At 34.6% G+C, this 57,671-nt stretch carries 54 protein-coding genes, 3 tRNA genes and 1 other RNA gene (2 of these 58 running past the window's edge); 48 read left to right on the forward strand and 10 right to left on the reverse strand.

Annotation, left to right across the window (positions count from 1 at the left end; all coding sequences use genetic code 11):
• From ACMAYX_RS14080 to mfd, 3 genes are all read right to left on the reverse strand, one after another.
• Positions 1-302, reverse strand: the beginning of a protein-coding gene (locus ACMAYX_RS14080; protein WP_412470466.1) for a hypothetical protein. 619 nt of this gene lie to the left of the window's left edge; the window shows 302 of its 921 coding nt (coding positions 1-302); it begins with the start codon at positions 300-302; its stop codon lies beyond the left edge, outside the window.
• 90 nt (positions 303-392) lie between these two features.
• Positions 393-1,199, reverse strand: coding sequence for a peptidylprolyl isomerase (locus ACMAYX_RS14085; protein WP_412470465.1), 807 nt, complete (start codon positions 1,197-1,199; stop codon positions 393-395).
• A gap of 85 nt (positions 1,200-1,284) precedes the next feature.
• The gene (gene mfd / locus ACMAYX_RS14090) at positions 1,285-4,779 is read right to left on the reverse strand and encodes a transcription-repair coupling factor (RefSeq protein ID WP_412472091.1); all 3,495 of its coding nucleotides are present in this window, start codon (positions 4,777-4,779) and stop codon (positions 1,285-1,287) included.
• A 152-nt stretch (positions 4,780-4,931) separates the two neighbouring features.
• Between mfd and ACMAYX_RS14095 the strand changes: the two genes are divergently transcribed.
• From ACMAYX_RS14095 to ACMAYX_RS14185, 19 genes are all read left to right on the forward strand, one after another.
• Complete coding sequence (locus ACMAYX_RS14095) at positions 4,932-5,348, forward strand: NADH-quinone oxidoreductase subunit A (RefSeq protein ID WP_103218560.1); 417 nt, start codon at positions 4,932-4,934, stop codon at positions 5,346-5,348.
• A complete protein-coding gene (nuoH, locus tag ACMAYX_RS14100; RefSeq protein ID WP_412472092.1) occupies positions 5,348-6,556 on the forward strand; it encodes an NADH-quinone oxidoreductase subunit NuoH in 1,209 nt (402 codons plus the stop codon). The genes ACMAYX_RS14095 and nuoH overlap by 1 nt, the downstream gene beginning before the upstream one ends.
• An 18-nt stretch (positions 6,557-6,574) precedes the next feature.
• A complete protein-coding gene (locus tag ACMAYX_RS14105; protein ID WP_393056979.1) occupies positions 6,575-7,108 on the forward strand; it encodes an NADH-quinone oxidoreductase subunit J in 534 nt (177 codons plus the stop codon).
• Positions 7,105-7,410 carry an NADH-quinone oxidoreductase subunit NuoK gene (gene nuoK, locus ACMAYX_RS14110; RefSeq protein WP_103218558.1) on the forward strand — a complete coding sequence of 102 codons (306 nt, stop codon included), beginning with the start codon at positions 7,105-7,107 and terminating at the stop codon, positions 7,408-7,410. Before ACMAYX_RS14105 ends, nuoK begins: the two co-directional genes overlap by 4 nt.
• Before the next feature lie 21 nt (positions 7,411-7,431).
• Positions 7,432-9,615: an NADH-quinone oxidoreductase subunit L gene (locus ACMAYX_RS14115; protein WP_103218557.1), complete on the forward strand. Its 2,184-nt coding sequence runs from the start codon at positions 7,432-7,434 to the stop codon at positions 9,613-9,615.
• Positions 9,616-9,633: 18 nt separating this feature from the next.
• Positions 9,634-11,166 carry a complex I subunit 4 family protein gene (locus ACMAYX_RS14120; protein WP_392861301.1) on the forward strand — a complete coding sequence of 511 codons (1,533 nt, stop codon included), beginning with the start codon at positions 9,634-9,636 and terminating at the stop codon, positions 11,164-11,166.
• 18 nt (positions 11,167-11,184) lie between these two features.
• Positions 11,185-12,660, forward strand: coding sequence for an NADH-quinone oxidoreductase subunit N (locus tag ACMAYX_RS14125; RefSeq protein ID WP_412463529.1), 1,476 nt, complete (start codon positions 11,185-11,187; stop codon positions 12,658-12,660).
• A gap of 1 nt (position 12,661) precedes the next feature.
• On the forward strand, positions 12,662-12,961 hold the full coding sequence (locus ACMAYX_RS14130) for a hypothetical protein (protein WP_103218555.1): 300 nt from the start codon (positions 12,662-12,664) through the stop codon (positions 12,959-12,961).
• Positions 12,962-12,987: 26 nt separating this feature from the next.
• A complete protein-coding gene (locus ACMAYX_RS14135; protein WP_103218554.1) occupies positions 12,988-13,812 on the forward strand; it encodes a hypothetical protein in 825 nt (274 codons plus the stop codon).
• A gap of 55 nt (positions 13,813-13,867) precedes the next feature.
• The gene (locus ACMAYX_RS14140) at positions 13,868-14,248 is read left to right on the forward strand and encodes a hypothetical protein (protein WP_412472093.1); all 381 of its coding nucleotides are present in this window, start codon (positions 13,868-13,870) and stop codon (positions 14,246-14,248) included.
• Positions 14,241-14,501, forward strand: coding sequence for a hypothetical protein (locus ACMAYX_RS14145; protein ID WP_103218552.1), 261 nt, complete (start codon positions 14,241-14,243; stop codon positions 14,499-14,501). Before ACMAYX_RS14140 ends, ACMAYX_RS14145 begins: the two co-directional genes overlap by 8 nt.
• Complete coding sequence (locus ACMAYX_RS14150; RefSeq protein WP_103218551.1) at positions 14,498-15,784, forward strand: hypothetical protein; 1,287 nt, start codon at positions 14,498-14,500, stop codon at positions 15,782-15,784. Before ACMAYX_RS14145 ends, ACMAYX_RS14150 begins: the two co-directional genes overlap by 4 nt.
• Positions 15,781-16,620: a hypothetical protein gene (locus ACMAYX_RS14155; protein WP_412472094.1), complete on the forward strand. Its 840-nt coding sequence runs from the start codon at positions 15,781-15,783 to the stop codon at positions 16,618-16,620. Before ACMAYX_RS14150 ends, ACMAYX_RS14155 begins: the two co-directional genes overlap by 4 nt.
• Positions 16,610-17,599, forward strand: coding sequence for a hypothetical protein (locus ACMAYX_RS14160; RefSeq protein ID WP_412470460.1), 990 nt, complete (start codon positions 16,610-16,612; stop codon positions 17,597-17,599). Before ACMAYX_RS14155 ends, ACMAYX_RS14160 begins: the two co-directional genes overlap by 11 nt.
• A gap of 31 nt (positions 17,600-17,630) precedes the next feature.
• Positions 17,631-20,798: a hypothetical protein gene (locus tag ACMAYX_RS14165; RefSeq protein ID WP_412471031.1), complete on the forward strand. Its 3,168-nt coding sequence runs from the start codon at positions 17,631-17,633 to the stop codon at positions 20,796-20,798.
• A 59-nt stretch (positions 20,799-20,857) separates the two neighbouring features.
• Positions 20,858-20,943: transfer RNA gene (locus ACMAYX_RS14170), tRNA-Ser, on the forward strand.
• A 14-nt stretch (positions 20,944-20,957) separates the two neighbouring features.
• Positions 20,958-21,045, forward strand: a tRNA-Ser gene (locus tag ACMAYX_RS14175).
• A gap of 120 nt (positions 21,046-21,165) precedes the next feature.
• Positions 21,166-21,729: an outer membrane beta-barrel protein gene (locus ACMAYX_RS14180; protein ID WP_103218547.1), complete on the forward strand. Its 564-nt coding sequence runs from the start codon at positions 21,166-21,168 to the stop codon at positions 21,727-21,729.
• Between the two features lie 98 nt (positions 21,730-21,827).
• Positions 21,828-22,808 (forward strand): alpha/beta fold hydrolase, encoded by a 981-nt coding sequence (locus ACMAYX_RS14185; RefSeq protein WP_412471032.1) that lies wholly within the window; start codon positions 21,828-21,830, stop codon positions 22,806-22,808.
• A 6-nt stretch (positions 22,809-22,814) separates the two neighbouring features.
• Here the strand turns inward: ACMAYX_RS14185 and ACMAYX_RS14190 are convergent, their stop codons facing one another.
• The 3 genes from ACMAYX_RS14190 to ACMAYX_RS14200 all read right to left on the reverse strand — a co-directional run bounded on the left by ACMAYX_RS14190 (position 22,815) and on the right by ACMAYX_RS14200 (position 26,607).
• Positions 22,815-24,311: a bacteriohemerythrin gene (locus tag ACMAYX_RS14190; RefSeq protein ID WP_103218545.1), complete on the reverse strand. Its 1,497-nt coding sequence runs from the start codon at positions 24,309-24,311 to the stop codon at positions 22,815-22,817.
• Positions 24,312-24,448: 137 nt separating this feature from the next.
• Complete coding sequence (locus ACMAYX_RS14195; RefSeq protein ID WP_103218544.1) at positions 24,449-25,735, reverse strand: MipA/OmpV family protein; 1,287 nt, start codon at positions 25,733-25,735, stop codon at positions 24,449-24,451.
• Positions 25,732-26,607 carry a phospholipase A gene (locus tag ACMAYX_RS14200; protein ID WP_412470457.1) on the reverse strand — a complete coding sequence of 292 codons (876 nt, stop codon included), beginning with the start codon at positions 26,605-26,607 and terminating at the stop codon, positions 25,732-25,734. Before ACMAYX_RS14200 ends, ACMAYX_RS14195 begins: the two co-directional genes overlap by 4 nt.
• 134 nt (positions 26,608-26,741) lie before the next feature.
• On the opposite strand from ACMAYX_RS14200, the gene ACMAYX_RS14205 reads away from it, so the two are divergent.
• From ACMAYX_RS14205 to ACMAYX_RS14275, 15 genes are all read left to right on the forward strand, one after another.
• Positions 26,742-26,818, forward strand: a tRNA-Arg gene (locus ACMAYX_RS14205).
• 29 nt (positions 26,819-26,847) lie between these two features.
• Complete coding sequence (locus ACMAYX_RS14210) at positions 26,848-27,603, forward strand: ThiF family adenylyltransferase (protein ID WP_158246911.1); 756 nt, start codon at positions 26,848-26,850, stop codon at positions 27,601-27,603.
• A gap of 82 nt (positions 27,604-27,685) precedes the next feature.
• Positions 27,686-28,264, forward strand: coding sequence for a hypothetical protein (locus ACMAYX_RS14215; protein ID WP_392993881.1), 579 nt, complete (start codon positions 27,686-27,688; stop codon positions 28,262-28,264).
• Positions 28,254-29,099, forward strand: coding sequence for an LPP20 family lipoprotein (locus ACMAYX_RS14220; protein ID WP_103218540.1), 846 nt, complete (start codon positions 28,254-28,256; stop codon positions 29,097-29,099). The genes ACMAYX_RS14215 and ACMAYX_RS14220 overlap by 11 nt, the downstream gene beginning before the upstream one ends.
• Positions 29,100-29,109: 10 nt before the next feature.
• The gene (locus tag ACMAYX_RS14225; RefSeq protein ID WP_103218539.1) at positions 29,110-29,715 is read left to right on the forward strand and encodes a CsgG/HfaB family protein; all 606 of its coding nucleotides are present in this window, start codon (positions 29,110-29,112) and stop codon (positions 29,713-29,715) included.
• 4 nt (positions 29,716-29,719) lie between these two features.
• Positions 29,720-31,183: a hypothetical protein gene (locus ACMAYX_RS14230; RefSeq protein WP_412472095.1), complete on the forward strand. Its 1,464-nt coding sequence runs from the start codon at positions 29,720-29,722 to the stop codon at positions 31,181-31,183.
• A gap of 23 nt (positions 31,184-31,206) precedes the next feature.
• Positions 31,207-31,935, forward strand: coding sequence for a PilZ domain-containing protein (locus ACMAYX_RS14235; RefSeq protein WP_392993875.1), 729 nt, complete (start codon positions 31,207-31,209; stop codon positions 31,933-31,935).
• Positions 31,936-31,958: 23 nt separating this feature from the next.
• A complete protein-coding gene (locus ACMAYX_RS14240) occupies positions 31,959-32,414 on the forward strand; it encodes a nucleoside deaminase (protein WP_199177556.1) in 456 nt (151 codons plus the stop codon).
• Positions 32,415-32,460: 46 nt separating this feature from the next.
• The gene (locus tag ACMAYX_RS14245) at positions 32,461-33,729 is read left to right on the forward strand and encodes a hypothetical protein (protein ID WP_412472096.1); all 1,269 of its coding nucleotides are present in this window, start codon (positions 32,461-32,463) and stop codon (positions 33,727-33,729) included.
• 43 nt (positions 33,730-33,772) lie between these two features.
• Positions 33,773-33,869, forward strand: an RNA gene (ffs, locus tag ACMAYX_RS14250) — signal recognition particle sRNA small type.
• Between the two features lie 71 nt (positions 33,870-33,940).
• The gene (gene dnaX / locus ACMAYX_RS14255; protein WP_103218534.1) at positions 33,941-35,752 is read left to right on the forward strand and encodes a DNA polymerase III subunit gamma/tau; all 1,812 of its coding nucleotides are present in this window, start codon (positions 33,941-33,943) and stop codon (positions 35,750-35,752) included.
• Positions 35,753-35,766: 14 nt separating this feature from the next.
• Positions 35,767-36,081 carry a YbaB/EbfC family nucleoid-associated protein gene (locus ACMAYX_RS14260; protein ID WP_103218533.1) on the forward strand — a complete coding sequence of 105 codons (315 nt, stop codon included), beginning with the start codon at positions 35,767-35,769 and terminating at the stop codon, positions 36,079-36,081.
• 12 nt (positions 36,082-36,093) lie between these two features.
• Positions 36,094-36,687: a recombination mediator RecR gene (gene recR / locus ACMAYX_RS14265; protein WP_392993869.1), complete on the forward strand. Its 594-nt coding sequence runs from the start codon at positions 36,094-36,096 to the stop codon at positions 36,685-36,687.
• A gap of 9 nt (positions 36,688-36,696) precedes the next feature.
• On the forward strand, positions 36,697-37,188 hold the full coding sequence (locus ACMAYX_RS14270; RefSeq protein ID WP_103218531.1) for a hypothetical protein: 492 nt from the start codon (positions 36,697-36,699) through the stop codon (positions 37,186-37,188).
• A gap of 10 nt (positions 37,189-37,198) precedes the next feature.
• Positions 37,199-37,792: a GTP-binding protein gene (locus ACMAYX_RS14275; protein WP_103218530.1), complete on the forward strand. Its 594-nt coding sequence runs from the start codon at positions 37,199-37,201 to the stop codon at positions 37,790-37,792.
• Here ACMAYX_RS14275 and ACMAYX_RS14280 read toward each other — a convergent pair.
• Positions 37,781-39,007 (reverse strand): esterase/lipase family protein, encoded by a 1,227-nt coding sequence (locus ACMAYX_RS14280; protein ID WP_412472097.1) that lies wholly within the window; start codon positions 39,005-39,007, stop codon positions 37,781-37,783. The genes ACMAYX_RS14275 and ACMAYX_RS14280 overlap by 12 nt on opposite strands.
• Before the next feature lie 145 nt (positions 39,008-39,152).
• Between ACMAYX_RS14280 and rsmH the strand changes: the two genes are divergently transcribed.
• The 14 genes from rsmH to ftsZ all read left to right on the forward strand — a co-directional run bounded on the left by rsmH (position 39,153) and on the right by ftsZ (position 55,258).
• Complete coding sequence (gene rsmH, locus ACMAYX_RS14285; protein ID WP_412463536.1) at positions 39,153-40,160, forward strand: 16S rRNA (cytosine(1402)-N(4))-methyltransferase RsmH; 1,008 nt, start codon at positions 39,153-39,155, stop codon at positions 40,158-40,160.
• 17 nt (positions 40,161-40,177) lie between these two features.
• Positions 40,178-40,510, forward strand: coding sequence for a hypothetical protein (locus tag ACMAYX_RS14290; protein ID WP_103218527.1), 333 nt, complete (start codon positions 40,178-40,180; stop codon positions 40,508-40,510).
• Between the two features lie 5 nt (positions 40,511-40,515).
• Positions 40,516-42,438: a penicillin-binding transpeptidase domain-containing protein gene (locus ACMAYX_RS14295; protein ID WP_412472098.1), complete on the forward strand. Its 1,923-nt coding sequence runs from the start codon at positions 40,516-40,518 to the stop codon at positions 42,436-42,438.
• Positions 42,431-43,744: a Mur ligase family protein gene (locus tag ACMAYX_RS14300; protein WP_412472099.1), complete on the forward strand. Its 1,314-nt coding sequence runs from the start codon at positions 42,431-42,433 to the stop codon at positions 43,742-43,744. The genes ACMAYX_RS14295 and ACMAYX_RS14300 overlap by 8 nt, the downstream gene beginning before the upstream one ends.
• Positions 43,741-45,051 (forward strand): UDP-N-acetylmuramoyl-tripeptide--D-alanyl-D-alanine ligase, encoded by a 1,311-nt coding sequence (locus ACMAYX_RS14305; RefSeq protein ID WP_103218524.1) that lies wholly within the window; start codon positions 43,741-43,743, stop codon positions 45,049-45,051. The genes ACMAYX_RS14300 and ACMAYX_RS14305 overlap by 4 nt, the downstream gene beginning before the upstream one ends.
• A gap of 25 nt (positions 45,052-45,076) precedes the next feature.
• Positions 45,077-46,153, forward strand: a complete 1,077-nt coding sequence (gene mraY / locus ACMAYX_RS14310) for a phospho-N-acetylmuramoyl-pentapeptide-transferase (protein WP_103218523.1) — start codon at positions 45,077-45,079, stop codon at positions 46,151-46,153.
• 3 nt (positions 46,154-46,156) lie between these two features.
• Complete coding sequence (gene murD / locus ACMAYX_RS14315; RefSeq protein WP_103218522.1) at positions 46,157-47,539, forward strand: UDP-N-acetylmuramoyl-L-alanine--D-glutamate ligase; 1,383 nt, start codon at positions 46,157-46,159, stop codon at positions 47,537-47,539.
• A gap of 93 nt (positions 47,540-47,632) precedes the next feature.
• On the forward strand, positions 47,633-48,100 hold the full coding sequence (locus ACMAYX_RS14320; RefSeq protein ID WP_103218521.1) for a hypothetical protein: 468 nt from the start codon (positions 47,633-47,635) through the stop codon (positions 48,098-48,100).
• A gap of 62 nt (positions 48,101-48,162) precedes the next feature.
• Positions 48,163-49,293 carry a putative lipid II flippase FtsW gene (ftsW, locus tag ACMAYX_RS14325; RefSeq protein ID WP_103218520.1) on the forward strand — a complete coding sequence of 377 codons (1,131 nt, stop codon included), beginning with the start codon at positions 48,163-48,165 and terminating at the stop codon, positions 49,291-49,293.
• Positions 49,294-49,344: 51 nt separating this feature from the next.
• The gene (gene murC, locus ACMAYX_RS14330) at positions 49,345-50,721 is read left to right on the forward strand and encodes a UDP-N-acetylmuramate--L-alanine ligase (protein WP_103218519.1); all 1,377 of its coding nucleotides are present in this window, start codon (positions 49,345-49,347) and stop codon (positions 50,719-50,721) included.
• The gene (murB, locus tag ACMAYX_RS14335) at positions 50,714-51,622 is read left to right on the forward strand and encodes a UDP-N-acetylmuramate dehydrogenase (RefSeq protein ID WP_103218518.1); all 909 of its coding nucleotides are present in this window, start codon (positions 50,714-50,716) and stop codon (positions 51,620-51,622) included. Before murC ends, murB begins: the two co-directional genes overlap by 8 nt.
• On the forward strand, positions 51,622-52,359 hold the full coding sequence (locus ACMAYX_RS14340) for a hypothetical protein (protein WP_103218517.1): 738 nt from the start codon (positions 51,622-51,624) through the stop codon (positions 52,357-52,359). Before murB ends, ACMAYX_RS14340 begins: the two co-directional genes overlap by 1 nt.
• Positions 52,360-52,451: 92 nt before the next feature.
• On the forward strand, positions 52,452-53,705 hold the full coding sequence (gene ftsA / locus ACMAYX_RS14345) for a cell division protein FtsA (protein WP_103218516.1): 1,254 nt from the start codon (positions 52,452-52,454) through the stop codon (positions 53,703-53,705).
• 14 nt (positions 53,706-53,719) lie between these two features.
• Positions 53,720-55,258, forward strand: coding sequence for a cell division protein FtsZ (gene ftsZ, locus ACMAYX_RS14350; RefSeq protein ID WP_392993849.1), 1,539 nt, complete (start codon positions 53,720-53,722; stop codon positions 55,256-55,258).
• 63 nt (positions 55,259-55,321) lie between these two features.
• Here the strand turns inward: ftsZ and ACMAYX_RS14355 are convergent, their stop codons facing one another.
• The 3 genes in view from ACMAYX_RS14355 to ACMAYX_RS14365 are tightly spaced (at most 18 nt apart) and all read right to left on the reverse strand, a layout consistent with a single transcriptional unit that may run on beyond the window.
• Positions 55,322-55,708: a hypothetical protein gene (locus tag ACMAYX_RS14355; RefSeq protein ID WP_103218514.1), complete on the reverse strand. Its 387-nt coding sequence runs from the start codon at positions 55,706-55,708 to the stop codon at positions 55,322-55,324.
• Between the two features lie 10 nt (positions 55,709-55,718).
• A complete protein-coding gene (locus ACMAYX_RS14360) occupies positions 55,719-56,234 on the reverse strand; it encodes a hypothetical protein (RefSeq protein WP_103218513.1) in 516 nt (171 codons plus the stop codon).
• An 18-nt stretch (positions 56,235-56,252) separates the two neighbouring features.
• Positions 56,253-57,671: the 3' portion of a ribonuclease J gene (locus ACMAYX_RS14365; protein ID WP_412470448.1), read on the reverse strand. It continues 189 nt past the right edge of the window; 1,419 of the gene's 1,608 nt are visible here — the last part of the coding sequence; its start codon lies off the right edge, out of view — the gene reads right to left on this strand; it ends in the stop codon at positions 56,253-56,255.

Consider the following 57,671-nt stretch of genomic DNA (forward strand, 5'->3'; position numbering starts at 1 on the left):
TTAATTTCTTTCTCTACTGTTGCATCTGAAATTACATAACCTTGTTCTGCGAGAGTAGAGCGAATAATAAATTTTCTAATGATAAGATCAGCAACTTCCTTGTCTGTATACTTCATTTCTTTCTTATAAATGAAAGGAGAAATATTCTGACGAATTGGAAGCGATTTCTTAACACGTTCGATCATCGACTTTGTTATGACATGTTCATCAACAACGGCCGTAATTTTATCTAATAATTTTGTATTTTTTGCTTGTAGATTTAATGTTGAAAAAAGTAGGGCCAAAAAAAGAAAAAGCCTCATGAACACCTCTTATTACTGTTCTTATATGTGCGATATATAGAACAATAATTTATCGTGCCCATGAGGCTTGTGCAAATTATTTAATCTTATTTACTTTAGATTTTTGTCTAAAATTTTAATATTGGCTTTTTTACGTAAGCCTGCGAAATAATCTTCGATGATTTTATCGCGCTTCCTGTCATAAACAAACTTTTTGTAAACGCCAAGATTGATATCTTCATACTTTTTCACACCAAGTACCTTGATTACATGATAACCAAGTTGTGTGCGTACTGGACGAGTGATAAATCCGTCTTTCTTACCCTTGATGGCCGCAAAATACTCAGGTGCCATAAAGAAAGCTGGTTGATATCCTACATCTCCACCAGTGTGAGCATTTGGTGATTGTGAGAATTTGTTTGCAAGTTCAGCAAATTTAGATGGCTCTTGCGTAACTTGTTCATGAATTTCGAAAATCTTCTTTTGAGCAGCATTGATCTCATTTTCTGAAGGAGCAACTCTAACTCTTAGTAAGATATGAGCTGTACGGTACTCTGGGAAGTCACTATAGAATCTCTTTACATCTGCATCAGTTACCTTAATTTTCTGGAATTCTCCTTCCAGATCTTTTGAAACTTGTGCATTGAATATAACTTCTTCAAGTTTTTTTACAACAATTGGATCTTGATCTAACTTTGCTTTCTTCGCTTTTTCCACACCTAATTTTTTATTAATAAGGTCTGTAAGCACTTTTTTCATTGTTACAGGATCATCAGAAACAACATACTTATTTAATAAGTAAGCTTGATCTAACTCTTCTTTTGTAATTTTCTGACCATTAACTTCTGCTACAACTTTTTTTGGTGCAGCTTCTAGTCCTAGTGCAAGTAGTAAAACTAAAATGATTTTACCGTACATATAGATATCCTTTTCAAATTATCGAAATCAAATTCTTAAACTATATCTAATTGTACCAAAAATTCTTAAAAACTTATAAATTTCACTAAGATGGAACTATTTTTTCCGCAATTTCCTGACAGAACTCGACTAATCCACTCGGAGATATTGTCGTTTTATTCGTAAAAATTAGCTTGAAGTCCGGTGTGAAACGATATTTTCGAGGCATTGCTAAGAAGTTATTTAAAATATTATTTCGAAGCTGTTCATTGGCTTCAACCATATTCTGATCAAATTGAAATACGATAGTATTGTCTATTAATTGCGCTGACTTTACACCACAAGGCATAAGGTGAGAGCGTGCCTCAAGAATAGCAATAAGCTGATTAAATTCCTCAGGGCCTGGCCCATAGATATCAAAGATTGTTTCTTTCAATGCAGTAATTTCATCGATCGATTTTGAGTTAGATAGCTGCTTGTAATATTTTAAGCGCTCACTCGATTCACTAATAAAGTGAGCAGGAATGAATGCTGCAAACGGAGTATTGATTTCGATATCCTTCGTGATAACTTTCTTTTCACCGCGAAGTTCTTGAATTGCTTCTGTAAGAAGTTCCATATAAAGCTCAAGACCAATGGCCTCGATATGTCCTGATTGGTGAGCACCGAGAATATCTCCTGCACCACGAATTTCAAGGTCACAATTTGCAATTTGAAAGCCACTTCCCATGTCAGCATAAGTTTGTAGTGCCTTTAGTCTTTTGGCCGCTACTTCAGTTATATTGCGATTATTTGGAACGACAAAGTAACAGTAAGCCTTCTTGTCTGATCGACCAATTCGTCCACGAAGTTGATGAAGCTGCGCTAGTCCATAGCGATCTGCACGATCAACAATCATTGTGTTTGCATTTGGTATATCAATTCCAGATTCGATAATAGTCGTTGAAATAAGGATTTGGTAAGCACCACTATAGAAAGCAGAGATTCGCGACTCGAGTTCTTTTTCGGCCATCTGTCCGTGAGCAAAAACAATCTTTGCATCAGGAACTAGCTCCCTAATATATGCAGTGTAATTTTCTATATCTTGAACGCGATTGTGTACGATAAAGACCTGGCCACCACGCTTTAATTCACGATTAATGGCCGATTGAATCGTATGATCGTCTTCTTTAATAACATAAGTTTTAATAGACTGCCTTCTTGGAGGAGCCGTCTTAATTAGTGCAAGATCCTTAAGTCCTAAGAAAGATAATTGTAACGTTCTAGGAATTGGAGTTGCTGTTAACGTTAAGAAATCAACTGATGACTTAAGCAGTTTAAGTTGGTTTTTATGGCCAACACCAAAGCGTTGTTCTTCATCGACAATAACAAGACCTAAATCTTTATAACGAATAGTTTTACCAAGAAGTTTATGAGTACCAACGATAATATCAATTTCGCCTTTTTCTAATTTTTCCTTTGTTTCTTTCTCATCCTTTCCAGTTTTAAAACGTGAAAGATAATCAATTCGAACTGGAAACTTTTCAAAGCGTTTAACAAAAGAATTATAATGTTGAAGGGCAAGAACCGTTGTTGGAACTAATACTGCTACTTGTTTTCCATCAAGTACTGCTTTAAAAGCCGCTCGCATGGCCACTTCTGTTTTACCAAAACCAACGTCTCCACACACAAGAAAATCCATCGCTGTACTTGCTTGCATTTTATCAATTACTGAATCGATGGCATTTTTCTGGTCTGGAGTTTCATTGAATGGGAATGAAAGCTCAAACTCTTTATAGTCATGATCAGGAGGAGAAAATTGAAAAGCCTTAGCAGAAGCTCTTTCTGCTTGAAGCTTTAAAAGATCAAAAGCTAACTTTTTAATCGATTCACGTGCTCTAGAAGTTAGGGCAGAGAACTTATTAGTTCTTAAGCTATCGACATTAACATTAAGTTCGCCGCCAGCATGCTTTTGAATTAGATTCATCTTATAAATTGGTACGAATACTTTATCATTACCTTTATAAAGAAGAACCAAATAGTCTGTTTTAGAACCACCAATGTCCATTGCTTCTAAACCTAAATACTTTCCAATACCATGCTTAGAGTGGATGACGTAGTCACCTTCTTTTAGTGAAGCAAGTTGTTCTGCAAAGAGATCGTAGTCGTGAATTTTTGAAACCTTGGCCTTATCTCTTCTAATTGAAAATAGATCACTATCTGAAATAGTAAGTAATTTATCACTAGGATAGAAGAAGCCTTCACTTAATTTAAATGGTACAAACTCAATTCGTTTTTTAATTTCACCATCAACTTCAAATGTTTCAATTAAGTGTTCAATTTCTTTGCGTGAATTTTCATTTTGAATTGTGAAAATGATTTTTCCAGAATATTTAAATTCACTTTTAATATGCTTAAAAAGACCTGTTAAAAAATCCTTTTTAACTAAGTAATTAATATCGTGGTAAGAGATATAAGATTTAAAAGGTCTAAATCCTAGATCCACAATATTACTGTCATTATCAAGGTTAACAGTAATATTTAAATGGTTGAGATTTAGACAAGCAATATCTCTCAGTCGCTCAATTGTTGATAAGTCATAAAAATATTTTGGTTCAGGAAGTAGCTCTTCACAGTCTTCAAAATCTTTCGCTAGCTCATCACAATAATTAGAATAAAAGTCTTCTACATTATCGCGATCAAAAATTGAAACTAGCCAATTATCATCTATATAATCGAGTAGTGTGCGTGTTTCTTCTGTATTAAAAAAGAGTGGTGTATAAATCGGATGATTTTCAAAAAGCATTCCACTTGAAAGCTTACTGAAGATATCATTTCTTTTTTCTAATAACTCTCTTTGATTTGCTCTAGGTCGCGGAATATTATTTCTTAGATTATTTGAATACTGAGATTCACAAAAAATAGTTGGCCCAGGTGCTATAATAATTGAATCAAGTTTTTTATCTTTAATAGTCTTTAATGTTTCTTTATCAATTTCATAAATTTCTTCAATCATTTCATCGAAGTAATGAATTCGAATTGGATGATGACCAACTGGATAAATATCAAAGATTTCACCTTTCTTAGAAAATGTCCCTTGTTCCTCAACAGTGAAAGAAGAACTGTAGCCAAGTTGAACTAATTTTCCTGCTAACTCGTCAGGAGAAATTATATCAGATTCATTAATTTCAATTTTTGTATCGCTAAAGAAATTAGCTGGTGGAACTTTTAGTCCAAGAGATTCTATTGAAGTGATAACTATTAATTCTCTATTTTCTGAACGGATAATTTTTTCTAATGCTGAGTGTCGGGCAAGTTGTGCACTTTCTGACGCAAACATTCCTGAATATGGTGACGCGTCTAGTCCTGGATAGAAAATAAGTTTTGTTTTAGAAAAGCTTGTTTTGACTAGCTCATAAAATTGTTCTGCATCATCATAATCTTCAAAAATAAATAAATTCGATGGATTAATTTTACCATTTTTTTCTTGTAACAAGAACTTAGCAAATGCCCAGTGCTCCCTGTTAATACCGTCAATGGTAAGGTCGTGTTGCCTAGTGTCTAACCAGCTTTCTAGTTTTGTGCGTAGTGGTGCAAATAAATCCATGTCGTTTTTTAACATAAAATATAGTGAGAACAAAGAATTTATGCATTGGCCCATGCGTTACTAAATAGAAGATATTACTCAAAAAAAGAGGGGCCAATTTATTTCCAAAGTGCTAGTAATCGTGTAATATTTGGGAACTTACTTTACTTATACATGGAGATAAATCGATGTCGCAAAACTTTGACGTCTATATGCCGGTGTTAATTTTAGCCGCTGTAGCAGTAGTCGCTTTCTTTGGAACATTACTTGTCGGTCGTCTTGTAAGGCCAAATAATCCAACAGAATTGAAACTTACGCCATATGAATGTGGTGAGGAACCAACTGGTACTGCGTGGTCTAACTTTAACGTACGTTTCTATGTTATCGCTCTAGTATTCTTAATCTTTGATGTTGAAGGAGCTTTAATGTTCCCTGTTGCAACAGTTTATAAAAACTTTGTCGACATCGGACAGGGTGGTGCAGTTCTTGGATCACTTCTTCTATTCATTGTTATTTTAAGTTTAGGTTTAGTTTATTGCTGGAAGAAAGGTGACCTTGATTGGGTAAAATCTTTCCAAGCAAATATTAATGGAAAGGATAAATAATGAATTCAACGATTGTATCGTATTTATCACAAGCACCAGGCTTCTCAATGGCCGTGGATGCACTATCAAAACTTTTAGGAACTGATGCAACTGGAATCGTAACGTTTTTACTTTTCTTAGTTTTCTCATTAATCGTTGTTGGAGCTCTTGCTACAGTAGGTGGTCTTGGTACTTATGCTGAAAGAAAGATTTCTGCTGACCTTCAAATGAGACAGGGTCCTAACCGTGTTGGTCCTTTTGGTATTCTTCAGTTTTTAGCTGATGGTGTGAAGATGATTCTTAAAGAGGACGTTGTTCCACGTGATGCGGACAAGTTCTTATTTAACATTGCACCTCTACTAGCGTTAGTAGGTGTTTTCATGTCACTTGCTGTTGTACCATTCTCAAGTGGATTTACTCTAACTCACCTTAATGTTGGTGTTTTCTACTTACTAGGTGTTTCATCATTAGTAGGTGTAGGTATTTTCCTTGGTGGTTATGCATCTAACTCTAAATGGTCAATGCTTGGTGGTATGAGGGGTGCTTCACAAATCATCTCTTACGAAGTTCCAGTAACTCTTTCAATTCTAGCAATTGTAATCATGACTGGTTCACTATCATTTAAAACAATTACAGAAGCTCAGGGTGGATTACCACACCAATGGTTTGTTCTTCATAACCCATTTACTTTTATTGGGTTCTTCGTACTTTTTATTGGTGCACTTGCTGAAACAAACAGAGCTCCTTTTGATCTACCTGAAGCGGAATCAGAACTTGTATCTGGTTACCACACTGAATTTACAGGTATGAAGTTTGCATTCTTTGCACTTGCAGAATACATCGAAGTTTTCGTTGTTTGTGGTGTTTGTGCTGCTTTATTCCTAGGTGGTTATCAAGTTCCTTTCGGTCTTGGTTCAGGTGAATTCGTAAATAAACTTATTCCTTCAGCTCACCCTATGATCGGTAAGCAAATTGGAAACTTTTTACAACTTGGATCTTTCGTAACTAAGACTCTTGCTCTTTATTACGTTGTAATTTGGATCAGATGGACACTACCAAGAATGAGAGTTGACTCTCTAATGGTACTTTGTTGGAAATATCTAACTCCAATTGCACTATTTAATATGATTGGTTGTGCTGTATGGCTTTACCTATTTAACGGTAAGTCTATGTGGGCAATTCTTGGAAAAGTTATCGCATCTGCATCTGCTGGTGCGGGCGGACACTAATATTTAAGGATATTTGAAATGTTTATTAACACAATGTTTTTAATTTCAGCAGCGGCTACAGTTATAGGAGCATTCCTTGTCGCCGTTTCAAAAAATTTAATGCATGCATGTATCTACCTACTACTTACTCTTTTTGGAGTAGCTGGTCTTTATGCAACTTTAGGAGCTGACTTCTTAGCTGCTACTCAATTAGTTGTATATGCAGGTGGTGTTGTAATTCTCATGCTATTTGCCATCATGTTAACTGGTGGTATCGAACAAGCTTACAATAAGCTAGGGATCAAGAAAGTAGCAGCAATGGGAACAACTAAGACATACACTATTGCAGCAATCATGATGCTTGTAATCAGTTTTGTATTAATGAAAATCCTAGCACCTGTACTTAAAATTCAAAAACATGTGCAACTGGAAGATATGCAATCAACAGTAGAAGAGATCGGAACTAAGCTAATTACAGATCACGTACTAGCTTTCGAAATTTCTTCAATCCTTCTTTTAGGTGCACTTGTTGGTGCTGCAGTAATTTCTAGACCAAGGAGATTAAAAAAATGATGACTTTATCTTCTTACTTACTAATTTCTTTCTTCTTATTCCTTGCAGGTATTGCAGTAATGGTAGCGAGAAAGAATATTATCGCGATCCTTCTTGGTGTTGAGCTAATTTTAAACGCAGCTGCTCTTAACTTTGCTGCGTACACAAGATACGCAAACCAGAATATTGACGGAAATATCATGTCACTATTCATTATTATTGTTGCTGCTGCTGAAGCGGCCGTTGGTTTAGCAATCGTGATTCGTTTCTTCCAAGTTAAAGATTCGATTCATATTGATGATGCAACTGAACTAAAAAGTTAATTAGAGATATAAGGGAAAAAAATGGATTATACGATTTCAAGTATTGCTCCAATTGTTCTACTACCGTTCTTTGCTTTCGTGATAAATGCGTTTATCGCTTCACGTTTTACTAGAACAGCTGTAGCAATCAGTTGTGCAGCAATCGCAGGTTCGACAATTTATGCGTGGAGAATTTTTAGCGACTTCGTTTTCGGAACGTACTCTGCTAATTATCACATTCACAAAGTATTCACTTGGTTTGACCTAACTGGTGGTGGGCAAGAGTTCGTAGTAAACATGGGTATCTATATTGATAACATGACTGCTGTACTTCTTATGATGGTTACGGCCGTTGCTACACTTATCCACGTTTTCTCAACTTGGTATATGAAAGATGACATGAACTACGGTAGAAACGGTCGTTTCTTCACTTATATGTCACTCTTTACTTCTGCAATGCTTGGTCTTGCACTTTCAGATAACTTATTTTCAGTATTTATCTTTTGGGAGCTTATGGGATTCTGTTCATACTCTCTAATTGGTCACTACTACGAGAAAGAAGTTGCTGGTGCTGCTAACGTTAAGGCCTTCATGACAACAAGAGTAGGGGATGTTTTCTTCCTTCTAGGTATTGTTGCTCTTTGGACTGTTGTTGGTTCAGTAAGTTTTGTAGACCTATATAAAGCAATCGATGCTGGTGGATTAGCTGGTCAGGCGGTACTTGGTATCCCTCTAGCAACATTTGCAGGTTTCTGTATCTTTATGGGAACAATTGGTAAGTCAGCGCAATTCCCTTTAAACGTTTGGCTACCAGATGCGATGAATGGTCCAACTCCATGTTCTGCACTTATCCACGCTGCGACAATGGTTGCTGCTGGTGTTTATCTTTCACTAAGAATTTACCCGCTTCTTGATGCTGGTGGACTATTAACTCTTGTTGCTTATATCGGTGGTATTACTGCTTTCGGTGCTGCAACAATTGCACTAGTTCAAACAGACTTTAAAGCGGTACTAGCTTTCTCAACAATCTCTCAACTAGGTTACATGGTACTTGGTATTGGTGTTGGGTCATATAATGCTGCATTCATGCACCTGATTACACACGCTGTTTTCAAGGCATGTTTATTCCTAGCTGCTGGTTCTGTAATTCACTCACTTCACGATCACCACACGCATGCTCACGTACAAGAGATGCCAAGAATGGGTGGTCTAAGACATAAAATGAAATTTACTTGGATTGCAATGTGGTGTTGTACTCTTGCAATTGCAGGTATTCCTTTCTTCTCAGGTTTCGTATCGAAAGATAGAATTCTAGGAGATGCTTTAATTGAGGCACTTCACTCACCAGTAATGATTGCTCCGGCAGTTCTTGGTTTCATGGGTGCACTTCTTACAGCTTTCTATATGTGTCGTATGATGTTCCTTGCTTTCCACGGTAAGCCAAGAGACAAAGAAGTTTACGATCACTGTCATGAAGAAAAGCTAACTTGGAACAGAAACGTACCTCTACTTATCCTAGCGGTATTTACTCTTGGTGTTTGGTTCTCTGGTTCATTAACAGGACAAGGTTTTGTTAAAGTTGCAGATAAAGCAAACGGAAAATATGAGTGGTTCCAAACTTTAATTCAAAAACCTAAGAAAGGTCAGTTTGAAAATTATAAGCGTGAGCAACTTGGACAAATTGATGTACGTGAAAAAGGTACATTTACAACTTCTAAGTATGACTCAACTTACGGACTTTCTGAGGAAGAAGCTCACCACATTCACCAGGTTCACTATATTGGTGCTGGTATGTCGATTGTGATTGCTTTTTCTGGTGTATTCATCGCGATGATGATGTACCTATGGGGTAAATGGAATCCAGGATTCTGGGTTAATTCGTTTAACCGTTATTACAGAACTCTACAGAATAAATACTTTATGGATGATCTTTATATTGGTGGTTTCATCAAGAAGGGATTACTTCCATTTAACAACCTATTAGCTAAGTTTGACATGGGATTCTATGACAGATACGCCGTTGATGGTTGGGCTTCAGTTACGAAGTTTATTATGAGAGTTTCTGCGTGGTTCGATAACTTATTTGTCGACACAATGATGGTAGATGGTACTGGTGCAAGTGTACGTTTATTTAACGTTATCTTAAGAACTTTCCAAAACGGGAAGATCCAGTTCTACATCGCAATGATTATTTTAGTACTATTTGGTTATATTTTAGCTTTATAAGAGAATTAAGGAGTTACAGTGAACGCACATTCTAATCTATTAAGTTGGATTCTGTGGATGCCTATGATCGGTGTTCTTGGGGTACTTTTATTACCTAAGACGAAAGAGACGGCAATTAGAGTATGGTCTTTGATTAATACTGTGATCACGCTGGTTTTATCAGGTTGTCTATACATGAAATTCGACAACACTGTGCCAGGTATGCAAGAAATGTTTACAATTAAACATTCTTGGATTTCACAGTTTAACATTTTTTATCACCTAGGAATTGATGGTATTTCATTACCAATGGTTCTTTTAACTTCGCTACTGTTTGCGATCTGTATCCTTTCTTCATGGACAGTTAAAAAGCAAGTTAAGGGATACTTTGCATTACTACTAATGCTTCAATCAACTGTTTACGGTGTATTCTTATCAATGGATTTCTTCCTGTTCTATGTTTACTGGGAAGTAATGCTAATCCCAATGTTCTTCCTTATCGGTATTTGGGGTGGTGAGAACAGAGAATATGCAGCTGTTAAATTCTTCTTATATACATTCTTTGGTTCAATCCTAATGCTTGTTGGTATGGTTGCACTATACTTCGTAACAGGACAAGGTGTTGATTCATTCAATATTCTAGCGCTTTCAGGCGGTAAATTTGTAAACGAAACTGTAAATATCTTTGGTATGGCACTTCCATTTGCAAAAGTATTCTTCGTAGCACTTTTCATCGGTTTTGCAATCAAGGTTCCAGTTTTCCCATTCCATACTTGGCTACCACACGCTCACGTACAGGCACCAACAGCGATCTCAGTTATCCTTGCCGGTGTACTACTTAAGATGGGTACTTATGGTTTCCTAAGAATTGCATTCCCAATCTTCCCATCAGCTTCTGTTTACTTTGCAGATGCTATCGCATGGCTAGGTTTAATTAACGTTATTTACGGTGCGTTCTGTGCAATGGCACAAACAGATGTTAAGAAACTTGTTGCATACTCTTCAGTTTCTCACATGGGATTCGTAATGCTAGGTCTTGCTGCTATGACAGTTCAAGGTATGAACGGTGCTGTTCTTCAGATGTTCAACCACGGTACTTCAACAGCTATGATGTTCCTTCTTATTGGTATTCTTTATGAAAGATCTCACCACAGATGGATCGTTAGACCAGACGGAACTAAAGGTTTTGGTGGTCTTTATACACAATTACCAAAATTCTCGATTGTTTTCATCATTGCGATGTTCGCATCAATGGGTCTTCCAGGACTTTCAGGTTTCATCTCTGAAGCTCTAATCTTCCTAGGGATCTACAATAGATTTACAACAATTACTGTTCTTGCAGTTGTTGGTCTTCTTCTTGGTGCTGCTTACCTTCTATGGATGTTCAAGAGAATGTTCTTTGGTGAAGTTATTGAAGAAAACAAATCTTATACAGATATGAATGCTAGAGAAATCTTCTACATGGTTCCACTATGTATCGCAGTAATCCTATTTGGTATTTGGCCATCTCCATTACTAGATATGATGAAGGCTTCTGTAGGTAAACTAGTTTCATTATTAGCGACTTTTTAATAGTCAATAGGTGAAGTGATGGCTTTAAATTATTTAGCGAGTATCTCACATTATATTCCGGAGCTTTTAATATGCTTCACGATGGGGGCCTTAATCCTCATCGAAGCTACTTACGGAAATGATGAAAAAGGTAGCTCAAAGAACATGTTTTACTGGGGTTCAATGCTTGGACTACTTTGTGCGCTTATTTATCAAGTCAAAGGACTTGGTGTTGAGCCAACACAAATTTTTACTAAGTCTTTAGTTATTGATCACTTCTCAGGTTTTGCAAAGATCGTAATGATCCTAAGTACAGCTGGTGTTATTTATCTTTCTAAGATTTCAAAAGATCTTTACGAAGGAACTAAAGCTGAATACACAATCCTTGCAATGGGAGTTTTAGTCGGTGGGATGCTTCTAGCTTCTGCAAACAATATGCTTCTATTCTACTTAGGTATTGAAACACTTTCACTACTTTCATATGCAATGGCCGCTCTTAAGAAGAACGATGAACGTTCAACTGAAGCAGGTCTTAAGTATGTTCTATATGGTGGTGTAACAGCTGGTATGATGTTATTTGGTATGAGTCACATCTTTGGTGTACTTGGAACGATTAACTTCTCTGAACTTATGCCAATGCTAACAACTCTTTCAACTGAGCAAACAGCAATTCTTATTCCTTCATTTCTACTTTTCTTTGTAGGGATTGGTTATAAGATTTCTTGTGTTCCTTTCCACATGTGGTCTCCAGATGTTTACGAAGGTTCACCTCTGCCAGTTACAGCATTCTTCTCACTAGTTCCTAAGTTTGCAGGTATCGTAGCATTTGCTCGTCTTACTCAAGTATTCTTTGGTGGTGATGTTGGTGTTCTTAAGGACTCTTGGTTAGTTCTTCTAAGTATTGTAGCTGCTCTTACAATGACAGTTGGTAACGTATCAGCAATCGGTCAGCGCTCAATTAAGAGAATGCTAGCTTTCTCTTCAATCTCACACGCTGGTGTAATGATGCTTGGTGCGATCGTACTTGGTAAATCAGGATGGACTGCAATTCTTTTCTATTCTGTAACTTACTTATTTATGACACTTGTAGCTTTCTATGTTGCTTCATTTATTCAAGATCACTACGGTAATGATCACATCGATCGTTTCTCTGGTCTTATTAAAAAGCATCCGGCTATGGCAATTGCTATGGCAATTACAATGTTCTCTTTAGCAGGTCTTCCTCCTTTATCTGGATTCGTTGCTAAGTTCAACATTCTAGCTGCAATTATTGATAAGAAATTCTACGTACTAGCGGTAATCACAGCTCTTAACTCTGTAATCTCTCTTTACTACTACATGAAAGTTGTTCGTGTAATGGTTCTTAAAGATGCTGAGTCTGATGAGCAAATTGGTGGCCTAGGATTCGTAAACCAACTAGTAATCGGAGCTTACACGCTTCCAGTTGTACTTCTTGGTATTTTCTGGCAAAAGCTTATCGCTCTTGCTAACGGAGCATTGCTCCTAATTAAGTAGTATGGAATTAGTACTACTAACATCTTTAATTTTCTTTTTAATTCTTGGGGTAGTCTTAGGCTACCCCTTGTTTTTCAAACCTAAAGTGGCCCAGGCTCCATTTAAGAAACTTAATCGCGAGTCTCATCTGGCCAAATCTAATTTAAAATCACTTAAAGCTACTTTTAAACTTCTTATTGTCTTTCAAGTTGTGGCCATGATTACAGTAGTGATTCTAGGTGCTCAAACCCTAGATTTTTACAAAGAAGCGTATTCAATATTGATTGGTCTTGCTACAATTTTAATACTACTAATTTTGTAATTATCTAAAATTAAAGAGGATAGTTCTTGGAACTAATTATTACTTTGCCACTATGGCTTATCGTTATTCAATTAATGGGTTCTCTTCTTAATTCAAAAGAGATACTACCGATCTTAAGTTTAAAGAGGTACTTAGCTTCAACTCACAATATTGAAAGAGTTGATGCTCTAAGTTTTAATTCTTTTATAGTTATTTTGTTTTTAGCTATTTTTGGACAAACACTTAGTGCATATTTCTTATTAACTAATGAAATACGCTACATCTTGCCTTTTTATGCTCTAATTATTGCAACTACAGTTTTTGTAGGTATTTTCAGATTTAGGCTATCACTTATTCGTTCAGAAATAATTGAAAAAACACAAATTGTACTTACTCAGGCAATTATCCTAAGCATATTATTATTAGTTTATTCCCTGATTCAATCAAATATCTTTCTCTTAAAACTCTGTTTCAGCTTACCGTTATTAATTCTTTTTTATACTACTGAAGTTGAAGTTATTAAGGCCGGCACTATTTATTCAGATAAGAAGTATATAAGCATACAGTGTTCTTACGTTAGACTCTTATATCAGTGTTTAGTTACTTTATTCTTTATTAATTTAACTTTTACTAATAGTGATTGGTCACATTTATTTAAAGCTAAGTTTGATTCAGTACCACTATATTATTTTGTCTTAACGTTATTTGTACTCTTTTTTCAGGCAGTGTTAATTATTTTAAGTAATACATATTTAAAATTTCAGCCTTTGAAAGATTACTCGACAATACTTCTTAGTGCGAGAAGTAGAACTGTCTATAGCTTAGTGGTTGTTATGATTCTATGTATAACAAAGGTATTCAATGTATTTTAATATCTTAATTATAATATTTTTCTTATTAGCGGCATTCTCTAGAAAGAGATATACAATGATTATCTATCCAATATCTCTTACGATGTTACTTCTAAATTTTCTAGGAGTATCTTCAACGGTATTATTGTATTTCTTATTTATTTTCTTATCACTTTTTATATTAATCTTAAGTGTTATTGAATATTGCTTTCCAACCTCAGAAGTACGCTTTAAGCGTTTTGAATACTTACCGTACTTTTTATTTACGACAATTATACTAGGTGTGTTTTCTGTTAATATTTATCACCTTAAAAGTTCTGGTGGTTTAATTGGGGCCATTAATAACTTTAATGTCGATACACATGTTGATTGGACAATATTAATGAAATTTAGTGTTTTGCTTGTGTTTATAGCATTTTTATCAATTGTAAATTTAGATGGAGATAAGAATGCATAATATCGATCCATTTTCACTTCTTTCAATTTTATTTGTTATAAATATTGGCGTTTATCTTTTTACGAAGAGATTTACTAAGAAGCTGTTTTCTCTTTTTACTATTATCACAATTTTTCTACTACTGATCGATTTAAGAGTACAAGAGTCGATTAGCTTAGGAGATGGTGTGATGATCTTTATTTATTCTGCACCAATCTTCTTAATCATTAATTCTATTTTTAAAGAGTTTAAAGTAAGGCAGGGGTTAAAATGATTTATATAAATATCTCATTATTTATCCTTTCTCTAATAGGATTACACTTTAGTAATCGTATAAATAATTATGGAAAAGCATTTATTAGTATTTTTCCTATTTTATTGAACTTTATTTATTTCTTCTCCGGTGTCGAGTTTGATTTTTTCAATACAATTATACCTTTCGTTCTCTCATATCTAGTTATTGATCAGGGGCAACGTAAGGTTTATGAAGTACTTCCATTTGCAGTTTTACTTCTGCCAGTTGATATAAATCTAAAGATAATTGGTTTTAGTGCATGTAGTTTATTTAATTTTGCCAAGCCTGATTTAAAATATCGCTCTTTGGATATTTTGAAGATTGCAATTATTTGCTTTTTAACTTTGGTCGATAAATCTACATCTTTTAAGTATTTATTTACAGTATATTTACTTTTAAGTTTTATGCACTCAAGCGATGAAGATTTTGCAATTACTGACGGTGTGATCATGTCAGTGTTATTGCTTTCTAATATTCAGCATATATCTCCAACGCTTAATGTTTTTCTGATTTCATTGTCGATTTTACTATTTATAACTGTAATCAGTAAGGCAACTATATTTAAAACAGTTTTCTTACTTTCTTCAATCATAGCGGTACTATTGAATTTAGAAACCTTACTTATGTCGATTATAGTTTTTTATTACGTAAGTAAGTCACTTATTACAACAAAGAATCTATTAGTTTTAGAGTCAGAAGTACTAAAAAAGTACTTTTCTTATGAGCTTTTTGATCAGATCTGGATAGTTGGTTTACTCACATTAGCTTTCTCTATTCAAAATTTAACAATTATTATTTTGAGTTTTGTTATTGCCATCATAATCTTATTACTTAATACGGATTCAACAATACACAATAAGTTCGGATTACAATGGTTTGAGTTTCTTTATAGTTTGATAACAATGAGCCTAATTTCATTCGGTTTAATTTTATTTCAAGGGGCCATCGGTGAGGTTGATAAGACTTCTATTTATTATGCGATTAGCTCTTATCTTATATTGAGTCTTATAGTGTTTGGATTTGTATCGAAATTACCGGTTAGTGTTTCTTTAATCGGAACAAAAATTAATTTAGGTAACTTAAAGCGATTTGCATTTTTAGATGGAGTATTTGCTCTTAAGGATAGCTCTAAGCAGCAGTTTAATATTCAAAAATCGCATTTGGGCGTATTTGCTCTATCATATCGTAGTGTACGAGCATTAAGCATGATAATTATGGCCACTTATTTTCTAGTATTAATTATTCAGGTGGTAACTAAATGAGAATAAATAGAGATCATCTAACATTTGCGACTTCGATCATCCTTTCTACACTTCTGTGCTTCTTCTTAAGTGGTGTAATGTATTACACTGGTTTTTCAGGATTAAGTTTAGGGATAAACTTTGGTTTTCTTCCTGTGGTTGGGGCGCTTTTTACTCTTTATTTAATGAGAAAGTCAGATTCATTAAGTTTAACACTGATGGCACCGTTGTCCTTTGTCACATTTGGTGCAGCAAACTTGGCAACATTTGTACTGGCATCAATGTCGCTACTATCAATTGCTAAGTTACATAACTTTAAGTTTTTAGCTTATTTATTTATAAATTTATTAGGACTGTTAATTTTTAAAGATAAGTTTTATTACCTTTTTTACGCGCTTGTCATATCATCTTTGATTTTCATATTTTTCTCTAAAGACGATAGTGTTTTTTTATCACTTTTCATCTTAAAATATTTAACTTTAATTAATTATTCTGATTATGTTGTAAGTACGTTTTTGTTAGTAATACCACTAATTGTAATTTTATTAGTTTTTCTTCACTTCAGAGAAGGCGTTACTAATTCAATTAATATCCTTGCGATATCTATTTTATTATTAAATGAAGTTCATGGCCTACCGTTATTATTAACGGCTTTAAGTTTACTCGGCCTATCTGAATTTATTAAGGGATATAAGGATCGCTTACAATTTATCATTACATCGAATATAGCGATGCTAACGATTATTTTATCCCTTTCATTTCTTACTGGACTAGCGAAGCTAATACCGTTAGTTGTTCTACTCTCAATTTTTGTCGAGTTCTGTAATAAGAGTGTGGAGTTAAACCATGCAAGCTAGTTTTTATTCATTACTACTTTTTTATCCTGTAACATATTTTTTAAATTCAATTTTAGAAAAGTATTCTGGAATTAATGAGAAGCAGAGAACTTCAATACTATCAATAATATTTCTGGGTGTTTTCTATTTCTTATTTAAAGACTATGTTTTTTCTTCAACAGAAAGAAGCTACTTCGCTGTAATGGCCGTAACTTTCTCTTTTTTCTTTTTTAATAGTAAGGGAGATCTTCGATCTTTATTCAAAGGTTTTACGCTCCTTTGGTTCTCACTTTTTAATATTTGGAATTTTACAGGTGTTACGGATATTGTTCTTCTCTTAGGGGCTTTATGTTTCTTCGATACAGATAAAAAAAGCGAACATAGTTTATTTTATATACTTGCTTGGATTGTAATTGCTGTTGTTTATTTCTTTGTGAAAGAATTTCAAGGCGTAGAGTTGGGTAACTTCTTTTACGAAATTTTGATTGTCGTAACAACGGCACTACTAATGCCTAAAGAGAAGAATCGTCCTTATCTTTCGATTCTACAGTATATTTTCTGTCTTTCAGTATTAGAGAGATTTATTGGTTTAAATATTGAGCTTAGTCCTTATTTCTATCTTCTATTTCTAAGTCTGCAAGTTATCTTTTCTTTTATTAAAGTAGATACTCGCTTTCAAGCGATTCAATTGATGTCGATTTGTTTAGCAAGTGCAATTATCTATTTGCCGACTTTTGGTCTTGATAGTTTTTATCAGTTATTTCTAGTCGTATATTTGTTAGTTTTTGCAAATAAAGTTGATTATTCGCCACTAGTTTCTAAGCTCATGAGCATTATTCATGTAGCTTATCTATTTCTTATTGGGCATATCGTTTATTTGCATATTGATTATTTAACGAATTTACAGTTACTTTCAACGATATTCCTGATTATTTCGCTAGCTTACAGGCAAAATATTTTTGGTATTGTGAAAAATAGTCCACGCAAAGCCTATATTTGATTTAATTTCATATACTTAGGATAATAAAGGCATGATAAAGTTTCGTGTCAAAACCAAAGCAAATAAGGTTTTGGGCCCCTTTGTATTTTCCGAATTAATTGAGCTGGGTCATAAAGATGCAATCGATGATTCGTGTCTATTCCAAAAATTTCCAACAGGGGATTGGGCCCCTGTAAATGCTATTCCAGAACTTAGTGACCTTTTCAGAAAAATAGAAGAGCCTACACAAGTTAAAGATAAAACAGAAAAAGAAGTGAAATATGCTCAAACAGATAGTGAGCAAAAACATCATACGTTAATAGGCGAAGATAAAACCGCATTTAATGAATTCAAATTTTCGAAAGATAAAGATATTGATATCGACTATCAGGAAATTGAAGAAAAATTTAAAGCGAAAAAAGAGCTTGAAGATGAAGCACGAGACGAAGTCGAATTAGAGGAAGAGCCTCCTGCAATTGATAAAACAGTTCTTGTTAATGTTTCAAGTCTCAAAAAACAAAAGCAGCAAGCAGATGACGATGAGGATATCGCAAAAACGGTTGTCATCAATAATTTCAAAGATGAATTTGATCTTGATGACGAAGATGATGATAATGGTGAATCAGGTGAATCCAAAGAAAAAGAGCCTGAGCCAGAGCCTGAAGAAATCGTAGATGCAGATGCTGCAACACAGATGTTTAATCTTGCAGAACTTAAGAGGGAAGAGCTTCCTACAAAAACTGAAGATTATAGTGATATTGAACTTCAGATTATGCAAGAAGAGCGTAGACTCAAAAAGAAGCCTAAAAAGAAAATTATCGAGAAGAAGGCCGAGAAAAAAATAGTAACAAGTAATAAGAAAAGAAACCTTACTGTTGCACTCTTTTTGGTCGTGGCCATTATATTTTTAATGCCGGAAGAAAAGAAGGAAATTGAGACAGTAGTTGTTCCAAAAATCTCCTTCCCTGTTGCAACTGAAATCGCACAGCCTCAAAAGGCTCAGATTGCTTATACAGAAGGTTTGGCTTTTTTTAAAAAAGATGGATTCGTAAACAGAATCAGTGCTGCAAACAAATTTAATCTTTCGCTTCGATATAAGTTCTCAGGTAATCCGGCGATAAGTAAACTAATTCATTCGTATAGTGATTTACTAATTGATACTCAAAATAAGTTTGAAGCGGGACAAGTATTATCGAAGTTGATTAGAATCGAAGACTCGAAGCTCTTATCTGATATTGACGTTGTAATTGGTGCAGCTCAATTCTATGCTTACTTTCAAAAGTATGAAACTGCCATATTTACAATAGAAAGATATAATTATTTAAAATCAAATAAACCATCGATTAAGCTATTTTCAATTTATCTAAATTATCTACTTAAGGCGGGAGAGCTTGAAAAGGCAAAGATTGTCTATGATAAGCTTTTTAACGCAAAAATTAGAACCGTCGAATCTATCGATGCGATGGTTAATTATTTGCTTTTAAATGAAAATAGTACTCAGGCCTTAAAGCTTATTACAGAGAATCAGTCTAAATTTCAAAGTGATTATAGATTTCTAATCATCTATGGTGATTTACTTTTAGAGTTAGAAAAGATGGGGGAGCTTAATAAAATTGCATCAATTTTGATTGCAAAATACGGTGGTGGATCTCCTTATAATTTTGCTCAGGGTTTAAAATTTATGGGCTTTGTTAAAGCTTATAATAAAGACATCCAGGGTGCGACTAAGCTTTTTCAACAATCATTAAAAATATATGATGACGAATCTCTACGCGACACTCTAGCAACTTTGGATGTTGCAGGTAGTGATCTTACACAGAAGGTTATTTCAACGAGTAAGATTAAAGTCTTAATTAGACAATCTAAGGACGAAGTCGCTCTTCTAAACTGGGATAGAGCATTTGAGTTGGCCCTTAGAGCTGTTTCATTAGATGAAACAAGTATTGATGCAAAACTCTACTTAGCAGAGTTGCAAGTTAAAAGAGGGTATTTTGACTTTGCTATCACGACGCTTACAAAGCTAAGAGCATTACATCCAGTTAACCCACGTATCAACTACGCACTTATTAAGGCCAATATAATGTCTTATAAGAAGGATGAGGCCAAACGCTTATTATCGGCACTTTCAACAAGTGAGAAGTTTAGAGAGACCTTTGAATTTCATATGTTACTTGGTCTTTACTACAATCTTATTTCAAATGATAAAATGGCATTTGATAAATTTAAAGCAGCCATAAGAGTTAACCCATTAAGTGATGTTGCTCAATTTGAAATGGCCAAAATTGCTTTTAAGAATAAGAGATTCAAACAAACTAAGATTTTCCTTAATGAAGCGATGGGACTGAATCCTTCTAATATTGATTATAAGATTTTAAATAGTAAGGTCCTTTATGAAACAGACGGTGTTACAACCGCTATTGGATATCTACGCCAAGAATTATTAGAGCATAGAGATAATCCAAAGTTATATGGCCAAATTGCTGTCTTCTACTATCGTGATCAAAACTATGAAGCTTATCGTGAAATGAAAGAAGTGCTAGATCGTCTTAATAAGAAAGATGGTGCACTTTATTCTTACTTAGTAGAAGTTTCAGAAATTGAAAGAAATTATAAAGAACTTGTAGAGAATGCTATTAAGTTACTTGTCTATGAGCCTGGAAATCTTCTTGTAAGAGAGAAGTTGATTATTACTTATATTCATATGAATAATTTTGGCCTTGCTAATCAACATATCGATATTTTAGAAAAGAGATTACCTACATATCCTAGAATTAATTATTATCGTTCTAAAATTTTATTCAGCCAGAGAAAGTTTAAAGAAGCAGAGAAAGCAGCACTTGTTGAAATTGAAAAGCATCCTAATTCTGAATTTGGTTACTATGTACTAGGAGAAATTTATTTAATAGGCAAAAAAGTTCAGGAGGCCAAAAAGAATTTATCTAAGGCAATCCAGATTAATAAGAACTACTTTGATGCCATCTTTTCAATGGGTAAGCTAACGTTTCAAACACGAGAGTTTGTACCCTCGCTACAGTTCTTTCAGCGCGCTAACAGGCTTAATCCGAACGATGCGGACTTAAATAAGATGATGGGATTTCTCTATAAAGAGCTAGGTCAACCTAACCTTGCGATTGATAAATTTCAGAGATATTTGACGCTTAGCCCAGCTGCAAGAGACAGGGAAAATATTCTTGCATTAATAAATGCATTAAAGCGTTGACAAATGTGTGTAAGAATCTTAATAATATATCTCACGAATGCAAAATATTTGTATTTTGCGGAGGATTGGCTGAGTGGTCGAAAGCGGCGGTTTTGAAAACCGTTGAGCGCGAGCTCCGCAGGTTCGAATCCTGTGTCCTCCGCCACTTTTTTTCTTAATGGAGAAGTGGGAGAGTGGCCGAATCCAGCACCTTGCTAAGGTGTCGTACCTCCGGGTACCGCGAGTTCAAATCTCGCCTTCTCCGCCATTTTAAAATTCCCAATTATTATCAGATCGCAAAAGCGATCTTTTTTTGTGCCTAAATTTAAGGTTAGGCCAAATTTACCCCTTCGATACGTTGCCCCTATAGACATGCGATAATAAGCTCATGAAGACTCAACTATTATTAGCAGTACTGACAATTATTATTTCTCTTTCTACTTTTGCTCAAGGGCGAAGTTTTGGTGGCTTTAAAAGTGGCAATCTAGAAATTGAACCAGTTGTAGGATATGAGCGTGTACAAAAAATTCTTCCTACTCCTCATACGTCTAGTCGCCTGTTTTATGGCCTTAGAGCTAATTATGGACCAAAGTACCTATCACTTGAAGCAGAGGTAACTCAGGCCAAGGAAGATGAGTCATTTGATTCAGGTATTGATATTAGTGATTCATCGACAAATTATATGCTTGGGCTTAGAAGTTCATTTAATCTTGGACGTGCACTTAATTGGTATTTGAGAGCTGGTGCTCATGCTAGAGATAGTAAGTACGAAAGAACAGAAGCCGGTGTAACGACGATTGTAGAGCCTGCTACCTATGTTAATCCATACGCTGGTACAGGTCTTGCGATAAATCTAATGAATGTATTTACACTAAATGCAGGTGTAAATGTTATCTTCACTGATGATAAAGAAGAGCTCCAGTCATCATTAGGATTTGGTATCCGAATCTAATATCCGAGTTAAACATTTGATTTGTTAACTCTTTGTTAGATGGGTTTACATCCTTGTTAGTCATTTTTAAAATTTAGAAAGCTAACAAAGGATGTAAAATGAAAATTATAACTACGCTAATTCTAGCGGTGTTTCTTGTATCTTGTTCCACTAATACAAAAAATGAATTGAGCTTTGACGCTGAATTAACTGAATTTAGCTATCCATTTCCTGTAAAGACTTTTGAACTTTCGTCACAAAGGCAAAAGCTAAAAATGCGCTATATGGATATAGGAAGTTCGAAACATAAAGTAGCAGTACTTCTGCACGGTAAAAATTTTGCAGGATTTTATTGGGAGAGAGTCGCAAATGATCTTGTGAAGAAAGGTTACCGAGTTATCATTCCTGATCAAATTGGCTTTGGGAAAAGCTCTAAACCAAAGAGCTATAGCTATAGCTTTCCTCAGTTGGCCAAGAACACTCATGAACTTCTAAAATCGATAGGCATAAAAAAATATACTCTTGTTGGTCACTCTATGGGAGGGATGCTTGCAGTAAATATGGGTTCAATGTATCGAGACATTAAAAAAATTATTCTAGTAAATCCAATCGGTCTTGAAGCCTATCTGGATTATGCTGAATATAAAGATCCTGACTTCTTTTATAATATTGAAAAAAATAAAACAGTTGATGGTGCGAGAAACTATCAAAAGAAAAACTACTATGATGGCACTTGGGCCGATTCTTATGAAGAGCTTCTGACTCCTTTTAAAGGATGGCTAAATGGTCCTGATTATGATGTTGTTGCCTGGAATGCCGCTTTAACTTACGGGCCAATATTCAATGATAATATTGTTGTTAAATTTCCAAAAATTAAAGCAAAAACAGTTTTAATTTTAGGAACTCGTGACCGAACTGGTCCAGGTCGCGGGTGGAAGAAAAAAGGTGTGAAGAGAAAACTTGGTCAATATCAAAAACTTGGTAAAGACATAAAGAAAAATAACCCTAAGCTAAAATTGATTGAATTAGATGGCTTAGGGCATATGCCTCAATTTGAAAATTATTCTCGATTCGCGAAAGTTTTTTATCCCGAATTCTAATTTTGCTTAGGCAGCGAACTTTGTCGTTCGCTGCTTTTTCGCATGATCTGCATATTTAGTATCAATACCCATAATATGTGTAAATAACCAGTTCTTTAAGAAACTTGCTAGCTTATCTTTTTCTAGCGTTCCATTGTGTAGCTGTTGTTCAAAACGTGCTACGGCAGATAGAAGTTTCTCGTGTACCCTTTTATGTGATTCATAAGAAGGGTAGTTAATGCTTAACATGTATTCTTCTTCTTCATCAAAATGGAACACAGTGTATTCTTTAAGCGTCTGGAAAGCTTCTTTCATACCTCTACCTGTATTCATTGAATTAATAAGGCCATTAATTTTACGTAGTAATTCTTGGTGTTCACCATCTACTTTTGAAATTCCAATGTTGTACTTATCTTCCCAAGGGATTAATTCAATGTTTTCATTAATTGTAATATTTTGTGTTTTCTTAGTGTTATTAATAGATCCCGAAAGTTCACCTAAGTACTGACTAATTGTATTTGCTAGATTTAGTGTTTGCGATACAACAAGTGCACTTCTTTGAGTCGAGTTATTAATTGCGTGAATTGCATCACGAAGTTCGATAACACCATTCTCCTGTTCCTTCGCCGCAATTGTTACTTCTTGAATTTGCTCGTTCATCTTCATTGTTTCATCATTAGTTTGATTAAAACTGTGTCTAAATTCTTGAAGTGTGTTGTCACAAGAGTCAGCTGTTTGATCAAGCCTTTCATTAAGGCTTTTGCTGTTCTCTTGAATATTTGAAATTAGAGTATTAAGTTTTAATTGTGCTTCATGAAGAGTCGCATTGATCGCCTCAGCACTTTCTCCACTAGTTGATGCAAGCTTACCGATTTCTTCCGCTACAACTGAAAACCCTTTTCCGTGTTCTCCTGCACGTGCGGCTTCAACCGAAGCATTGAATGAAAGTAGTTTTGTTTGGAAAACAATATCATTAATAAGCATCGCTTTTGATTCAACGTCAGTAAATGTTGATAGGAATCCATTTAGATTCACAACGATATCACTAAGAGAATTAGTAATATCACGACTTGTTGTTAAACTTGATTGGATATTCTTTTCAAGTTTAGATAGAGAGTGATCACTTCTACTGATTAGTCCATTGATCTCTTTTATATTTGCTTCAAATGAGTCAATAGATCCTGTCGTTTTAGTAATCATGGCACTGATTTCATCACTCGTTGCACTTGTTTGAATAACGGCACTTGCTTGCTCTTCTGTACTTTCGTCTAGTTGCTCACATGATTCAAAAAACTGTGCATTCGTTCCAACGATATTTCGTTGTAAGTAATCTAGCTTTTGTACAAATGATTGAAGATTAATTCGATGCTTTCTTCTTTCTTTAACTGCAAAGATTGTGAAAGGAATAAGTGCACTAAAGAAAGCAAGTCCTTGAGTTAGACTAATCTGACTATAGTAAACGCTAAGTCCTGTGATAGTGGTCGATAAAAATAATGGAGTGAATACATAGTTTATATTTTTCATGCACTCATTATCGGATGAATATCATGTTTCTAGAGCGAAATTTTACTGATAATAGTCAGGAAAGAAGAATTTTCCACTATAGAGATTATTGAAATCATTGAGTTTTTCAACTTTTTTAATTTAAACCTTCGGGGATTCTACAGATCTTGTTGAATATAAGTTCCTATGTAGTTACTACCACCTTTGATTCTTCCAAACATAGATGATGATTCAAAAATTGCTGAGCGATGATGAATCATAAGTCCTAGCCAAGTATGTTTAAGGCCGGCCTTTTCTAAGCTAAAATCGATTGAAAAATCTAAGTAATTCATGAACTTACTACTTCGATATCCCTTTCCTGAAATATCGAATTCTTCGATATAGGTAATTTGATCAGCATATGAAATACCTTCGGCCAAACCAAGACGCCAGTTAATCGGCCAGTGAAATGGAATAAAGATCTTTACTGCTAATGCAAATTCATTACTTCTTTCTTGAACTTCACTTTTAAGGTGACCAACATATTGTGGCAGTAGATAAACGGGAATATCTGATCCAAGAAACTTATCGGCCATTGGAATACCATAGGCAAAAGAAACCATGTCATTATTATATTTATCAGTAGCCGTATGAAAAGAAAGGATATCGCTTAGGTTTGATGGAGTGGCCATTGCATAAGCAGCTCTAACAAAAGTTTTAGATTTTAGCTTAGTGCGCTTTGAAATATCATGACCATTCATATGAATTAAGTGAGGGTCCATGAAGCCAATACCTAAAAAGGTTTCAGTATTTACTTGGTTGCGAATAGTTGGAGCATCTGCTGTTTCATTATCCAAAGTACTTACTTTTACATGAGTAAGAATGTTGAAGTCTTTATGTACTCTAATGGCGGCTTTTACACCTGTTCCAATTTCATAACCTGTCCCAGGTCTTGATACATCTAATCCATAATACTTATTATTAAATTCAGCACTTCTTATTGTTAAAAAAGCATATGGGCGAAAGAATACATTCTTCCATACATAATCCGCTTCAGTTTTTAACGTTAAATAACTTCTAGTTGAATGATCTGCTAGAAGTTGAGCACTTGTTCTCCACATTTTTGAGTGTTCATATTGTGCTTCGAGACCGTAGTCAAAACCGGCATTTCTAATCGTATTTTGACTATCTTTTGGTATGTCAAAAAAGCGATATTGTGACATTAAATTAATATTGAGATTTTTTAATGGCCTATAGAAAGTGAAGTGCGCAGATAGCCCGTCAAGATGAAAGTCACCACGCTTGTAAAAGAATAGTGGAATAATATCAGATACTTTTTTATCTTTTACTTTAAATGGTATGTCAGCATTTCTGTAACCGAAACCTATACCCCAGTACTGTGGTTTATAGTTGCTCGCAAGAGTAAAAGTAGAGAATAAAATTGTAACTAAGATTTTTTTCATCATAACCAATCTGTAAATGCGACCCCAAGTCCAATGCGAGTCATATTGTAATCATAATCAATTAGTGTCTCACCATAGCCAGTAAAAAATTGTACATAACCTTTAAGACGAGTTTCAGGTAATGGAAAAGACCAATCGATTTCTAAGGCACCTTTATTATCTTTTTTTAAGTTATTTCTAACCATCCAAGAAAGTGTATGCCCATCTATTTTATGAATACCTGTAAGTTCAAAGTAGCCAAGATAATCAGTAATGTCTGGATTGTCATCACCTGTATAATCGGTTGGCCCTGATTTTGGCTCTTCATTTAAGCGATACCACACCTTAAGCATAAAAAGAGTTTTTTGCCATTCGAAGAATGTTGTAGCAAAGACTCTGTTCCAGCTTCTAGATAGTGGTAAGTCTTTACCATTTGATTGATGAACAAAACCAAAGTGGTAGTAATTTTTAAAAATACGCCAATCTTCTTTAAATGGTTCAAACGATATAAATAGTTCAGGCTCATAATTAGTATCTCTAAAAGCTGCCGAGTTTTTCTTATTATAAAGTTGCCAGAAAGATTTTTGAGTATAGGCAAAATCTAAATCAGTTTTCGAACCAAAAATTTGCGAGAGGACGGTAAATTTAAAACTTAGTTGAAACTTTGTTTCAATATTTTTTAATTCATCATCTGCAGGATAAGGAGCCTCATTTGGATCGTGCATATAGGTGATTGGTAAAATGTAATTTGGCCTATGTGCTGTAACTAGGGAAGACGTATGATTTGAATGCTCATCTTCCTTTATTCTTTTCTCGAGTGATTGTTGAAGTTCACTACTTTCTTGTGCGAATGAAAAAAGTGGAAGTATTAAAAATATAATTAGAAATTTGTTCATGTAAAATAGCTGTAAATAATTAATAAATTGAGGCTATTGTCCAATGATTTGGCCCTCTCTGACAAATTATTTCCCTGAATGCAAGAACGCATTGACAATATGAGCAGTTAGGGGCTATAAATACTTCTACATGCGCACTCGTAGCTCAGCTGGATAGAGTGTCTGACTACGGATCAGAAGGTCGCAGGTTCGACTCCTGCCGAGTGCGCCATGTTCTTAAGCACCTGTTTTTACAAGCCTATGTCAAATCACGAACAAAGATTTAATGGAATAGCCGCCCTACTGGGAACGGAAGCTTTTTCTGTTATTAAAGATTCACACTTTATGATTATTGGCCTTGGCGGAGTGGGGACTTGGTGTGTGGAATCTATCGCACGTCTTGGTGTTAATAAAATCACTTTAGTTGATCTTGATGATATCTGTGTTTCAAATACAAATCGTCAACTACATGCTCATGATGGAAATTATGGAAAGATGAAAGCTGATGCTCTTAAGGAGAGGATCGCTACTATTAATCCAGACTGTGAAGTCGTCTGCCATTATTGCTTTTTCAATGAAAAGAATATGGAAAAGATTTTTGCAGAATCACCATCAATTATTATTGATACAATTGATGCCCCTCGTGAGAAAGCAATTCTTATTAACGAATGCTATAAGCGTGAAGTCAAAATTGTAAGTTCTGGGGCCATTGGTGGCAAAGTTGATCCTACAATGATTACAGTCGCTGAGTTATCTAAAACAAAACAAGACATGCTTTATCGTAAAGTAAGGCAAGAGCTAAAAAAGAAACATCTTTATCCACTAGGCCGCTCAAAAGCAAAAGTTCAATGTGTATATTCACCAGAGCCTTCTAAGAAGATTAAAAAGTGCGAATTAGATAATACTTCAGCTGCACTAAAGCTTGATTGTGATGGTGGTCTAGGTACTGCCACATACATGACAGGAACAGTAGGCTTCTTACTCAGTCACATCGCCGTTAAGGAATTATTAAAATAATTTTTCATTGATTATATCTCAACGTAAAGTAAAATTAGTTGACTTAGAAAAGTCTAATAAGGCTATTTTTTCGGGAGATACCATGACAAAAATTTTATCATTCTTTTTAATATCAATTACTTTATTTTCTTGTTCCTCTGGTAAGAAGGCAAGAGAGTTTGAAATTGATTATAAAATCTTAAATGCTTCAAACAAAATTGAACCTGATTGGTTAGAAAGTACTGACAATTACAAAGGTGATAAAGACTATCATTACTTCTTATCTCAATCAGAAAATAGAAATAGAAGACTTTGTGTAAAGTCAGCAACAGCAAGATCGACAGCAGTAATTGCTTCTGAAATTTCTCAAGAAATTGCAAACGATTATACTGAAGTAACAAATCTTGATGAAGACTCACAAGAGGTGAAAACATTCTCTGAAACTCTTACTCAATCAATTAGAACTAAAGTATCTGGTGTTAGAGTTAAGGAACAGTATTGGGAAAAGAGACAGAAAATGAAAGATGATAAGTTAATTGGTGATCCATACTATGCTTGTTATTCTTTAGTTGGCATTAAGGAAGAAACGCTACAAAGAGCGATTCGTTATGCTCAAGAAAAAGCTATTGCTGTTGCAAAAGATTCACACAAAGAAGAGCTGAGACAGAAATTTGAAGAATAAAATTTTATTACTATCACTTGTTAGTCTATATTCATTTGGACAAATTAAGTCTTGTCCAAAGGATTTTCTATGTGCGAAGACTTGTGGCCTTAGTGAAAAAGAAGCTACGGAAGATGCACGAGTTGAAATAGCAAAAAATTTTCAAGTTAAAGTAAAAGCTAAGTTTACCTCAATAGAAAGTTCTAATGGCAAATTAGATGAAGGTGAATATTCTGATTTTGTAAGTGAAGAAGTTTCAGAGAATCTTTTTGGCGTTGAAATGATAGAATCCTTTGTCGATGAGGATTCATATTATTGTGTCCTGATGGGGTTGAACACGAAGAAGTTTATCTCTAAATTGAGAAGTGATATTTCAGATCTTAAGAAAGAAAATGAAGAGCTATATAATAGTGGTAATAATTTAGTTTTTTCTAAGATTAGGGCCAATAATAGTGTCATTAAAAAATTAGAATTATATATGATGACTTTAGTGGATAAATATAAATCTAATATTAAAAAATATGACTCTCGATCTAAGAAAGACATTACATTACATATTTATTCACAACCTAAGTTTGAAATAGTTGATAAATTGTTAATAAGTGAATTGAATAAGAATAATGTATTTTCTGGAAAAAGTGAGACACGTTTAAATATTGCGATAGCTCTCATCGACGAGTTCTTAAACGTTGATGGTTTCGTAAAGAAAACATTAGAAATTAATTTCAGAAAAGGAAAATTGAATATTACAAAAAGGTATACACAGACAGGCCGTTCTGAAAATGCAATTATCAAACAGGTTGTTGATGAACTTGCAGATGATATACCTGATATTTTTGTAGATTTAAAAATTTAATGGAGGATATATGAAAAAGATTTTAACGCTAACAATGCTTTTCGCACTAGCTTCTTGTGGGGGATTTCAAGCAGAACGTGTTTCAGGTGATACTTCAGATGAGAAGTCATTAGAAATTACAGATGCATGGGTTACTCGAGACACTGAAAACTCAGTTGAAACAGTAATTCAAAAAATGAAACAACATAAAGGTTTTAAAAATTATTTATTAAAGCTAGGTCGTCGTCCAAAGGTGTTTGTTGCTGAATTTAGTAATCAAACTGCTGAGCCATACTTTCCTTCAGATGATATTTCAGATGAATTCTTAACTCAGTTAAGTGAGTCAGGTGAGTATATTTTAATTGATGCGTCTGCGCGTGAAGCTCTTTTAAAAGAAATTCAATATCAAAATGACGGTATGGTAAGTCCTGCAGAAGCTAAAAAAATTGGTAATGCAGCTGGTGCTGATATTATGATTTTTGGTAATGTAAGAATGCAACCACGCTCTAGAAGCGGAAAAACTCTAAAAGAGTATACGATGAATATTCGAATGACTGATATCTCAAGAGGTGTTGAAGTTATGAGAACAAGAACTCGTGTAAATAAATACTCTGAGAAATCTAAAGTAGGTTGGTAATTAGTTGAAGCAAGCCTATTTTAATAGAATTCTTATTCTTTCATTCCTTATTTTATTTGTCTCATGTGCAGCCAGAAAAGTAAGGGATGAAGGAGATCTAATCTCTTCTTTATATTCTAAGAATGACTACAAGTCAGTTGTTGAAAAAATCAATAAAGGTGAAGTTTATAAAAGAGATGAGGATCGTTTTTTAAAACAGGCCGAGCTTGGAATTGCTTTCTTTAATTTAAAAGATTATGACAATGCTCTTATACATCTGAACAATGCAAAAGAAATTGCAAATGATCTCTATAAAATTAGTATCTCTAATAAAGTAGAATCTCTATTCATTGGTGAAGCTACTGATATTTATTACCCAAATCAATTTGAGCAAGCCAATATTAGATTTTATGAAATCCTTGCTCACTATATGAAAAGCAAAGAAGTTGATTCTGATAATAAAAGAAGATTTCATCAACAGGCGATGGTTTCAACGTTAAGAGATTGGAGTGCCTATATTGAAAATTTCAAGGCCCAAAATAGAGGTCGTGCAGTCTATAAAGGATCAACCTTTATCGATCTCATGGGTATTGTTGTTCATGATACTTATGGTAGAGCAAAGGATCGATCAATTGTTAACAATTTCAAAATGATTGGAAAAAAAGATTTAGTACAACAGATGGGTCTTTATCCAAGTTTTAATTCTTCACATAAGAAATATCAGGAAGACTACAAGAAACTTCACTTAGTTTCTCAAGATGAATTATCGAAATATATAACTGAGACGCAAACTTATAAGCGTACACAAGATTTTTTTAATAGTAAGAAATCGTTTAACACTTATCTTATCATTATGAATGGACATGTAATTAAAAAGACTGCCAAGGTATATGATTTTCCTCTTGGTTTACCTGTAGGAGTTTATATTTCTAATAATGAAGGTATGGACGATTTTGTCTCTTTCTCTTTAAAAATGCTTGCTCTTACAAGAGGAGCAGAACCAAAAATTTACTTTGAACTTCCTAAAATAGATTCAAAAGATATATCTACACCTAAAAAGATTAATATTAAAAACTCAAAGGGTGAAGAACTAGATAGTGGTGAATTGATCCTCATGGCAAATACGTCGGAAGTCTTAAGTAGTTCTCTTAAGAATGATGTCGCATTATTAGAGGCCAAGGTTGGTGCAAGGCTTGCCGCCAAACATATTGCGCTTCTTACTTCTGCTTATCAAACATATCGTAGTCTCTATAACAACGGTAGCTTGATTGCTTACTTATCAGCTAGTGCAGCATATGCAGCCGGAAATCGAGCAATACAAGAATCTGAATTGGCAGACCTACGATCTTGGTATGGTATTTATGATCATATTTACATGTATCCTTTGAATTTGACCCCTGGTGAATATGAACTTCAGATTGATGGCAAAGGCTATAAATTTACTCGTGAAAAAGGAGCTAAGCAAATAGTTCCACTAATTATCAAATAATCCTATTTTGTTAAAATAGAACAATGTTAATAAGTATAAGTAAGCTATCGATCAAAAGTGATTTTAATAAAGTTCAGGCGTTATTTTCGCTACACATGTTTTTATTCTTCTTAGCGAAAGGATATGAATTCTTCAAATTCCAATTTAACTTTATTGCCTTATTTGGAATAATTTTTTCTGTAATTTTATATAGACTCTATTATCGCATGCAAAAAAATGTTCACTATTCTTTTTGGACATTAAGTGTCGTCGTAGGTCTATTTATTATTTTTTATATTTTAAGATCCCTATACTACTACAATGATTTTTCACTATTCTTTCTTTATACAATGTCATTGATGCTATTAGGTGTGCTTTGCTTTTCTTTATATACACCTGTTTTCTATCCTGTCATTGGTTGGTGGGAATACGATTTTAGATACCGTAATGACTTAAAGACTAAAGTATATTGCGATGACTTAGATGGGATTGAAGGAAGGTTAGTAGACTTACGACGTAAAGCAGGTGGATTAACTTTATTTGATGATTTGAAAATTGGTCAAAAGCTTGAAATCGAGCCATTCACAACAAGCATTGATGGACGCTTAAGTGTTGAGGTGGTATCTAAGAGACAACATTCAATTGGTAGGCCATATACTTACGGGGTAAGGTTTCACAATACCGATGAAGATTCTCGTCGTCGATACGGCGAATTAGAGAAGTACTGGAACTTTGAGCGAAAAGCTAAGAAAGACAAAAAATTTAAATCATGAATATTAAATCTCACATATGGAATATGAATTTGGCACTTGAAGAAGCGGAAATAGCTTTCAAGGCCGGAGAAGTGCCTGTTGGAGCAATTATTGTTGATGAAAATGATAATGTCATTGCCAGGGCCCATAATCTAAAAGAGCAGCAAAAAGATACAACAGCGCATGCTGAAATAATTGCCATTAAAGAAGCAAGTGAAAAAATGGGGGATTGGAGATTACTTAATTGTACTATCTATATAACTCTTGAGCCTTGTCCGATGTGTCTCTATGCGATTTTACAGGCACGTTTCAAAAATGTTGTCTTCGGTGCTTATGATCAAAAAGCTGGTTCTGTATCACTTGGTTATAGCTTTCAAAAAGATAAAAGATTTAATCATAAATTTTCTATCATCGGTGGTGTCGAGCACTTTAAATGCTCGAAAGTATTATCGGATTTCTTTAAATTACGTCGAAAAACTTATCGAAAGCGTCAAAGTTAAATCTCTAGTATTTACATTCTGACGTTATTTATCGAACATATAACATATGTTTAAATTTTTCTTACCTGCAACATTCGCACTTTCGTGCATGGCAAATTCAATGTATTTTGAGGTTGATTCAATCAATCTTAATAGAGCAATTGGAAGTGATTTTCTTGGTGGAAAGGCCCATGCTAGAGATGTTTATATTAAGTATGATGCAGTGGAGTTTGATTTAGCTGAAAATGGGGAATTATTTTTAGTTGATACTTTCTTATTTAATAACAGAATCAATTTCAAAAAAGATAATTTGAACCTAACAACACATCTACCTCAGTTTACAGAAATTGATTTTCTTAACATGATCTATGCAAGGGAAGCGAAAATTGAATTTGCACAGTCTGGATTCTTTGCTAATGGACCTCAGTTAAGCATTGGTGCTGATCAATTCCTTTTTGATATCAAAGATGTTGATATTAAATGTCAGAGTGATGAATTTACATTTAAGCTTGATGAGATTTGTTTGAAAGATATGCATATCAAACCTCTTGAAGGTAAGGAATTTGCAATTGTCGAAATTAAGCAAAATAGTACGAGTCAATCGAATGTAAACATTAGAGGAAAAGAAGTTGCCTTTACTGAAGATAGCATAGTCATTGACGCTCAAAGCGCTACGGGTAATTTATTAAATAGCTCGATCAACTTTAAGAATATAAATATTAACTGTTATAAAGATCCTAATATTAATGCTTTTAATATTGATTTAATTTTTGCTGGCTGCCTAGAAGAGTCACGAATTGCCGGGAAAGAGATTAAGTTATTAAGAGAAGGAATGCCGTTTAATGTTTTTGATGGCCAAGTATATTTTGAGAGAGAACACCTTGGTCTAATTGCTAACCAGCTAGAGGCAAGAACAAAGAAGGGTGAGTTCACTTTCACAAAAATAGAAGCTCGATGTGTGAAGATTGAGCCAACAGATAAAGAAGTTGATGCAGTCTCTATTTATGAAGGCTGTCTGAGAAGATCTGATTTCAGTATTCAAAAGATTAGTGAAGATAAGGCCGAGTCAGATAAGAATCGTATCCGTGATTTGAAAATCACTGTTGCAAATGGTCATTTTAGTATGAAGGCCAAGTTGAAATCTGTTTTCACATTTAATTTTAAGGCCGCTGGTAAATTGGATGTCCATCCTGATCAACGAGAAGTACGTATTAAAGTTGATAGGGCCCGTGTTGCTGGTATGACAGCAACAAAATTCGTTTTAAAATTTGTTATGAAGTTCATTAATTCCGACTCAGTGAGTCTGAAAGGTGAGACGATTATCATTAAATACTAGCTTTCATTGACATCGTGCTAAGATAAATATTATATTCAAGGACGGTAGCCGGTCAGACAAATGCAGCGGGGCTAACTCCGCCAGGTCGGGAACGAAGCAACGGTAACCTTTGTTGCATTGTGTTTGTATCGGCTGCCCCTTTCCAATACCTATAATTTTTCCTATAGTTAACAAGTAAAATTTTTAAAATCATATAAAGTGATGGTGCTCAATGTCATATCAGGTCTTGGCCAGAAAATATCGTCCTGCAAAATTTCAAGATTTTGTTGGGCAAGAACATATTGTTAAAACTTTAGTTAATTCTTTAAGAGAAGATCGACTTGGTCATGCGTATATTTTTTCTGGTACTCGTGGAATTGGTAAGACAACAATAGCAAGAATTTTTGCAAAAGCATTAAGATGTGAAGCTCGTGATGAAAACCAAAATCCATGTGGTGAATGTAATGCATGTCATGATTTTGATTCTGCAGCTTCGATGAATGTAATTGAAATTGATGGTGCATCTAATAATAGTGTTGATGATGTAAGAGAGTTAATTAGTAATATTTCTTATCTTCCTTCTAGTGGAAAATATAAAGTTTATATTATTGATGAAGTTCACATGCTTTCTAATAGTGCTTTCAATGCACTTTTAAAAACATTAGAAGAACCACCAGAACATGCCATATTTTTAATGGCAACGACAGAGCCTGAAAAGTTACTTGGAACTGTTCTTTCAAGATGTCAGCGCTTTGATTTTGTTAATGCAACAGTTGAGGAATTAAAGTCTCACATTGTTAATATTGCAAAACTAGAAAATATTACTTTTGCTAATTCTGAGTTAATTGAAACACTTGCAAAATTAGGGAACGGATCTTTTAGAGATACTCTTTCTCTATTTGATCAAGTTTTAAGTTTCTCTTACGGCCAAGATATTAATGAAGATATTTTTGCTCAAGCCTTAGGGATAGCAAAACTTAGCTCAATTAAAACACTAATTGATTCAACTCTTTCTGGTAATGTAGAAGAGTTAACAAATATGTTTAGTGCATTGATCTCACAGAATATCTCACTTCAAAATATTGTGAAATCAATTCTTGAAAACCTTTTTTCAATCGTTATTGCTAAAGATTTCAATGATAGATCACGAGTTTTATCAAAAGTTGATGGTGAAATTTTTGATAAAACGACACGAGCAGAGCTTTACTGGGTTTATGAGACTCTTGCTAAAGATTTTACTTGGACGCTTGAATCAATCATCCCAACAGATGCAACTCTGCTTGCGATGAGAAAAGTAGCATTAAGACATCAAATTATTGCAGATACCCAAGTGGAGGATACTGCGGGAAAGCCTAAGGCCCAAGTTGTGGCCCAAGCTGATGAAGTAAATACTAGTGAAATTCAAACACAGCCACAACCACAACCAGAAAAAATTGAAGTTATAGAATCTGAGGCTGAAATAATAGTTGAAGAGCCTAAAGTTGAAGAAGTTACAAAACCTCATAAGATTATTTTTGATGATCCTATAGAACCAGTAGAACAATCAACTGAAGAAGTCGTTGAAGCCGAAGAAATTAATGAAGTTTCGGCCGTTGAGGAAGTTGTTATTGAAGGTCCAAGAACATGGGATGGATTTCTTGCTTACTTGGCAAAGACATCACCAGTAATGGGTGCCAACATGGAACAAGGTAACTTAATTGGCGATCTTGTTGTTCAGCTCGAAAAGGTATCACTTCTTATTGGTTATCCTATTGGCGCAAAAGTTTTTTACGATCATATGAATAATCAGGAAACACTTGAAAAGGTAAGAGAGCATCTTAGAAGTTATTTTCAAGTTCAGGATATCGATCTTTCTATTGAATTAGTTGAAAAGAAAAAAGCAGAAGAGACAGACTTTAAATCAAAGTTTGAAATTAATATAGAAAATGAAAATATTGAAAAGCAAAATCAAAGAAAGGAAATTGAAGGTGATGAAATGCTTCAATTGGCCAGTTCAATATTTAATTCTAAAATTGATAAAATTATCTTAAATGAAGATGAATAAAATCGGAGAATAAAATGGCAAAGGGAATGCAAGGCCTAATGAAACAGGCTCAACAAATGCAGCAAAAAATTAGTACACTTCAAAAAGAACTTGAAAAGCGTGAGCTTGAAGTATCTTCAGGTGGTGGAGCTATTAAAATTACAATTACTGGTAAGCAAGAAATTCAAGCTATCAAAATTGATCCTGAAGCAGTAGATCCGAATGATGTTGAAACTCTTGAAGATCTTGTTTTAACTGCTGTTAACCAGGCTATTAAAGAGTCTCAAGATATGGTTTCGAATGCAATGAGTAAGGTAACTGGCGGTCTAAACATTCCAGGACTTTTCTAAGGCTATAACTTAATGAAACTACCTGAAAGAATTAATAATCTTGTTGATTCATTTTCTAAAGTACCTGGTATCGGTGAGAAGAGTGCTCTAAGACATGTTCTCAGCCTGGCCAAGTGGACTAAAGAAGAGTTAGGCGACTTTGCAATCGCACTAAATGAATTAGCAGAATTAAAAAAATGTAATCAATGTGGCGTTTTTGCGGATGAAGATATCTGTGCAGTTTGTAGTGATATTCATCGTAAAGAATCAACAGAGATTTGTGTTGTTGAGTCTATTACAGATTATATGGCCATTGAAAGAAGTGGCCAATATCGCGGATTGTATCATGTTCTAGGTGGAGTTCTTAATCCTCTTCTTGGAGTTGGTCCAGCGGAACTGAATATTGATAAGCTTAAAAAACGTGTTGATGAGTTAAAAATCAAATCAGTGGTTCTTGCTATTGGTCCTTCTGTTGAAGGCGACGCTACTTGTAGCTACATAAAATCAGTACTTTCAGACGAAGTTAATGTTGATAGAATTGGCTTCGGGATTCCTATGGGAGGGAATCTCGACTACTTAGATACAATGACTATATCTAAGGCATTAGAAAATAAAACCAAAATGTAAGGAAGGTTTATGGATAACATTGAAGTCGTTATTCAAGAGTTTTTTAGAGAATATAGTGGACTAGATTCTCTTGTAAATAGTGGATTGATTGTCTGTCGACAAGATGGAATACCACTTTATTCATTTAAAAGCGTTGAAACTGATTTCGATAGTGATACTGCTGGTGCACTAATTGCTGGTGTATGGCAGGCAAGTTCAGTTCTTTCTCAATTTATCCCTGAAGAAACACAAGATGAATTTAGATTTAATTATGCGACTTCATCAAAAGGGATTTATATAACAAAGCTCTCAGGACTTTTCGATGACATTTATCTAAGCCTTATCTATTTTGATGTCGATAATCCGGCCAAGTTAAAATCAAGAATTAGAAGTATTGAATCGAAGCTTCCAGAATTTATTGAAGCACACTTATCAGGGGATAGTGATCCAAATGAGGTTTTTCTATTTGATGATATTAGTGATAACGAAGTCGATGACCTCTTTGCAGGCGTTTTAGGATAACGGGGGCCAGATGTCTTTTGTAAATTACAATACGAAGGAAATTAATTGTAAGATCGTTTATTACGGGCCAGGTCTTGGCGGTAAGACAACGAATATCCAATACATATATCAGAAAACTGCTGGTGGAAATAAAGGTGAGATGGTTTCTCTCGATTCTGAAAATGAGAGAACAATCTTCTTTGATTTCCTACCACTTGATCTAGGTGAGATAAGAGGATTTAAAACTCGCTTTCACTTATATACAGTTCCTGGTCAAGTTTTCTATGAATCTTCACGTAAGTTAATTCTTCGTGGTGTTGATGGTGTGATCTTTGTAGCAGATTCTCAACTAGAGAGAATGGAAGCTAATATTGAATCATTAAAAAGTCTTGAAGCGAATCTAACTGAACAGGGTTACGATATTGATCAAATTCCAATTGTTTTTCAATGGAATAAGAGAGATCTACCAAACGTAACACCAGTAGAAGATATGAATCAAACACTCAATGCCGATGAAAGGCCAGCATTTGATGCTGTTGCAGTTAAGGGTGTGGGTGTCTTTGAAACCCTAAAAGTAATGTCAAAATTAGTACTAATGAATTTAAAGGGCGGCTTAAAAGAGTAGCCCTTTATATTTTAAAAAGTGAATATGAGCTTCGATTAGTGCCTCTTGGCAGTAGAAAGATGATCTTCTCCCAATGAGGTGGTGGCCATCAAGGATACCTAGCTTAATTCCTCGTTCAAAGTAGTAGGGAAATAAAGAGCTTTCCGTATCAACAACTCCGTCATTGTCATTTTTACTTCTAATGAACATTTTCATTAACATCATCCATAGATGACTCTCGTACCACTTTGAAGAAAATCCAATCGATGTATAAAATAAATTTGGATTTAGTTTTTCGTGATTATTTCTCATCCATGGCCTTCGAAAAGTTGAAGAGAGAGATTTTTGCATTTCTTTTGCTAAAATATCTTTTTTACCATCAATGAGTTGATAGAGTTTTGAATCAGAGAAATTATGAATAAGATTCAGCGTTTTAATAAATTTCTTATTAAATGAATTCGATCCCAAGATAGGAGAAGCAATTGTAGAAAGTCCTATAATCGAGTCTTGTTCTTTACTATATTCTGTTAAGTAATGAAGAGAGTCTAGTCCACCTTTAGAAAATGCCACTAACCACAACTTTTCATCTGGATGTTCACTTACATAATGAGAGATTTGATCACGCAGTGACTTAGAGTTTTTTAAGCAATTATCAAAACCGTTAACTTCTGGAGTATAATACTTAATATTATAATTCATTTTCAGGTGCTGACATGCTCTCTCGAATGAAGGAGTAGAGAATAACTCATTGAATACTCCTGGAACTAGAACAATAGTAATATCTGTCTTTGGCTCGTCTAGGTTAGAAATATATGTCGGATGATACTTTGCATATTCTACTTCGTTGTAGATTATTTTAAAGATTTCTTCATCTGTAAGTTCTATTGGTTTACGTGCCTTTAAATCGTTGAAGAAACGATAATTGACCTTATCAAAATCAAATTTATTATCAAAGCTTTTGAAGTTAGTCAGTGAATGAATATAACGAGCAGTTGAAAAGCTAATCCAAGCACTTGAGGTAACAAGATTTCGCATAAGCTTAAGTGCTTCATTAGGTGAGAGATTATTCTTAACTAAATTAAATCTTTCAAGTAGATCTGATTTAGTTAATTCTTTTGCAGAGTTTAAGAAGCTTTTAGAATAATTTTTTCTAGCGTTATATGCGTTAACACGATTCTTAAAATCTAAAACTTTTGATTCAATATATTTATTTAAAATTAAATCAGTATCTCTCATAGTTCTTTTAAATTCCTTGCGCTAGATGTAAAATTTTGGCATTGGTAGTGTATACAAGTCAAATAAATGAAAGATAATAAAAGTTTGTTCACTTTTTTTTCGTGTAAATTGTAACTGCTAACTAGTTGTAAAATAAGGTTATTTAATGGTTGATGAATATAAAGAGCACTATTCGGTCTTAAAAAAAGAATGTCTCGACTATCTTTATTTAGATAGTGAAGAACATGATCAATTACTTTTTGCTGATTGCACATTTGGGGCCGGAGGCCACTCATTAGCAATTGTAAAAAGAGATACTAAGGCCAAGTTAATTTCTTTCGACCAAGATCCTGATGCGTTAAAAAATGGACGTGAATTAATTAAGAAAAACGGTGTTGAGGACAGACTCTTCTTACACGATTCAAACTTTTGTCATTTTGAAAATATTGTCATGGGCAACCATGCTGATCTCGTAAAAGAAAATGGCGGACTCAATGGTGTCCTTCTTGATTTAGGTGTTTCTTCTCACCATTTTGATGAAGGCTCACGTGGTTTTTCTTTTCGTGTTGATGCGCCGCTTGATATGCGAATGGATTACGATAATGACAGTATTCAAACCGCTAAAGATATTATCAATCGATACTCTGCCCAAGACTTAGCAAATCTTTTTAGAGATTATGGTGAGGAAAAATACGCTTGGAGAATCGCTGAACGAATTGTCCTTGAAAGGGACAAGAATGGCCCGATTAATACAACATTTCAGTTAGCAGAATTGATTAAAGATTGTTATCCGAAGAAATTACAATTTGGTCGTATCCATCCAGCAACAAAATGTTTTCAAGCGTTAAGAATCGAAGTTAATCGCGAGCTTGATGTAATAACCGATGTAATTAATCAGGTGCTACCATTATTAAAGATTGGTGGTAGAATATTAATTATAAGTTTTCATTCATTAGAAGATAGAATAGTGAAGAAACTTTTTAAAGATTATGAAAAAAATGGACTTGGAGAAATGCTTTTTGAAAATGAAGTTAAAAAGCCAATTATCCCAAGTGATGAAGAGATTGCTGAAAACTCTCGATCAAGAAGTGCTAAGCTTAGAATTCTTAAAAGAGTCGTGAGTAAGAAATCGAAGAATAAATACGAAAAGTTTTCAAAGATTGAAAATGAGTAACAATAGGAGATTGTTAAATGGCCTCAAGGATGAGTCGAACAAAATCTAAGAGTGATGGTATTGGATCAAAGCTAAAAGGAATAGTTTTAAGTTCACAAGGTTTACCAATTGTTCTTAGTTTAGTTGTGATTACAGTTTTATTTGTTCTTTTTAGAATGAAAGGGATAGAGCTGAACTATGAAATCGCAACAGTTAAAAAAGAAGTAGAGAGAATTAAAGTTGAGGGCAAAGAGTTGAAAGCTAAAAAAGCTAGACTTCTATCTGTATCGAATTTAAGAAAGATGGCCCGTAACTATAACTTAGCACAGCCGAAGCAGCATCAAATTATTGTTGTTCCAGCTAAGAAGTAAATATAGTGAGTGATAATAATTTAAAGAACAGATTAAAAGTTATATACGTAATTTTCACAATTGCATTTGTTGCTATACTTGTGAAAGCATTTCGTATTCAAGTAGTCGATCGCGGACATTTATTATCACAATCTAAGAAGCAGTTCTTTAGAGAGAGAAAAGTCTTTCCTAGACGTGGCCATATTTATGATCGTAATGGAAATCCTCTTGCTATCAATATTAGAACATATTCTATCTTCACAATTCCTAAGAATATTTCAGATAAGAAAGTTTATGAAAAATTGAAGGCTATTCTACCTGAAATGGAATTAGAGGGCATAGCTGAGAAAGCTCTTGAGAGAAATCGTTTTACTTGGATTACCAGAAAATCTAAGTTAACAGAAGAGCAGGTTGCCGCGATTAAAAAACTTAAGGGTATTTATATTGAAGAGATACCAAAGAGGATTTATCCAAACCATGAGTTAGCTGCTCAAACACTAGGTTTTGTTGGATTAGACAATAATGGGCTTGCTGGTATTGAGCACAGATTTGATAAAGAACTTAGAGGTGAGCCACAAATTATTAAATACTTTAAGGATAATAAAGGTCGTCCAGTAAGATATGTAAGTCAAAATATCCCAACGGAAAGAGCAAACGATGTTTATCTTTCGATCGATAAAGAAGTTCAAGCGGTTGCTGAAAAGGCCATTAAAGAAGCCGTAGAGAATGTTGATGCGAAACGTGGTGGTGTTGGTGTAATGGATGCCGAAACAGGTGAAATCATTGCAATGGCCAATTATCCTACATTTGATCCTAATGATGTTGGTGACTCAAAAAGTAGTGATCGTAAATTGGCGTTTATTAGTGATCCGTTTGAACCTGGTTCAACACTTAAAGTACTAACATTAGCTTCTGCCTTAGAAAATAAGGTTGTTCGTCCCGATACTAATTACTACTGCGAACAAGGCCGTTTAAAAGTTGAAGATCATATTATTAAAGAAGCTGAATCAAGAAAGAAATTTGAATGGCTTTCTGTCGAAGAAATTCTTATGTATTCATCTAATATTGGAACAACTAAAATTGCCTTTGATTTAACATTTCCAAAATTAAAGAAAACTCTAAATGAATTCAAAATAGGTGAGAAGACAGGAATTGAACTTCCTGCTGAGTCACGTGGAATTTTTACAGACGATAAAAATGTATCGCCTCTGTCATTAAGTAATATCAGTTTCGGACAAGGAGTTGCTACAACTGGAATTCAAATGCTTGCAGCCTTTGCAGCAATTTCAAATGACGGTGTTTATGTTCAACCTACAATTTTAAAAGTTGATGATCCGAAGAAAGTTAAGTCAAAAAGAGTTCTACCACCAGAGATTGCAAAATCTATAACAGATATGATGGTAAATACTGTCGAGAGAGGAACTGCGAGAAAAGGAAAAATTCCTTATTTTAAAATTGCTGCAAAAACGTCAACAGCACAAAGAGCTGATAATAACGGCCGTTATACTGGTTATATTCCTGGATTTCTAGGCTTTCCAGTAGGAGTTAAGAAGAAGTTTGTCGTTTACTCATATGTTGATAAACCAGCGCGTGGTAAATCATATTATGGAAACTCTGTCGCAGGACCGGTCTTTAGAAAAGTAACTGAATACCTACTTTACAAAAATAAAGAATTTGAAGGTCTAGCTGAGAATGAAGCTTATAAGAACGATATTGCATTCGACTCTGTAAAGAGGGTTCAATCAGCTAAGCGCTATACAGGACGTGGCACAGTTCCAAATTTTGTGGGCCTTGATAAAAAGTCTGCAATGGCACTGGCGCAAAAGTTAGAAATCGACTTAAGTCATATCGGTGTTGGTGTTGTTAAGGAACAAACACCTGAAGCCGGAAGTACTCGCGATGGAGAAGTCATTGTAAAGCTTAAGTACGCACCACCAACATATGAATAAATTAATCTCAAAATATAAAATTATATTAAAAGGTCTAAGCGACTTAACTGCCAATCTTGATCAAGCAAAACCTTGTGATATTGCTTTTTATCGTATTCATGACAATGAAAAGGCTATGGCCCTTTTTCGTGAGCGTTATCAAAAAGGAAGTGCAGGACTTGTTATAACAAATAGAGAAGTCTCAGATATTACAACTCTCGTAGTAGATGATAATGATTTTTATAAATTACAAGAAGAGCTTGTAGAAGAGCTATATCCTATAAATCGTGAAGTGAAGTTAATTGGTATTACTGGGACGAATGGAAAATCTTCGGTTGCTCATTTGTGTCAGTTAATTTTGAATGCAAATAATTTAGATGCTTGTTGTATTGGTACTGTAGGTGTCGTTAAAAATGAAAGTGAAATCATGGAGAGCTTATCAGCTACTACACCTTCTTTCATTGACCTACGAAGAATAATTTTCAAGTTAAAAAATATTACTTACTTTTGTTTAGAAGTTAGTTCTCACGCATTAGAGCAAGAGCGTGTTAAGAAAATGAAGTTTGATTCGATAGGTTGGACTAATTTTACTCAAGATCACCTCGACTATCATGGAACAATGGAATCTTACTTTAATGCCAAAGCAAAACTTGCTAAGTATTGTGATACAAACTTTATCATACCGCGCTCACAAAAAAATGAATTCCAAGATAAGTTAGATTTTGATTTAGCCCCAGAGACTAAGAATTTATATGGAGAGGAATTTAACCTCAGCTATAACATAGATAACTTAGAGCTTGCCTTTGCTCTATGTGAAAGAGCTTGCGGTATTAAGTTAAATAAAAATATAAAGCTATCTTTACCAAAAGGAAGATTTAATCTTTTTAGAAAAGGCGATAGTGTATTTATTGTCGATTACGCACATACTCCAGATGCTATTGTAAATATTTGTCGTGAAACAAAAAAGCATTTTGCCTCTTATGACATTATTACTCTTTTTGGTTGTGGTGGCGATCGCGATCGTACAAAACGTCCAAAGATGCTTGCAGCAGCACTTGAGTTTAGTGACAAGGTTGTCGTTACAAGTGATAACCCAAGAACTGAAGAACCTGCAGATATTATTAATGATATTCTTGAGGGCAATGAAAGCGAAGTCGATGTTGTTGTTGATCGAAAAGAAGCAATTCATAAATATGTAAGAGAATATAAACGTCCTACTGCAGTGATTATTGCAGGTAAGGGACATGAAGAGTATCAGGACATTAAAGGTGTAAAACACCACTTTAGTGATATAGAAGAAGTAAAGAGTGCATTAGGTGAATTATGATAATTTCAGATTTTAATAAAATCACTGGTCTAGTGAAAAAGATTGGTAAGGATTTAGATAGTGAAATTCTTCTATCAACTGACTCGCGTATGCCTAATGGAAAAAATACATTTGTAGCTCTAAAAGGTGAGCGCTTTGATGCATATGATTTTATAGAGGATGCCATTAAAAATGGCGCGAAATCGATTGTTCTAACTTATTCGCTTGAGAGAGAAGAACAAATTAAAACTCTTTCAAATAAATACACTGAGACATGTTTCTTTCTTGTTAATGACAGCCTTTCATTTCTCCAAGAAGCTGCAAAATATAGAATTACTGAATGGAAGAGTAATGGAGGTTTTGTTTTTGGACTAACTGGTTCAAATGGAAAGACAACGACAAAGGAATTATTGTTTTCCTTAGCAAAATCTATTCTTCATGATGCAGTTATTTGTACTCAGGGAAATTTAAATAATCATATAGGAGTGCCACTCACAATATTCTCAATTAAAGATGATCACAAATTTGCGATTGTTGAGATGGGAACAAATCATTTTGGTGAGATTGAAGTTCTTTGTGAAATAGCTCAACCTGATTATGGTTATATAACAAATGTTGGCCATGCCCACACAGAATTCCTTATTGATCTTGATGGAGTATTAAAAGAGAAGTCTGCTCTTTATCGTTGGGTAAAAGATCATGGGAAGAAATTCTTCTTAAATATGGAAGATGAAAAACTAGCAACACTTGCGATTACTGATAAGATTATTCCTGTTTCTTCAGATAATGTATGTGAGTTTGAAAGTGAGTTTATTAAGGAATCATACAATCGCTGGAATGTTCAAGCTGCCTGTTTTATTTTAGAAAATATTTTTTCATTAAGTTTATTTCATGAACTTAAAAAACTGAGGCTGCCAGAAAATAAAAGAGCGCAGTGGATTAATGTTAATGATTCAAAAATATATTTAGATGCATACAATGCAAATCCAACTTCTATGAAGTTAGCGATCACAGAGTTTGCAAAACAAGTTCCATCTCAAAAAAATGTTATCTTTGTAATTGGTGACATGAATGAGTTGGGGGATAAGACCCAAGAGCATCATGAAGAAATAGCAGAGCTCTTAAATGATTTAAAGATTAAGGATGCTATCTTTATTGGACGATTTTCAGAATTTTATGCAAATAAATATAGCGGCGAGTCTAAAACGTTTAAAAATCTTGATGATTTCATCCCAAATTGGCCATCAGTATTAAATTCGTACGATTATATTTTTTTAAAAGCTTCTCGTTCTTTACAACTAGAGAGGCTAATAGATATAACTATGTAATATAATTTAAAAACCAGGTGATTACATGCTGTATCATTTCCTCTATCCCTTAAGGGATGAATTCTTCGCATTTAATATTTTTAAATACATCACATTTAGAACAGTTGTGGCCTTCTTGCTCGCGACAGTTATCTCAGTTATTTGGGGTAAGTACTTTATCGGCTTCATGCAACGAAAGCAGTTTGGACAAGTGATTCGTGATGATGGACCAGAGTCTCACTTAAAAAAGGCCGGAACTCCAACAATGGGTGGTGTTTTTATCTTGGGTACGATTCTGTTGACTCTGTTAATAACTGGTAATTTTAATTCTCTTCCAGTTCTTATCACTTGTGGTGTTACAGCATCATATTTCGTTCTTGGCTTTATTGATGATTACGCAAAGATCTCTAAAGGAAATACAAAAGGTGTTTCGGCCAGAGGTAAGCTTATATGGCAATTTGCAACAGCGCTTATTGCAGTATTTGCAATGGTCCATTTTAACGTCATTGATACACAACTATTCGTTCCTTTTGTTAAGGGGCCAGTTTTTAATTTGATGAGTTTCTTTGTCATCTTTGGTGCCATCGTTATTGTCGGCTCGAGTAACGCCGTAAACTTAACAGATGGTCTAGATGGTTTGGCCATCGGTCCAATTATCACATCTGCAGCAACTCTTGGCTTTATTGCTTATGCAACAGGTCACAGAGAGATCGCATCATACCTTTTTGTGCCGTACGTTGAAAATGTTGGTGAATTAGCTGTCATTGGTGCTGCAATCGTCGGTGCAGGCGTTGGATTTTTATGGTATAACACATACCCAGCTCAGATTTTTATGGGTGACGTGGGGTCCCTTGCCTTAGGTGGTACACTAGGGACAATGGCCGTACTGACAAGAAGTGAATTACTTTTTGTTATTATTGGTGGTGTTTTTGTTGCCGAAGCAGTTTCGGTAATTTTACAGGTTGCTTCTTATAAAACTCGCAAGAAGAGAATTTTTAAGATGGCGCCGATACATCATCACTTTGAGCTGCTCGGTTGGGCCGAGCCAAAAGTAATTGTTAGATTTTGGATTATAAGTATATTTTTAGCGATTCTAGCAATCGCAACTTTGAAGATGAGGTAATTAATGGATAGATTTAGAAACAAGAATATTCTAATCGTAGGTATTGGAAAAACTGGTTTCAGACTCATAAACTTCTTTAATCGTCTTGAATGTAATATTCGAGTAACAGATATTAAACCTATCTTCGATCTCAATAAAGCAGTTAAGAAACTTCGTAAGATTAAGCCAGCAGTTGAAATGACTTTTGGTGAACACCTTGACGATGACTTTATTAATGCAGACGTTGTTGTGTACTCTGGATCGGTTGATCCGAATATGCCACAACTAGAGCTTGCAAGACGTGAAGGTAAAGAGGTTTACTCAGAATTCGCTCTTGGTAATAAGCTTTGCCGTAAGCCAATCATCGCTGTTTGTGGATCTCATGGTCGTACAACTGTAGCACACATGATTGGATTTACTCTAAGACAAGATGGAAAGAATGTATTCGTTGGTGGAACAAGTGAAAGTCCATTTATTGAGTATTCAATGCTTCCAAACAAAGATGAAATCGATTACGTAGTTGTTGAAGTTTCAGCAGTACAAATGAGACGTCTAACAGACTTCCACCCTAAGATGGTTGTCTTTACTGATATCGCAGATACTTACCCACAAGGACAATTCACGTCGATGGGTGAGTACATGGAAACAAAACTAAGTATCATTAAGACTTTATCTCCTGATGACACTTTAATTGTTAACTTCGATAAGCTTGCAAATAATAGCTTCTTTAGAAATGCAAATTGCCAAACTTATTGGTACTCGAGAAGGTCATTCGTTAAGCTTGGTGTAATGGAAGAGATTCAAGGAACGCACTTCCACGATCGTCGTATCCATTCAAATATCAATTACCACTCAGAATTTGTTGTTAAGAAAATGAGAATCATTGGTCAAAACAACCGTGAAAACTTACTAGCTGCTATCACTGCATGTAAGGCACTAGACCTTTCTGATGAAGCAATTCAAACATGTGTAACAAAATTCCCAGGAATTCCACACAGAATTGAATTCTTAATGGAAAAGAACGGTGTATCTTTCTATAACGATTCAAAAGCTACTGATATGAGAACACTAGTTGAGACAACTAAGGCGTTTAAAACTCCTGTTATCTTAATTGCTGGTGGGAAAGACATTGAAGAACTTGAGTATGAAGCATTCACTGATGAGCTAATCCAAACGACAAGAATCATTGTTCTAGTTGGTGAGGCAAAAGAAAGAATGAACCGTGCTCTTGGTGAGCACCCACAAACTTTCATTGTTGGATCTTTTGAAGAGTCTGTTCTATTTGCTTATCAAAAGTCGAGAACTGGTGACACGATTATTCTTTCACCAGGTAACCCTGCTACGGATTTCTTTAGAGATTACGAAGAGCGTGGGAACTACTTCAAAAAACTTGTTTATCAATTGTAATTTTTTGAAATAATAATTATAGAAATGCCTGCTTTATGCAGGCATTTTTTTTATGCCTAATACAGAACAAGTTTTAAGTCATATGATCTCGTCATGAAGGTTCTGTTATTTTTTATTTTTGTTTCTATTTTTTCTACTCAAATCAAAGCTAATCCAGATTATGTAAAAGTCTGTGAAAATCTAGTTGATAAGCGCTTAACAAAGTACAATCAATTTCGTTTTAAAAAACAATGCTCGCAAATTACAACAAAGTATCAGTACCAATGCTTAACAGATATTTTAGATAATCGAAGGGCCTTAAGCCTAGTTGAGTTTAATGCTTGTACATATGTGAAGAGCGCAGAGACTTATGCAAGTATTCGTGAAGTGGCCAAGTATTACCACAGTAGTGTGAATAGTTTTCACGTAACAGTAGCGGCATTAGTTAAAAATAAAAAAGAAAGAGAGTGCGTTTTAAGTATCATTCAAAGAGAAGGTCTGGATCCATTCAACGCCTATACTTGTTTTGATGAGCGTGGATTTGATCCAATAAGACAATTTGCTCAGATGTACATCAAGTAATCCAACGCACAGCTTCTTATATTTATACTGCATCGAATTCAAAATTCATATATTATGAATATATGAACACTCTTGAAAACACGGATCGTTTTGGAAAACTCTTTTTAATTATCACATCAATTATCGTTGGTGTTGGTATTGTCATGGTTTACTCCTCATCTTATATGTTTTCAAAAGAAGTTTACGGTACAAGTCTTCACTTCTTTTCAAGACAAATACTTTTTGCACTAGTAGGCGTAGCAATGGCCTATGTTGTCGCAAAGACGAAGTATCAATTTTGGATTAAGTTTTCATTTCACTTAAATCTTGTGGTCGCTTTTCTATTAGTTCTAACTTTTATTCCTGGATTAGGGGTTGTTGCAAAAGGTGCCAACCGATGGATCAACTTAGGATTTGGATCTCTTCAGCCTGGAGAGCTTGCAAAGTACACAATCCTTATGATGTCTCTTTTCTTTTTTGAAAATTATGAAAAGCTAAATTTAAAGAATCGACTAAAGTACGTTGCAAATATAGGCTTAGTCTTATTACTACTTCTTTTACAACCAGATTTTGGTACATTTTTTATTTGTGCTTTAGGAATGGGTTTTTCTTGTTTCATTTCAAACTTCAATAGAAAGTACTTTTATATCATGGGCGTAACAGGCACGATTCTCTCGGCGCTAATTCTCGTTGCTCAGCCTTATCGTGTTAAGCGTTTAATGGCATTTCTTGATCCTTGGGCCAATCCAAGAGGAAGTGGTTTTCAGGTAATTCAATCATGGATTGGGTTTGCTAATGGTGGCTTTTTTGGAAAGGGAATTGGCAATAGTTTGGAAAAATTATTTTTTCTTCCAGAAGCACATAACGACTTTATTTTCTCAGTTATTGGTGAAGAATTTGGTTTCTTAGGGGTTCTAGGTTTTGTCGTACTTTTCATTGCTTTTACTCATATTGGTTTTAAGCTTGCCTTAACTTTAAAAGACGACATCGCTAAGAAAATGGTCATGTCCATTATTTTTATCATTGGTGTTCAAGCATGTTTAAATATGGGTGTGGTTTTAGGACTTCTTCCAACTAAAGGCTTAAACCTTCCTTTTGTTAGTTATGGAGGCTCATCTCTAATGAGTAATCTAATTGCAATCGGTGTAATCTTCTCTTGTGTGTCACGTCAACGATCGATATCAAATGAGAAGCCGTTTTTTTCTCAACAATAGCCAATATATGCGCTAAATTTAGAAGAAGTAATCTTGTGAAAAGGAACAAGTATGAATATTAATATTCAAAATATTAGCGTGCATTTTATTGGAATTGGTGGAATTGGTATGAGCGGTATCGCTGAAATTCTACTAAGCCTTGGCTATAAAGTAACAGGTTCAGATATTAGTGAATCAGCAAATGTTGCAAGACTTAGAAGTCTAGGAGCTGAAGTATTTATCGGACACAAGCGTGAGAATATCACACCGGATACTACTGTGGTGGTTTACTCATCTGCTGTTAACGAAACAAATCCAGAAATGCAGATGGCGCGTGAAAAACAAATTCCTATTATGAGAAGAGCTGAGATGTTAGCTGAACTTATGAGACTTAAAAGAGGAATCGCAATTGCTGGTACTCATGGCAAGACGACGACAACGAGTTTTTTAGCGACGATCTTACAGGCCAGTAACTATGAGCCAACATATATAATTGGTGGTATTGTTTCCAATCTTGCTGGTCATGCAAAAGTTGGTACTGGTGAGTATCTTGTTGCAGAAGCGGACGAATCAGATGGATCATTTCTTATGCTAAATCCAATTATGTCTGTCGTAACAAACATCGATCTTGATCACATGGATCACTATGGAAGTGAAGATGTATTAATGGATAGCTTTGAAGAATTTATTAATAAAGTTCCATTCTATGGCCTTTCTTCTTTAAATGCAGATGACAAGAGACTAATGAGTCTCGTTCCAAAGGTTAAAAAACCTATTGTTACTTTTGGAATTGAAAAAGAAGCAGATTATAGGGCCGTCGATATTAAAATGTCTGACCTTTGCTCTGAGTTTGATCTTATTGTTGAGTCGCAAAATCTTGGACGTTTCACAATTAATCTTCCAGGTAAGCACAATGTTCAAAATGCTCTAGGGGCTATCTCTATTGCACATAAAATGGGAGTTCCTGTCGACATGATTAGAAGCTCAATTCGAAGCTTTGAAAATGTAGGGCGTCGTTTCCAGTTACTATATAAAACAGATGAAGTGGAAATCTTAGATGATTATGGTCATCATCCAACAGAAATTGCTAACACTCTAAATACTTTAAAAGAAATTAGATCACATAAGAAGATTGCAATCTTTGAACCGCACCGTTTTTCAAGAACTAAAGACTGTTGGAATGAATTCCTACATTGCTTTAATGATGTTGATGAATTGTATATGTGTCCAATATATCCTGCCAGTGAAAGTCCTATCCCAGGAATTACTTCAGAAAGATTAGTTGAAGATATTAATCGTCTTCACCCTGGACTTGCAAAGAATATTGAGCTTAAAGATTTAGATACAATTATTAAGTCTAATAAGAATTCGACAATTATGACTTTGGGAGCTGGTTCTATTGGCCGTGTGATTAGAGAATGGGTTTTAGATAACGATCGCAATGAATAAGATTGAAGATATCCTAAGTAATATTCAAAATATTGAAGTTGAGATAGATAAAGATCTATCAAAATATTCAACGATGAGACTTCAGTCTAAAGGTGACCTAATTACTGTAAAGGATTTGGTTGCCCTTAAAGAAGTTGTAAGAACACTTACATCTAAAAATATAACTTATATGCTTTTAGGTCTTGGTGCTAACCAACTTTTAAATGAGAGAATTGTAAATCCAATAATTAATTTAGACTTTGATTATGATCGTGCGATTTTTAATCAATATAGAGAAAGTTATATTCTTCCTGCGTCAGTGAAGTTATCAAGCTTAACTTCTCATGCCTCAAAATTTGGTAACAAAGGATGGGAGGTTATAACAGGGATACCTGCAACTCTTGGTGGGGCCGTATTTATGAATGCTGGCACAGGCCTTGGCTGGATTAGTGAAATCATCGCCTGCGTTTGGTATATTGATAAAGAGGGGAATGAGTATCTTCATGAGGTAACGAAAGATAGTTTTTCTTATCGTCAAAACAACTTTCTAAAGCCAGGTGATGTTGTTTATAAAGTCGAGCTAGTTGCTAATGGGCAAGATAAATACCTTGGAGAAAAGATTCGTAACTACTTACTAATGAGAAATAAGTCACAGCCATTAAAGGAAAAAACTTGTGGAAGTGTCTTTAAAAATATCGTTGGAGATAAGCGAACTTGCACTGCAGGACAATTTATTGATATACTTAATTTGAAAGGATTACAGGTTGGTGACGTACGAGTAAGTAATCTCCATGGGAATTTTATGGAGAATTTCGATAAAGCCACGGCCAGCGATGTAAAAGAACTTATTAAAATTGTTCAGGATGAGCTTTACCTCAATTACGGTTTAAAGTTTGAGCCTGAAGTCAGGATAGATATTTAATGAAAAAAGCTATTTCAATTATTTCTTTTCTTCTTTTGAGTGGATCTGCATTAGCAGTCTCTCAACCTACGGAGAAGATTAAATATAAGACAGCTTTTGGTAAATGTCCTTCACGTGCTGCTGGAACACTTACACTGAAACTAGTGAAAGACTTTGAAAAGAATCGTTCTTTAAGAAGTATGAAGAATCTTATTGCAGCAGATAAATTGAAAGAAAAACATTTCTTATCAGATTACGCTATTAAGTATGATCCAATGGAAGGAATGCTAAACTTTATCTACGAATGTCCATCCCCATTAATGAAAGTTCAAATCTATAAAGAGAATGGGATGGAGTCTTATGAAGCAATTCTTGTTGATAATGGTCAACTATTTGATCCTACTTATGAGATACTTCTAAGAACTGAAAAAAAATTAAATTATGCTCTACCATACCTTGCTATCCCAGTAGGGGAAATGGATAAGACTGTTCAGAAAAATATCACTCGTATTATTGCAGATCTTGATCTTGTTTTTAGAAAGTTAATTTCTGAAGTTATCATCAGTGATGATAAAGAGTTAACGATGATTCTTTCAATTAAAGGAAAGCCTTCGAGCGTCTTTATGGGTAAAGATGAATGGCCTCTTAAAGTTGAAAAGTTGACTCAAATCATTGGTTATATGAACAAGAAAAAGAAAATTCCATCTGTGATAAATATTACAAATTCCAAAAAAGTTGTTGTCAAGTTCAACGACTAATTCTAAAATTTCATTATATGCGGTAAAAATTGCCGTTAGATTTCTTTATTAACAGAATGATTCTGTAAGAAAAACTAGAGAAAGGATTCTCAATGAAAGAAAAAAACATCGTTGTCGGTTTAGACGTTGGTACAACTAAAGTCTGCACAATCGTAGGTATCCAAAACATTTCTAATCAAAACACTGGTAAAGCTGAGCTTGAAATCATTGGTATTGGTACACATCCAAGTCATGGTTTAAAGAAAGGCAGTGTTGTAAATATCGATAAAACAGTACGCTCAATTCATAACTCGCTTGAAGAAGCTAGGCTAATGGCAGGAGTTGATATCCATAGCGCAACTATTGGAATCGCTGGAAGTCATATCTACAGCTTCAATAGTTCTGGTGTTGTTGCTGTTAAAGGAAATGAAATTTCTCAAGATGATGTTGATCGCGTACTTGAAGCAGCAAAAGCTGTTGTAATGCCAAGTGATCGCGAAATCATTCACGTAATTGCACAAGAGTATAAAGTTGATAATACAACTGGTATTAAAAATCCAATTGGTATGTGTGGAACTCGTCTAGAGGCACACGTTCATATTGTTACTGGATCAATCTCTTTGATTCAAAATTTAGTGAAGTGTGTTGAGCATACAGGTGTTAAAGTTGAAAACGTTACACTTCAACCAATTGCTTCTTCTGAATCAGTTCTTTCTCCTGAAGAAAAAGAAATGGGGACATTACTAGTTGATATCGGTGGTGGAACAACAGATCTTGCACTATGGAAAGATGGTGCTCTTGTTCATACACAGGTAATTCCAGTCGGTGGAAATCATTTCACAAATGATCTAGCTGTAGCACTTAAGATTCCTCATGCAGAAGCTGAAAGAATTAAAATTAACCACGGATCTGTTCTTCCAGAACAAGTTAATCAATCAGCTCATATTACAGTTCAAGGGATTTCTGGAACTAAGCCAAGAGAAGTACAACTGCACACAGTCGCAAATGTACTAGGTGCAAGAGCGGAAGAATTATTTGATCTAATTAAAAATATTATTAAAGAAAAAAATCTTGGTGATGAAATCAGTGGGGGAGTTGTTCTTACTGGTGGTGGTGCCATGATTAAGGGAATGCCTGAGATTGGTGAGTATCTTCTAGAGAGACCACTTAAAATAGGTTTCCCAATAGCTTTTGGTGGCATGACAAATATTATGCAAAATCCAAAATTTTCAACTGTATTAGGTCTTCTACTTGAAGCCTCAAAAGGCAGAGAAGTTGAAGTAGAAGAGGAAGAAGATATTAATCAAATAGATATTGTAAGCAAATTATCAGGATCTATTAAATCAGTATTCAGAGAAATTTTTTAAATAAGGGGGAACTTATGTTCGAAATTTCTGACAACAACGAATTAAAACTAACTGAAGGCGCGAAGATTCGCGTTGTTGGTGTTGGTGGCGGTGGCTGTAATGCCGTAAACACAATGATTAAGGCCGGTCTAACTGGTGTTGAATATATTGTTGCTAACACTGACTCACAAGCACTTGCTGTAAACTTAGCACCAACAAAAGTACAACTAGGTGTTGAGCTAACTAAAGGTCTTGGCGCTGGGGCCAACCCAGAAGTAGGTCGTAAAGCAGCTCTAGATGAGTATGAAATGCTAAGCCAGGTTCTAGAAGGATCTGACATGGTATTTATCACTGCCGGTATGGGTGGTGGAACAGGAACTGGTGCAGCTCCTGTAATTGCAAAACTTGCACGTGAGCTTGGTGCTCTTACTGTTGGTGTTGTTACAAAACCATTTATCTTCGAAGGTAAGAAGAGAATGAGACAAGCATCAACTGGTATCCAAACTCTAGAGGAAAATGTTGATTCACTAATTACAATTCCTAACCAAAGACTTCTTCAATTAGCAGGTGAAAGCTTATCTTTAGTAGAAACTTTCATGAAAGCTGATGAAGTACTTTTAAATGCAGTTAGAGGTATCTCTGACCTTATCAATACTACTGGTCATATCAATGCTGACTTTGCAGACGTTTCAACTGTTATGTCTAATAAAGGTCTTGCTCTAATGGGTACAGGTCTTTGTGCAGGTCCAGATAGAGCTATTAAGGCAGCTAATGAAGCTATCTCTTCACCACTACTGGAAGATATTTCAATTGATGGTGCAACAGGTATCATCATTAACATCACTGGTGGTTCTTCAATGACTATGCATGAAGTAAATGAAGCAGCTACTTTAATTATGGAAGCAGCTGATGAAGATGCAGAAGTAATCTTTGGTTCAGTAGTTGATGATGAGCTTGAAGATAATATCAAAGTAACAGTAATCGCTACTGGTCTTGGTGGTCGTGAAGCAGCTGTTAATGTAGCTCCTCAACAAGAACTTAGAAGACCAGTTGTTCAAGAGTCTAAGCCAGTATATGTAGCACCTGTAGCTCCAGCTGCTCCAGTTGTTGAAGAAAAGCCAGTTTATGAGCAACCAGTTGCTCAACCTGCTATGCAACAAGCTGCTTACCATGAAGCTCCTGTTCAATCTAACCCACAGGTAGATGCAATGAGAGAGATTCAAATGGAAGCTCAACGTGAACAACTTGTACAAGATACAGTTGTTGAAAGTTCAAGAGCTCACTCATTTGATGGTGATAACTTAGAAACGACTCAAAGACCAAGTCTTACTGATTCAATTAGAGAAGCTGCATCTCAATATGAAGCTTCAAAGTCTGAAGTAGACCCATGGGCCAATGAGAAAGTATTAACTGGGAACAATACTGCTGAGAAATCAGATCGTCCAAAATCAATTGCGGAAAAACTAGGTTTTATCAATTTTGATGAAGATGAATTAGATACTCCTTCATACTTAAGAAAAGAAGAAACACAACAACCTTCTGGAACTGAAACTTTTCGCCAAGTAGAGCGATAGGATTCCCCCCAAAGTATATTTGATGGAAACATCAAAAAAGAGGGCCCGTAAGGGCCCTTTTTTTTATAATGAATTTGATTTTAAAATATTTGATTTGAATGATTCTAACAGCTCTGCTGTATCGGCCTTAAAATCTTCTGGAAGCTTAATTAAGAGTTTTGAATTATTGTGCGGAATATTTCTTAAGACAAGTCTGTAGTTTCCTTCCCATTCTTGCCAGCTCAATTCATATTGCCAACGACTAAATTGACCACCACCAAATTTCACATCTCTTTTTTCAGGCATTAAAGCATCAATAGTATAAGATACTTTTTGTTTTAAACCAGCTGATGTTAAATCCTTTTCACATTCTCTAATTAAGCGGTCATGTTTAGAATCAAAGACAATATTTGGTTTATTCTCTTTCATGATCTGATTAATTTGGCCTTTTAGTATTTCAAGATCGTTCACTTTTACTTCCTTACTTTTCTATTTTCAATCTCTCCCTCATTTCATCTTCAATTTCTTTTTGAACGTGCAATTGTACATAAGTTTCAATTAAGTCACTTTCAACATCAATTTTGTACTCGCATAAGATGAAAGTTGGGATTTTATGTTTATTCCAAGTATTCTTTTTAAAATTATAAATATAAACACCCTTTTCTGGTGTTTCACTAGTTGTTCTTTCGTTTGTGATAGATACCCACTCGTGTTTTGAGTACAAGTTGAAGTGTTCACGGCATAGGTGAAGAGCATCAACATTGAAGTAATCATTTTCAACAAGTTCTTTTTCACAAATACTACAAAGACCAAGAATTTTTTCTTGAGGCTTGTTTTTTTCTAAGAGATTATTAATTTTATCAGTTAGCTTTCCGTCTTGTGTTTCTTCTTTCTTTATTTCTTTTCGAAAAGCAATGAATGCAAATACCCCAATGAGCATAAATAGCGCAATAGCAATGATTACAAGTAATGCAATGATGATAACTGAATTGTCCATGTTATTAGTTTAATGGACTTAGCAAATATGAACAATGGCCAGGGGCCTATATCCTAGTATATTTTGAAAATATCTTCTTACCGCTACCCTGATGCGTTCTGTTCTTTGATCGATCGTTCCATTTTCGTTGAAGTAATCAAAGCAAATTTCTTGTAGTTGACTAATTTGATCTGAATCCTCAGGTATCCCCATTGTTGTTACGTGAACTCTATGTTTTGAACGTTTTAGACTATTATTTGAAATAGAAACAAAGACTGTACCGAGGGTGGCCATTTTTCTTCTTTCTGAAATTTTTTCGCGCTCAATAACAATTCTATTGCCGTGGATTAAAATTGGAGGAATCTCCTGTGAACGATTAACTTTTAATTTACCATCTTGTGTAAATGAAATGCAGTCGTGATTTTTAATCTCAATAGCTTGTGTATTAGGAAGGATTGATTTTATAAATTCGCAATGCTTTCTTAGAAAATATGTTTCCCCATGAATTGGAATAGCAATCGTTGGTTTATAGTGATCGTATACATCTTTAAGGTCTGCTTTACCAGGATGGCCAGATGCGTGAATCATTCCATTGTAATGTGTTATGACTTCACAACCCTTATCTGTAATTTCATTATAAAGAAGAGATAATTTTTTTTCATTTCCCGGTATAGCTTTTGAACTAAAGATGAAAGTATCGGTTTCATTAAGTTTATAATACTTATCACTTGTACTTGTAATTCTTTTTACTGTTCCTCTGAACTCGCCTTGGCTACCTGAGCAAAGAATAATATGTTTTTTCTTTAAGTCCGCTACTGACTCAACTTCACGAACTAGTCCATGATCATTGAAGATTTCACATTCTCTAGCAATTTGTGTGTACTTAAGTAATGAACGACCATAGGGAACGACTTTCAATTTGAGTTCTTGAGCAATATTGAAAATAGTTTGTAGGCGATGAATGTTAGAAGCAAAGCAAGTTATGAATACTCGTCCCTTAGCGTCTGAAATAAAAGTAGCTAAGTCTTTTTTTAGTTCCGACTCTGATGTCGTTCTATCATTGCTGCTTGTAATATTTGTAGAATCTAGCATTGCAATTCTATTACTAAATTTCTTAGACAGAAGATTGATCTTTTCTAATTCAATCGGTTCCTCGTATTCCGAATTAAAATCACACTTGAAATCGGAAATAAAAAGCACTCCAGTATCGATTTCTTTGATACCAAGATGAATCCCTTTAGTGTTTGGAATAGAGTGATTAACATGGACGATGTCTATTTCAATTTCATTGAGAATTAATTGACTCTCTAAGCGATTTATTTTTTTTGAAAGATTCAAATACGATAATTTATCTTCAATTAGTTCTTTTGCGAAAGTTGGAGCATATACTTCTGCTTCAGGAAATCTTTCAATATAGTGAGAGATCGCACCAATATGATCTTCGTGGCCGTGAGTAAT

It is taken from the genome of Halobacteriovorax sp. RT-2-3, assembly GCF_047085075.1.
In the GTDB taxonomy this organism is placed as follows: Bacteria; Bdellovibrionota; Bacteriovoracia; order Bacteriovoracales; family Bacteriovoracaceae; genus Halobacteriovorax_A.

Bases quoted from the DNA above. Each gene is read 5' to 3' on its own strand.
- ACMAYX_RS14200 (WP_412470457.1), bottom strand. From the start codon at position 26,607: ATGAACAAATTTCTAATTATATTTTTAATACTTCCACTTTTTTCATTC.
- ftsW (WP_103218520.1), top strand. From the start codon at position 48,163: ATGAACACTCTTGAAAACACGGATCGTTTTGGAAAACTCTTTTTAATT.
- ACMAYX_RS14320 (WP_103218521.1), top strand. From the start codon at position 47,633: ATGAAGGTTCTGTTATTTTTTATTTTTGTTTCTATTTTTTCTACTCAA.
- ACMAYX_RS14270 (WP_103218531.1), top strand. From the start codon at position 36,697: ATGGATAACATTGAAGTCGTTATTCAAGAGTTTTTTAGAGAATATAGT.
- ACMAYX_RS14195 (WP_103218544.1), bottom strand. From the start codon at position 25,735: ATGATGAAAAAAATCTTAGTTACAATTTTATTCTCTACTTTTACTCTT.
- ACMAYX_RS14215 (WP_392993881.1), top strand. From the start codon at position 27,686: ATGACAAAAATTTTATCATTCTTTTTAATATCAATTACTTTATTTTCT.
- murB (WP_103218518.1), top strand. From the start codon at position 50,714: ATGAATAAGATTGAAGATATCCTAAGTAATATTCAAAATATTGAAGTT.
- ACMAYX_RS14155 (WP_412472094.1), top strand. From the start codon at position 15,781: ATGAGAATAAATAGAGATCATCTAACATTTGCGACTTCGATCATCCTT.
- nuoH (WP_412472092.1), top strand. From the start codon at position 5,348: ATGAATTCAACGATTGTATCGTATTTATCACAAGCACCAGGCTTCTCA.
- murC (WP_103218519.1), top strand. From the start codon at position 49,345: ATGAATATTAATATTCAAAATATTAGCGTGCATTTTATTGGAATTGGT.
- ACMAYX_RS14140 (WP_412472093.1), top strand. From the start codon at position 13,868: ATGATTATCTATCCAATATCTCTTACGATGTTACTTCTAAATTTTCTA.
- ACMAYX_RS14225 (WP_103218539.1), top strand. From the start codon at position 29,110: ATGAAAAAGATTTTAACGCTAACAATGCTTTTCGCACTAGCTTCTTGT.
- ACMAYX_RS14305 (WP_103218524.1), top strand. From the start codon at position 43,741: ATGATAATTTCAGATTTTAATAAAATCACTGGTCTAGTGAAAAAGATT.
- rsmH (WP_412463536.1), top strand. From the start codon at position 39,153: ATGGTTGATGAATATAAAGAGCACTATTCGGTCTTAAAAAAAGAATGT.
- ACMAYX_RS14280 (WP_412472097.1), bottom strand. From the start codon at position 39,007: ATGAGAGATACTGATTTAATTTTAAATAAATATATTGAATCAAAAGTT.
- ACMAYX_RS14235 (WP_392993875.1), top strand. From the start codon at position 31,207: ATGTTAATAAGTATAAGTAAGCTATCGATCAAAAGTGATTTTAATAAA.
- ftsA (WP_103218516.1), top strand. From the start codon at position 52,452: ATGAAAGAAAAAAACATCGTTGTCGGTTTAGACGTTGGTACAACTAAA.
- mfd (WP_412472091.1), bottom strand. From the start codon at position 4,779: ATGTTAAAAAACGACATGGATTTATTTGCACCACTACGCACAAAACTA.
- ACMAYX_RS14190 (WP_103218545.1), bottom strand. From the start codon at position 24,311: ATGAAAAATATAAACTATGTATTCACTCCATTATTTTTATCGACCACT.
- ACMAYX_RS14165 (WP_412471031.1), top strand. From the start codon at position 17,631: ATGATAAAGTTTCGTGTCAAAACCAAAGCAAATAAGGTTTTGGGCCCC.
- ACMAYX_RS14275 (WP_103218530.1), top strand. From the start codon at position 37,199: ATGTCTTTTGTAAATTACAATACGAAGGAAATTAATTGTAAGATCGTT.
- ACMAYX_RS14340 (WP_103218517.1), top strand. From the start codon at position 51,622: ATGAAAAAAGCTATTTCAATTATTTCTTTTCTTCTTTTGAGTGGATCT.
- ACMAYX_RS14150 (WP_103218551.1), top strand. From the start codon at position 14,498: ATGATTTATATAAATATCTCATTATTTATCCTTTCTCTAATAGGATTA.
- ACMAYX_RS14245 (WP_412472096.1), top strand. From the start codon at position 32,461: ATGTTTAAATTTTTCTTACCTGCAACATTCGCACTTTCGTGCATGGCA.
- murD (WP_103218522.1), top strand. From the start codon at position 46,157: ATGGATAGATTTAGAAACAAGAATATTCTAATCGTAGGTATTGGAAAA.
- ACMAYX_RS14145 (WP_103218552.1), top strand. From the start codon at position 14,241: ATGCATAATATCGATCCATTTTCACTTCTTTCAATTTTATTTGTTATA.
- ACMAYX_RS14160 (WP_412470460.1), top strand. From the start codon at position 16,610: ATGCAAGCTAGTTTTTATTCATTACTACTTTTTTATCCTGTAACATAT.
- dnaX (WP_103218534.1), top strand. From the start codon at position 33,941: ATGTCATATCAGGTCTTGGCCAGAAAATATCGTCCTGCAAAATTTCAA.
- ACMAYX_RS14210 (WP_158246911.1), top strand. From the start codon at position 26,848: ATGTCAAATCACGAACAAAGATTTAATGGAATAGCCGCCCTACTGGGA.
- ACMAYX_RS14105 (WP_393056979.1), top strand. From the start codon at position 6,575: ATGTTTATTAACACAATGTTTTTAATTTCAGCAGCGGCTACAGTTATA.
- ACMAYX_RS14115 (WP_103218557.1), top strand. From the start codon at position 7,432: ATGGATTATACGATTTCAAGTATTGCTCCAATTGTTCTACTACCGTTC.
- mraY (WP_103218523.1), top strand. From the start codon at position 45,077: ATGCTGTATCATTTCCTCTATCCCTTAAGGGATGAATTCTTCGCATTT.
- ACMAYX_RS14260 (WP_103218533.1), top strand. From the start codon at position 35,767: ATGGCAAAGGGAATGCAAGGCCTAATGAAACAGGCTCAACAAATGCAG.
- ACMAYX_RS14125 (WP_412463529.1), top strand. From the start codon at position 11,185: ATGGCTTTAAATTATTTAGCGAGTATCTCACATTATATTCCGGAGCTT.
- ACMAYX_RS14180 (WP_103218547.1), top strand. From the start codon at position 21,166: ATGAAGACTCAACTATTATTAGCAGTACTGACAATTATTATTTCTCTT.
- ACMAYX_RS14185 (WP_412471032.1), top strand. From the start codon at position 21,828: ATGAAAATTATAACTACGCTAATTCTAGCGGTGTTTCTTGTATCTTGT.
- ACMAYX_RS14130 (WP_103218555.1), top strand. From the start codon at position 12,662: ATGGAATTAGTACTACTAACATCTTTAATTTTCTTTTTAATTCTTGGG.
- ACMAYX_RS14300 (WP_412472099.1), top strand. From the start codon at position 42,431: ATGAATAAATTAATCTCAAAATATAAAATTATATTAAAAGGTCTAAGC.
- nuoK (WP_103218558.1), top strand. From the start codon at position 7,105: ATGATGACTTTATCTTCTTACTTACTAATTTCTTTCTTCTTATTCCTT.
- recR (WP_392993869.1), top strand. From the start codon at position 36,094: ATGAAACTACCTGAAAGAATTAATAATCTTGTTGATTCATTTTCTAAA.
- ACMAYX_RS14360 (WP_103218513.1), bottom strand. From the start codon at position 56,234: ATGGACAATTCAGTTATCATCATTGCATTACTTGTAATCATTGCTATT.
- ACMAYX_RS14095 (WP_103218560.1), top strand. From the start codon at position 4,932: ATGTCGCAAAACTTTGACGTCTATATGCCGGTGTTAATTTTAGCCGCT.
- ACMAYX_RS14085 (WP_412470465.1), bottom strand. From the start codon at position 1,199: ATGTACGGTAAAATCATTTTAGTTTTACTACTTGCACTAGGACTAGAA.
- ACMAYX_RS14240 (WP_199177556.1), top strand. From the start codon at position 31,959: ATGAATTTGGCACTTGAAGAAGCGGAAATAGCTTTCAAGGCCGGAGAA.
- ftsZ (WP_392993849.1), top strand. From the start codon at position 53,720: ATGTTCGAAATTTCTGACAACAACGAATTAAAACTAACTGAAGGCGCG.
- ACMAYX_RS14290 (WP_103218527.1), top strand. From the start codon at position 40,178: ATGGCCTCAAGGATGAGTCGAACAAAATCTAAGAGTGATGGTATTGGA.